Genomic DNA, 46,301 nt, shown 5'->3' with positions numbered 1-46,301 from the left:
AATAAGAAAGCCAACGCTGTTGCTAGCGTTGGCTTTCTATTAGTATCAAAACATCCATTATTCTCCCATTGCAGCAGAAACTGCAGCGGACAATCTTTTGTAGGTTCCGTTCTGTAGTCGCTCTCTAATTACGGAAAACGCCTCTAGAGTTTCGGAAACATCCTCCAAGGTATGGGTAGCGGTAGGAATCATTCTTAAGAGAATCAATCCCTTTGGAATAACGGGGTATACAACAATGGAACAGAATATTCCAAAGTTCTCCCTTAAGTCCTTCACCAAGGCCATTGCCTCTGGAATACTTCCATTTAGGTATACTGGTGTTACACAGCTAGTAGTAGTTCCAATATCGAACCCTCTATCTTTAAGGCCGTTTTGCAATGCATTTACGTTCTCCCAAAGTTTCGCTTTCAACTCTGGTTGTGTCCGTAACATATCCAGTCGCTTCAAAGCTCCTTTCACATAAATCATAGGCAATGATTTAGCGAACATCTGCGAACGAAGGTTGTATTTTAAATAGTCAATAATTTCGGCATCGGCAGCTAAGAAAGCACCAATACCAGCCATAGATTTAGCAAAGGTGGCAAAATATACATCAATACCGTCTTGCACCCCCTGCTCTTCTCCGGCTCCTGCTCCTGTAGCTCCCAAGGTACCAAAACCGTGTGCATCGTCTACAAATAACCTAAAGTTATATTTTTCTTTCAGCGCTACAATTTCTTTCAATTTCCCTTGTTCGCCCCTCATACCAAAAACACCTTCAGAAATCACCAAGATTCCTCCTCCGGTCTGTTCGGCCATTTTAACAGCGCGCTCCAAGTTCTTCTCTAAGCTATCCATATCGTTGTGCTTAAAGGTAAAACGCTTACCCATATGCAAACGAACACCATCTATAATACAGGCGTGTGAATCTACATCATATACAATAATATCGTCTTTGGATACTAAGGCATCAATGGCCGAAACCATTCCTTGGTAACCAAAATTTAAAAGATAGGCAGCTTCTTTCTGTACAAATTGGGCTAACTCTTTCTCTAATTGCTCGTGAAATTCGGTATGTCCGCTCATCATCCTTGCTCCCATTGGGAAAGCAGCACCATATTCCAAGGCAGCCTCGCCATCTACTTTCTTCACTTCTGGCAAGTTAGCAAGGCCTAAATAATCATTAATACTCCAAGTAATTACCTCTTTCCCTTGGAACTTCATCCTATTGGAGATGGGGCCTTCCAATTTTGGAAAAACAAAATACCCCTCAGCTTGAGAAGCCCATTTTCCCAATGGTCCCTTATCTTCAATAATCCTGTCAAATAAATCTCTCATCTAGATCGGTTTGATTGTTAATACAATAGTATGTTTTTTTAACAAGCATTTATAACCTAAAAGCAACGACTGAGCTGTCGTTGCCCCTTGGTTATTAAAACTACATACCTTTTATTTTATAAACTCAATTTTTTGTGGCTCTTCAAACTTTTTGGAGTCGAAAAAACCTTGGTCGGCCATCCATTGGTCGCTATAAATTTTACTCATATATCTGGAACCGTGATCAGGAAAAATAACTACCACATTGCTATTTTCATCAAATTCCCCTAATTCGTCCAATTGCTTTACCGCTTGTAAAACAGCACCACTGGTATAGCCAACAAAAAGACCTTCGGTTTTGGAAATCTCTCGTGCCGTGTGTGCACTTTCCTCATCCGTGACTTTTATAAACTCATCAATTACTTTAAAATTGGTAGCAGTAGGAATTAAATTTTTTCCTAAGCCCTCAATTCGGTAGGGGTAAATTTCTTTATTGTCTAACTCCCCTATTTCGTGATATTTTTTTAATACAGATCCATAAGCATCCACTCCGATAACTCGGACTTCCGGATTTTTCTCTTTTAGGTATTTGGCAGTACCAGAAATAGTACCTCCTGTACCGCTACAAGCTATAAAGTGGGTGATTTGCCCCTTAGTCTGTTCCCAAATTTCGGGACCGGTACTATGGTAGTGGGCATCTGCGTTAAGCTCATTAAAATATTGATTAATATATATGGAGCCTTCTGTTTCCTCATGTAATCTCTTTGCCACCTCATAGTAAGACCTTGGGTCATCTGCACTTACGTGAGCCGGACAAACATATACTTTAGCTCCCATGGAGCGTAGCATGTCTATTTTATCCTTGGAAGATTTGGAGCTCACCGCCAAAATACAGTCATATCCCTTAATAATACTGATCATAGCGATACTAAAACCGGTATTACCTGAGGTTGTCTCAATAATGGTGCTTCCTTCCTTTAAAATCCCCCTTCGTTCTGCCTCCTCAATAATGTGTATAGCGGTACGATCCTTGGCGGAGTGCCCAGGATTAAAGCCTTCTACCTTGGCATAAAAGTTACCAGTTAGAGATTCAGCTACTTTGTTTAGTTTGATTAATGGGGTGTTTCCTATAAGTTCTAGGACGTTGTTATAAGCATTTATCTTATGTTCCATAGATATTTTCTAGGGTTTGGGCCTATTGACTTAGTAATTATTTGTCAATATATATGGCACAAAATTAACCTTTTTTTTCGATTATTGATTTATTTTGCTCCAAATCTATTAAAAACGCATATTCTTTTGCGACCTCCCGTAGGGATTCAAAACGCCCCGAAGCCCCGCCATGACCTGCATCCATATTGATATTGAAGAGTAATAAATTGTTGTCTTTCTTTTGCTCCCTAATTTTAGCCACCCATTTAGCAGGTTCAAAATACTGCACCTGCGAATCGTGTAACCCTGTGGTAACCAGCATATTGGGATATTCTTTAGGTGCTACATTGTCGTAGGGGGAATAACTTTTAATATATTCATAATACTCTTTATCATTGGGGTTTCCCCATTCATCGTACTCCCCTGTAGTGAGCGGTATAGACTCGTCTAACATGGTGGTTAACACATCTACGAAGGGTACTGCTGCAATGACTCCATTATAGAGTTCTGGTGCCATATTTACCACTGCACCCATTAAAAGTCCGCCTGCAGACCCTCCCATTGCATATAGATGGGCCGGACTGGTAAATTTTTGCTCTATTAGGTATTTAGAACAGTCCACAAAATCTGTAAAAGTGTTCTTCTTATTTAATAGTCGCCCCTCTTCATACCATTTTCTTCCAAGGTACTCCCCTCCTCTAACATGGGAAATGGCATAAATAAACCCTCTATCCAATAAGCTTAACCGTACTGTGGAAAAATAGGGATCTATGGTATAACCATAGGCACCGTAGGCATATTGTAATAACGGACTGTTACCATCTAGCTCCGTATCTTTATGATACACCAAGGAAATGGGAACCTTAACGCCATCTCTAGCCGTAGCCCAAATTCGTTGCGATACATAATTTTCTTTATTGAAAGTACCTCCCAACACCTCCTGTTCTTTTTTTATTACGCCTTCTTTGGTGCGCATATTAAAATCTATAACGGAGCTTGGTGTAGTCATGGAATTATAACCATATCTAACTATTTCGGTATCAAAATCTGGATTTGTCCCTACATAAGCAGTGTAGGTTTCGTCCTTAAAGGGTAAATAATAGCTATCACTACCATCCCAACGAACAATTTTAATCAGATTTAAGCCATTTTTTCGTTCAGAAAGAACGTAGTAATCCTTAAACATCTCAATATCCTCTATGAGCACCTCATCGCGGTGAGGAATAAACTCTTGCCAGTACTTAGTCTCCGTTTGTGTTTCCGAGGTCTTCATCACCTTAAAATTGGTGGCATCATCCTTATTGGTAAGGATATAGAAATCATTCTGGTAATGGGCAAGGGTATACTCTACTCCTCTTACCCTTTTGGAGAAAATTTGAAAATCGCCACTCGGATTATCGGCATTTAAAATCTGATATTCCGAAGTTAGTGTACTGGAAGAGCCAATAACAATAAACTTCCTCGATTTTGTTTTGTAAACAAAGGTGGTAAAGGTTTCGTCCGCTTCATGGAAGACCAACTTGTCCTCCTCTGTGGGCGTTCCAAGCACATGTTTGTAAATATTATTAGATCGCAGGGTTACCGGATCTTTCTTGGTGTAATAAATGGTTTTATTATCATTTGCCCATACGGCACTTCCGGTAGTGTTTTCTATTTTATCAGAAAATAACTCCCCTGTTTCTAAGTCCTTAAAATGCAAGGTATACTGCCTTCTAGAGACAGTATCTATACCAAAAACGGCCAATTTATTATTGGGACTAACCGAAAGACCACCTAGATTAAAGTAGTCATAACCTTGGGCCATCAGGTTGCAATCTACCATAATTTCTTCTGGAGCGTCCTCCATTTGATACCTACGGGTAAAAATAGGATACTCCTTCCCCACCTCAAAACGCGTGGCATACCAATATCCGTTGTATTTATAGGGCACCGAGGAGTCGTCTTCCTTAATACGGGATTTCATCTCCTGGAACAACTCCTCCTTTAGGTCGTTGGTATGTGCGGTAAGCGATTCGTAATAATCATTTTCCTGCTCTAGATACGCAATAACCTCTGGGTCTTCCCTATCGTTTAACCAATAATAGGGATCTACCCTGGTATCCTCGTGCGCCTTTAATAGTTTAGGCTGTTTCTTTAATTTTGGAGGAAGTAATTGCTGCTGCATAGAAATTTATTTCTAAAGAATGGGCAAAAGTAATATTTAAATACATCCCATAAGCCCAAACTAATATTAAAATTCACTAGCTCATTATAACATAAGTATAAATTCTTGTACTATAAATGAGACATATAGATATAGAGAAGGCCCAATCAATGCCTAGCTGCAGTTCCTTTAGGCAGCATATTAGTGGGATGGACCACGCTTTGAGGCTAAAATTGAAATCAATTTACTACTTTTGAATCCTGTAAACTTAAAATAGAAGACTATGTTTGGAGATATGATGGGTATGATGGGAAAACTTAAAGAAGCCCAAGAAAAAGTACAGCGCACTAAAGAGCGACTCAATACTGTACTTATAGATGAGCAGTCTGCAGACGGCTTGTTAAAAGTAAGCATAACTGCCAATAGAACTATTAAGGCTATTGAAGTGGATGACAGTCTTTTGGAAGACAAGGAGCAATTGGAAGATTATTTAATCCTAACCCTAAACAAAGCCATTGAAAAGGCTACTAAGATCAATGAAAACGAATTGGCAGCCGTTGCAAAAGAGGGAATGCCCAATATCCCTGGAATGGATGCATTTCTTAAATAGGAGGTATATTTCCATATACCTTCCTTTAAACTAACCTAGGTTGAAACCAATCCTGCTTTTATTACTCTTGCCCCTTTATCTCTCTGGGCAGAGCAACGCCAAAACAGACAGTCCTAAATGGCATACCAATTATGTGGAAGCCCTTGGGCTAGCCCAAGATTATAATAAGGACCTGCTGATGTATTTTACGGGTAGTGATTGGTGTGCTCCCTGTCGCGCCCTAAAGAAATCTGTGCTAGACACGGAGGAATTTTCCATCTTAGCAAAGGACTATGTCTTACTCTATGTAGATATACCCCGGAAAAAGGACAAAATTAGCCCAGAGGAGATGGAGCAGAATATGGAATTACTCTCGCGCTTTAACCAAAAGGGAATCTTCCCTTTTATGAGCCTAATACAGTCCAATGAGAAAGAAAAGGCTACTATTTCGGGCTTCGGCAGCAAAAGTGATAAAGGGCGTTATCTGAAATTTCTACAAAAACACCGTTAAGATTACATTCAGCTGGGCTACCTACCATAAGCTACCGCTATTTTTTGGCCGATCACCTAGATAACAAGGACCTCATTTTGGGTTGTGACATAGATAATATCCCCCTTTTTGGGAGTAATAAGAAACTTTCCCGTAAAGGCACCAAATGCGGGAAGGGTAAGCTGTTTCGGTTGTCTATGAAAGCAGGGAACGTTTAGGGTTTGTTTTCCCAAGCCACGTAGTTTTATTCCCGGATGAATATGGCCCGAAATAGTAAAAACCCCATCTCTTTCCGCTGGATGATGGGTAAGAAGAAAATTATTGATGAGCAATTCTTCCTTTATCTGGATACCCAAATCAGTAAACTTAGAAGGAGTTATAATATCGTGATTGCCTTTGACAAGTATTATTTGGGCAGTCTGATCGTTTACCCACTCTTCAAAAAAGCGCCATTCCTTATTTAGAGTACTGTGAAAGAGGTCTCCTAGAAAGCAGATTCTCGCAGGTTTAAACCAAGAAACCACCTGATTTAACCGCTCAAAATTACTTTTAATGGCCAATGGGGGCACCGCACTGCCAAATTTTCTAAAATGGGATATTTTCCCCAGGTGAACATCGGCTATTAGGACCATGTTTTGGTCCTTCCAATATAATGCCCCACTGGGGTGGAGCGTAAATAGGGTGTCCCTGATAGTAATTTCCATCAACAGCGTTGCGATTAGGGTTATAAAATTACGATTTTTCCAAGTGTAATAACATGCGCTTAATTCGATCCGCCAATTTTTCGGAAGAAAGTTTCTCCCTTAATCTATCGGTAATAATCGGAAATGAAAAAGGGGTTGGCTTGGTACAGGTTTTCCAAATTATAGTCTGCTTTTCAATTCGTTGCAGGGCCAATTGCAATCGCCCTTCCTCCAATTGATGCTCAAAAGTTTCCGTATAAGCCTGTTTCAACAATAGATTATCTGGTTCATAATCATTAAACACACTAAAGAGCAGCTGGGCACTGGATTGCAAGTGCTTACTTTTTACCAATTTATTAGGGAAGCCCGTAAACACCAAACCTGCTATGACAGCGATATCCCTAAATTTTCGTCGGGCCATCTCGGTAGCATTAAGACTTTTCTCTAAGTCACTTTTTACAAATCTACTGGAAAACAGCTCATTATCTAACACCTGCTGCATGTCCAACTCCTGATCGGAGAGGAGTTCAAATCCGTAATCATTAAATGCAATGGAGAAGGTAATAGGGGATAAAAGACTGATGCGATACGCTAATAAACTCCCCATAGCCTCATGTACAAATCTTCCTTCAAAGGGATAAAATACATTGTGATACCCTTCCCTGGTCTTAAAGGTTTCTATCAGAAGTTGCTTTGGCCCCGGGACGATACTTTCTTTTACCTGTCTTTTAAAAATCGGTATTAAGGATCTGAGCTCCCTGGATAGCCCATGTTTTCCCTGTTTTTTGATTTCACCATTATTCTCCGAATAATTATGTTGGTCGCTATTCAACAGTTCTGCCACCGCATAGAGCTCTTCCCTTAGCAGCTGGCTCATTTCCGAAGACAGGCTCATCCTTCCTCCCATCCAACTAGGGACAATGGAGGAGCGCTCCTTGCTTTTTTTAACTAGAACCTGCATGTTCTTCACTCTAAAAAGTTCTAAATTTCGGCCCGCAAAGGTAAATACATCTCCCGGTTTTAGTTTGGATATAAACCACTCTTCTATGGAACCAATATAGCCTCCTTTTAAGAATTTCACCGTTAATACTGCATCGCTTACTATGGTTCCTATTTGCAATCGATGCCTCATAGCCACTCCCCTATTATTTATTTTATACCGCCCGTCTTCTTCAATCTCCACTTTTTTAAATTCGTCATAGGCCTGAAGGCTCTGGCTTCCCAGGGTAATAAAATTTAAGATCCACCCCAACTGTTCAGGCGTTAGGGAACTATAACAAAATGTGGTAGTGACTTCCCGGTATATTTCCTTTGGATAAAATCCGTCCGAAACGGCCAAGGTGGTTAAATATTGCACTAAAACATCGTAACTATTTAGATAGGGAATTCTCTCTTCTACCTTTTGCGACTTTACCGCTTTTTGAAGTGCTGACGCTTCTATTAATTCCATAGCATGAGTAGGTAGAAAGTAAATTACACTTTCTTTCCCCGGTTGATGTCCACTACGTCCTGCCCGTTGTAAAAATCGTGCAACTCCTTTGGGTCCACCAATTTGGACAATGATCTCTACCGGAGCAAAGTCTACCCCTAAATCTAGACTGGAAGTACAGACCACTGCCTTTAAAGTTGCCTCGCGGATGGCATTTTCTACCCACTTTCTGGTTTCTTTGTTGATACTACCATGGTGCATGGCCATTTCCCCTGCTAGCTCTGGGTGTTTATCCAGAATTCTTTGAAACCAAATTTCACATTGGGAACGGGTATTGGTAAATAACAAGGTAGTCTTGCTGTTTTTTATGATAGGAATTACCTCTTCCAATAAATGTAGTCCCAAATGCCCACGCCAAGGGAATAGCTCCATTTTTTTGGGAATAATGGATTTAACCCTGATCTTTTTATTGATTTTAGCCTTGATCAACACCGAATTTTGAAAGGATTCGGATCCGGGCCCCAACAAAACTTCCCTAGCCTGGTCCAAGTTTCCGATGGTAGCAGAAATACCCCAAATACGTAATTTTGGGGCCACGGTTTTAATTCTGGAAAGTGCCAGTTCCATTTGTACCCCTCTTTTACTTCCCAGTAATTCGTGCCATTCATCCGTAACCACTGCTGCCAAGGAATTCATTTTTTTATCATACCCCTTGGAGGACAACAATAGCTGTAGACTCTCTGGAGTAGTGATCAATAAATTAGGTAATCGCCTATTTTGTGCAGCACGTTCCTTTTTACTGGTATCCCCGGTTCTAATTCCAACCGTGAAGGGAACCCCAATATCATCTACAAACCGCTGTGTAGCATTCTTTATCTCTACGGATAATGCCCGCAAGGGGGTCACCCAAATTGCCCATACGCCTTTATGGGTTTGAGTTTTATAGTTGGGATGCTCCCTTATATAATCAAGAACAATAGGTACCCAAAGGGCATAGGTCTTTCCACTACCCGTAGGAGCATTCAACAAACCATTCTTGCCCTGCAAATAAGCATCCCATGCCTGTTTCTGAAAAGGAAAAGGTTTCCAATCTTGGTTCTTAAACCAATTATCAGCAATACGGTACAAGTTTTTTTTATTCATGATAGGTTCGGAATGGGAATCATCTTTTTTAAATCTTCCAAGGTATTGGCTTCTTCGGCCTTTTTATCTTGGCGCCATCTAACTATTCTAGGAAACCGTGTTGCCACTCCGCTTTTATGCCGTTTGGAAAGTGCCACCCCTTCAAAGGCTATTTCAAAAACCAACTGTGGGGTAACGCTACGAACTGGTCCAAAACGTTCTAGGGTGTTCCTTTTAATCCACGCATCCACTTTTCTAAATTCGGCATCCGTTAGGCCAGAGTACGCTTTTGCAAAAGTGACCAATTCCCCCAATTCTTTATCCCAGAGAGCAAAGGTGTAGTCTGTAAACAAATTGGTTCTCCTGCCATGTCCACGCATGGCATAGGTAAGCACTGCATCTATGCGTAGTGGGTCTACTTTCCACTTCCACCAGTCCCCTTTTTTACGCCCCACCCTGTAGGTGGCCGACTTCCTTTTTAGCATGAGGCCCTCACTCCTATTTTCACGCGCTTTAGATCTTTCAGCAGCTACCTCCTTCCAATTCTTTACCTGGCTTATTTCCGAAAGATGAATAGGCAGCTCCCCTATCCCATCAATATTCCATAATCCCTCTAACAATTTCCTGCGTTTCTCCAAGGGTGAATTTCGGATATCTTTTCCCTGCCATTCCAATAAGTCATAGGCCTTTATTATCACAGGAGTGTCATTCAATAGTTTTTTAGTGACGTTTTTTCTACCGATACGGGTCTGCAAGTCATTGAACGAACCAATATTCCCCCTGGGAAAAGCCAAGATCTCCCCATCTAGCACCGTACCGTTGGGAATGATGCCGGGCATTGGGTGAAATTCTGGGTATTTATCCGTTACCAATTCCTCACCCCTACTCCAAACAAAGACTTCGTGATTCCTAACTATTATTTGGGCACGGATTCCGTCCCATTTATGTTCTATAAACCAATCTGAAACCTCACCTAGATCCTCTACCACCCCTTCCAAGGGATAGGCCAGGTAGAAGGGATAGGGTTTGGAGACAAGGTCTGTCTCCCTTTGTTCAATTACAAGATTATAAAATGTTGTAGTACTTGGGTCCCAGTTTCCCATTAAGCGATAGGCCAGCACATCTTCCTCTATATTCGTAGCTACGGATAATGCCCGAGTCATTAATTTCCGACTGATTCCTATCCTTAGGCTTCCTGTTATGAGTTTGGTGAAGATGAACCGCTCATAATACGGTAGCTTGGACCAGTTATCCAACAAATATTCCTTTTTCTCTTGTTCGCTCCAGTTTTTAAGCGCTATAATATCCTCCACAAAGCGGGATAAACTTTTTTCGTTCTTCTCATGAGAAGCAGGGATAATCAAGGCTATGGTTTCGGCTAAATCTCCGACAATATGATAAGAGTCTTCAAACAGCCACAGGGGGATGTCTGCCAATTGGGCCGCCCAACTTCTAATCAGCGTAGTATTTACAGGTCTAGGCGGACGCCTATGGGAAAGAATAGCAATAGCCCACACCTTATCGGAATCTGGGGCGACTTTAAAATAATCTATCAAAGCCACTACCTTGGCAGTAGTTTTATTAGTGCTGTCTAATTTCCGTATTAGGCTGGCAAATAATTTCATGGCATTTCCTCCTCCTCTTTTGCTTTGTTCAACTCTTCTAGCTCACCTGTAAACTGCGTCTGTTCTGTTCTAGCATCATACCCTTGCTCCCTTAGGTATCGGGAAAATATCTCCGTATAGCCATGGGTAGCAATGATCTTATTGGCGCCGGTACTTTTTATGGCAGTTAACAATCCCTCCCAATCACAATGATCGGAAAGCACAAATCCTTTATCGATGGCCCTTCTACGGCGGGCACCCCTAAAGGCCATCCATCCACTTGCCGAGGCAGTTACGAAGGGAACCATTTTTCGTATCCATGAGCTTCCATGAGCACTAGGGGGTGCCAGGACTAAACTTCCCAATAGGTCCTTTTTCTTTGTTTCCCGAGTAATTAAAGTGGTAGGTAGGAACGCTACTTGATCCCTTAGCACTTCTGTCATATTCTCTATGGCACCATGGGTATAAATGTTGCCAATGGAGGAATCTAAATGTTTTAACAAGCGCTGCGCCTTGCCCAAGGAATATGCAAATAAGACAGACGTTTTGCCTTCTTCCCTATTTGCGGCCCACCATTGGTTTATATCTTGAAAAACTTCTTCTTGTGGCAACCATTTAAAAGGAGGAATACCAAAGGTACATTCGGTAATAAAAGCATGGCATTTTACTGGTTGAAAGGGGGTAGACACCCCATCGTTTTCAAGTTTATAATCCCCAGAAAAAACCCAAACCTCTCCCTTATGTGCTACCCTTACCTGGGAACTACCTATAATATGTCCGGCTGGATGTAGGGAAAAAGAAACATTGTTCACTACAAACTTTTCATTGTATTCCACCCCCCGGACATTAATATCCCCTAACCGATGTTTAATAATAGGAACATTGTTATGGTGGGTAATGTATTCCTTATTCCCCCACCGGCTATGATCTGCATGTCCGTGGGTGATTATGGCCCGGTCTACAGGTTTCCAAGGGTCTAGATATACGTCGGCTTTTTTACAATAAAGGCCTTTTTCATTAAATTGGAGTAAGGGTGTTTCCATAGGTTCTCTAAAGTTATTGGAAATACCTGTAACAGTGTTTTTTATCCGTTTAAACCTTAACCCAATACCAAACTAAAGTACATAAAACACCTTCTTGCAAAGGATAGCTACAAAAAGTCTAGGATGACCTTCATTAACATATTTTATGTAACTTTAGAAAAAGACATGTAGCCAATGATACAGATAAGAAAAGAGTCGGACCACACCTATACCTTTAATGTACAGTCCAAAGAAGGACAGACCCTTTTACACAGCGTTCCCTTTAACGATAAGCACCTAATGGAGCAAACCATAGCGAGATTAAAGGAGTGGAGCAATCGTCATGCTTCCTTTGAGCGAAAGACCAATTACAATGGGAAATTCTTTTTCCTCTTTAATGACAATGATGGCAAGCTTATTGGCAACTCCCTGTTCTACAGTTCGGAGGCGGGGATGGAAAATGGAATTAAAAACCTTAAGAACATAATTTCCAACTTACCAGACCCCCAACCCTAATTTTTATAGTCGCGGTAGTATTTTCATAAACTCTTTGTGCATAGCATCGGTATAATCCAAATGCGTAACAATTCGAAGTTTACCCTGTCCCATACCGATGAGTTGAACGTGGTGTTTTTTTAAACTTTCCATGAAGTCTTCTATACTTCTTTGCTCCTCATCAATCTCGAAAATAACAATATTCGTTTCTGTAGGAGCCACTTTTTTAATATAGGGTATAGACTGTAACAAACTGCTAATTTCCTTGGCTTTTGCATGATCTTCTTCCAATCTTTCCCTGTGATTGTCCAAGGCATAAATTCCGGCTGCCGCTAAAAATCCGGCTTGCCTCATGCCTCCTCCAAAAATCTTTCTTATCCTAAGGGCCCTATTAATAGACTCCTTATCCCCAAGGAGCACGGAGCCCACGGGACATCCCAATCCTTTGCTGAGACATACACTGATGGTATGGAACAGCTCCCCATATTGTTGGGTAGTTTCATTTTTGGCGACCAGTGCATTCCATAAACGAGCACCATCCAAATGATACTTAAGGGAATGCCGATCGCACACCTCTCGTATAGCTTTTAACTCCTTAAAGTCCCAACAGGCACCGCCACCCTTATTGGTGGTATTTTCTATGGAAACCAGGGTAGTAAGGGGACTATGATAGAAGTCTGGGGGATTTATAGACGCCTCCACCTGTGTGGCCGTCATCATTCCCCTATGTCCGTCTACTAATTTACAGGATACGCCACTGTTAAAACTAACCCCTCCCCCTTCGTAATTAAAGATATGGGCATATTTATCGCAGATTAATTGTTCGCCAGGCTGGGTATGTAGCTTTATTGCCGTTTGGTTGGCCATGGTGCCACTAGGAAAGAATAAAGCAGCCTCCATTCCAAACATTTCGGCTATTTTTTCCTCTAAATGGTTTACACTGGGATCTTCTTTAAATACATCGTCCCCCACTTGGGCAGACATCATTGCTTTTAGCATTCCAGGCGTAGGCTTGGTAACAGTATCACTGATTAGGTTGATTTTCATAAGAGTTGTAATGACATTTAAATAGCGTACTAATGAAACTGGATGCAGTCCATTCCTATTGGAGAACCATCCGGAATTACTGGGGATGGAAGTATCTCAAATAGTTCTGGATGCTTATAGAATCCATCGATCCTTCTTACCATCTCCTGGGCGTTGGGATCGCTATTGCCAGCTAAGCTTGCTTTAATTTCCTCTAATTTCCGATTGGCGATTGCATTTACCTGAGGGTGCACCGACCTATGAGCCGCCAAATTCATTATATGGTAAAGCACCCTATAGTTAATATTCTGTTGAACTTGATTGAGGTAAGAATCCCTGTACTGTTTTCCTATAGTGGCGGCAATGGTTGACGCTAACACCTCACCCAGCCCAAGGTCACTATCCTTAAGGCTTTTTTGCACTATTAATCTAGAAGCTCTTTCCGGATTCAAAAGCAGTTCTAAGGTATGGTTGGCAGCTGTTTCCGGAGCAGATAAGGCATCAAAAGTAACCCCTGTACGGCCTTTGAAAGACTCTCGGGTACGTCCGTAACCCATGCTTCTAGGTGGAAATAGCGCTAATTTATCCTTAGGGATGGCTATTTCATCTGCATCCAAGGTTATTAGCAAGGTATTTAACGCTTCTTCCTGCACCCTTTTATCAATAGTTTTAACCGTGGTCTGTTCGTCACCTTTTACCGTATAATTATAGTCCATCCCCCCAATAAGCTTGGAAACGGCCTCTGTTTGGTATCTATGAAAGAAATATAGCGGCACAAAAACATCTTCCAAAACCGAGTTAGGTTCATCTGTTCTAATATTATCAATAGAAAAATTAGAAATGGCCACTTTTCTTATTTTCAGAAGATTTTCTAATTCCTTGGTTACATTGTCTCCATTGTCCCAAAGGTGGGCATAAGCATGCGCTCCTCCCATTGCCCTAGCATCCCTATCCGAAATAAAACGCAGCCCCTTTTTATGACCCTCCCTAAGTATTTCTTTTAAGGCTTCCCCTTCCTCCTCTGGTGATAGTTGGGAATACGCGTAGGCCACTGTAAGCTTATCCCATTCTCCTATTCCGGTGTCATAAGCCTTGGAGAAATCTACTTTACCCCGTTTAAGTGTTACGGCAGGATGCGGATAATCCATCACCGATGTTCTACCACTAGCGCTGGCAGCAAAATTATGGGCAAAACCCAAGGTATGTCCTATCTCGTGGGCAGCAAGTTGTCTAATACGGGCCAAGGCCATCTCCAACATCGGGTCATGATTATTATCGCCTTTGGCAAAAGGTTTATCCATTAAGGCTTGTGCAATTAGGAAATCTTGCCTAATCCTTAAACTTCCCAAACTAACATGCCCCTTTAAAATCTCACCTGTCCTTGGGTCCTTAATACTACTACCATAGCTCCACCCCCTTGTAGATCTGTGTACCCATTGTATTACATTATACCTTACATCCATAGGATCTACTTCTGCTGGTAGCATTTTCACTTGAAAAGCATCCTTAAAACCAATGGCCTCAAAGGCCTCATTCCACCAAGAAGCACCCTCCAGTAAAGCCGTACGCACTGGTTCTGGGGTACCGTTATCCAAGTAGTAAACTATTGGCTCTACGGCCTCGCTCACCTTGGCCTCAGGGTCCTTTTTTATTAACCGATGTCTGGGGATATATCGCTTAAGTATAGGTTCTTGAACTGGGGTGGCATAATCGTAATAACTGAAAGCGTAAGATCCAGATCCAGGGTGAAAAACCCTTTTCTGAAAATTATTATCCGGTAATTGGATAAAGGAATGATGCTGGGAAACGGTCACTAAAGAAGAATTGGGGGCAACGGAACGTATATGACTTCCCTGTGCCTCCCCACTAAAAGTTAATAGTACATCGAATTCAATATTTTTAGGAAACGCTTTGGTGCGTTCCAAATTCATTGCACTTTTGGATTTATCTAGGCTATACGACCCCTGATTGGCATTTTTTAACCGTTTTACCACGCCATGCACATCCTGCATTAAAAAATCCGTTAAATCTATGGTATATGTTCCGTTATCCTCTTCCTCTATTTTAAAACCATAAAGAACGGATTTTGCAAAGGCCTGCTTCACCGATTTTTTTTCCAAATCATTATCGGTTAGTGCTCTAAATTTTAGGTTAGGCTGCACCAAAAGTAATTTATTGCCTGCCTTTTTAAAGTACACCACCTGCTCGCCTCCCAACTGCCCACGGTCTAGGCCAATATCATTACTTCCAATCCCACTACTAAGGGAGTAAACATAAAGAAATTCTTTATCGAGTTCTGCCACCTCTAAATAGACCTTGTCATTATTTTGGTCGTATAAAAAGTTGAACAAACCATTAAATTCCGTGAAATTCTTCCTGTTTTCTTGAATTTGAGCTTCGGCGCCCAAACATCCGATAAACAATGCAAAGCAAACTAAAATTAGGTGTTTCATTATTCTCTCTATTGAAATTTTAAATTTATATAAAATAGATTGTACAACCGTACTTAAGTTCTATTTTTGTTAAAAATGAGAAAAATATGATAAACACAGACCATTATAAGAGTCTTATGGATCGCCTTGGTGCGTTAAGGAGGTATCTTTGACATAGATGCCAAGCTTATTGAAATAGAGAACGAGCAAGAAAAAACCATGGCGCCGGACTTTTGGGATCATCCGCAAGAAGCCCAGGCTCATTTAAAATTGATTCAATCCAAAAAACAATGGGTAGACGAATATAATCGGGCGAAAAGTTTGATAAATGATTTGGAGGTGTTTTTGGAGTTTGTCAAGGAAGGTGAAATGTCCCAAGAGGAAGTGGATGAGCACTACGAAAAGACCTTGGAGGCCTTGGAGAAATTAGAATTCAAAAATATGCTTTCCTCCGAAGGGGATGAGCTATCTGCCGTTATACAAATTACCTCTGGTGCCGGGGGAACGGAAAGTTGTGATTGGGCTGCCATGCTTATGCGTATGTATATGATGTGGAGTGAAAAACACGGCTATAAAATAAGGGAACTCAATTACCAGGAGGGTGATGTTGCAGGGATAAAGACTGTGACTTTGGAAATAGACGGCGACTATGCATTTGGATGGCTAAAAGGAGAAAATGGGGTTCATAGGTTGGTCCGTATTTCGCCTTTTGACAGTAATGCTAAAAGACACACCTCTTTTGCCTCTGTTTACGTATACCCAATGGTAGACGAAAGTATAGAGGTAGAAGTGAATCCGGCTGATATAGAAATTACCACAGCCAGATCTAGCGGTGCAGGAGGTCAGCATGTAAACAAGGTAGAAACTAAAGTGCAGTTGGTTCACAAGCCTACGGGGATCCAAATTTCCTGTTCAGATTCTCGTTCGCAACACGATAACAGAGCTACCGCCCTTAACATGCTTAAATCCCAGTTATATGAGATAGAACTGCGTAAGAAAATGGAAGCCCGACAGGAAATTGAATCGTCAAAGATGAAAATTGAATGGGGATCCCAGATTCGTAATTACGTAATGCACCCTTATAAATTAGTTAAGGATGTGCGTACCGGCGAGGAAACTGGTAATGTTGATGCAGTTATGGATGGGGATATAGATCGCTTCCTCAAGGCTTATTTAATGCTAATGGGCCAAAAAGATGATGATTAATACTATTCCTTATTTAGCCAATTTATAAAACAAGGACCTGAACCATTAATTTTTTAATCTTGATAAATTATGATTAAGATATATCACAACCCCAGATGCAGTAAGTCTAGGCAAGGGGTTGCCATCCTCACAGAATCGGGAAAAGATTTTGAGATTGTAAAGTATCTGGAAGACATTCCTACCAAACAGGAGTTGAGTGCCATCATTAATACCCTAGGGATTACTCCCAAGGAACTGATACGCACCAACGAGAAGATTTGGAAGGAAAAATATAAGGATAAGGAACTTACCGATGATGAATTACTATCAGCTATGGTAGAAAATCCAAAATTGATAGAGCGCCCCATTGTAATAACCCAAAATAAAGGGGTGGTGGGTAGACCTCCAGAAAAAATAAAGGAGCTGCTTTAAGCAGCTCCATCTTTTTAATGAGTAACCAATTCACCCATTAAACGCACCCTAAAACCTAGATATATTCTTTCTTGGAGATGAGGTCTAGTTTTGCTTTCAATCGTTTTAACATACTTTTAACCCTCAACGGTTAAACCTTCAATTAATTTTAGACTCTTACTAAGCAGTTAACGTTATGAACACAAACAAAAGTTTTTTACTGAGCATTTTATTTGGGCTCCTCTCATTTCCGTTTTTAAGTGCGCAATACGGATATGGTTACGGCAGTGGCTACGGATATGGAAGACAACGAAATACGATTCCCCAGGCGACGGAAAAACCAAAGGAACCTGAGAATTTAACGGCAGAACAAATTGTAGATGCCGAAATGCCTTCCATTACGGAGAAATTGAGCCTTAATGGATTTGAGGAAGCCGTGGTAAGCTCTATCCTAAAAAAATATCTGCAAGAGCGTATAGAGATGCAGATCTTGAAATTGCCCCCAGAGAAAATGAGGGAAGGAATGGAAAGAATTACCAAGAACCAGGATGAAGAGCTTAGAGCAGGCCTCCCTTTAGACAAATACGAGGCGTTTGTAGCCCTTCAGGAAAATGGTTTTAAAAAAGTAAAAGAAAAAAAGAGGCGTAAAAAAAGAAAGAAAAAATCAAATAACTAATATGAGAAAACTACTTCCGGTAACTTTATTACTTTTAGCATTAACTGCTTATTCACAAGGCCCCAAAGAACCCCAAAGACCAGTAAATATTACCGGTACTGTCATTGATGAGGAAACCCAGGAACCCTTAGAATACGCAACCTTGGTTTTACAGAGTGTTAACAATCCATCGCAAATTACAGGGGGAATTACAGATGCCTCCGGAAAGTTTGATGTAGAGGCAGCTCCCGGTAATTACAACCTCAGTATAGAATACATCTCCTACAGATCATATAAAGTAGATAATTTCAGTTTAAGATCCCCTTCGGACCTTGGTGTTATCCAATTGAGTTTGGATGTAGCGCAATTATCAGAAGTGGAAGTAGTGGGTGAACGCACAACCGTTGAACTACGATTAGATAAGAAGGTTTATAATGTAGGGTCTGACCTAACCGTTAGGGGAGGTTCCGTAACCGATGTTTTAGACAATGTACCTTCTGTCTCCGTAGATGTGGAGGGCAACATAAGCTTACGTGGCAACGAAAGCGTTCGTATATTGATCAACGGCAAGCCTTCTGCCCTCTCTGGCTTAAGTCCGGAGGCATTGCAGCAATTACCTTCCGATGCTATTGAAAGGGTGGAGGTAATCACCAACCCCTCTGCGCGCTATGACGCCGAAGGTACCGCAGGTATTTTGAACATTATACTGAAGCAAAGCAAAACTGCCGGACTCAATGGGTCTGTGAATGTTTATGCAGGTCATCCGGATAATTATGGTGGAGCGGTAAGTCTAAACCTTAGAAGGGATAACTTTAATATTTTCACCAATACAACCTACCGCTATAGAAGTGGACCAGGAAATGCTTTGTTTCAACAAGAGAACTTTGGCAGTAATGGGAATACCTTAAGTTTTCAGGATGAGATTAGGGATTACCAGCGAAAGGATAAAAGCTTTAATACCAATATAGGGTTCGAATTGTTTTTGGACGAAACTAGCAGTATTACCAACTCTTTCGTATTTGGAAAATCGAACGGAGACAATACCGTAAACGTAGATTTCTTCAATTTTGACGCCGATAGAAATCCCACTATCAGAAGGAATAGATTTACGGTAGAGGACGAATTTGAGGAAGAGGTTAAGTACTCCCTAAACTACCAGAAGAAATTTAATGATGACGGTCACGAACTTAAGTTCGACTACCAGTATTCTAAAGGGGTTGATGATGAGAATTCCCTTATATCGGAAATAATCCTGGGAGACAATATAGATTTGGATACCGAAAGAACCATTGATGCCCAAACACAGGTTTCACAATTGCTTCAAATGGATTATGTACTCCCGTTTGGGAAGGACAATCAATCTCAATTTGAATTTGGTTATCGCGGTACTTTCAACAACAACAATACAGATTTCGATTTTGGACTATTGCAGCCGGATGGTAGCTTTAGCAATGACCCCAACTTTACCAACGAATTAAACTATAAGGAATATATAAACGCTGCCTACACACAGTTAGGAACCAAAATTAACAAATTCAGTATTTTGGCTGGACTACGGGTGGAAGCTTCCGATATAGAAATAGAATTGGTAAACAGCAATGATGTTACCAATAAAGACTATGTAAACTGGTTCCCATCCGTATTTTTTGGATATGAATTTTCTGAGACCGAACAAGTCACATTGAGCTATAGTAAGAGGCTAAGAAGGCCATGGTCTAGGTTTATAAATCCTTTCCCCAGTAGGTCTAGTAACACAAACCTATTTCAGGGTAATCCAGATTTAGACCCCACCTTTACAGATGCCTATGATCTAGGGTATTTAAAACGATGGAATAAAATGTCCTTTACCACTTCTGGGTATTTCAACAGATCTACAGGGGTATTCCAATTTGTTGCTAGGGAAACGGGCGATTTTGTATCCATAGAAAATCCCGATGACCCCAATAACCCAATTATAGTTCCGGTACAGGTGCGTAGTCCTATTAACTTAGCAACCGAAGATAGGTATGGAATGGAGTTTACCACTACATACACCCCGAAAAGAAACTGGAGGTTATCTTTAAACTTAAATGCCTACCAAAGGGATTTAGAAGGAAACTATACTTATGTAAATAGCAAGAACGAAACTATTGTTCAAAATTTTGACGCCAATAACTTTGAATGGTTCACTAGATTTAGTGCCAAATTACCATTGCCAGGGAAAATTGATTTTCAGACCAATGTCTTTTACAGAGGTCCATCCAAGGATGCGCAGAGCACCAGAAAAGGCATGTTGAGCTCCGGTTTGGCGTTGAGCAAGGACATCCTTAAAGACAAAGGCTCCATCTCCCTAAACGTGAGTGATATTTTTAACTCCAGAATGCGTAAAAGCGAAACTAGGACAGAAAATGTATTCACCTATAGTGAGTTCCAATGGAGAGAAAGACAAATAACACTGTCCTTCCAGTACCGATTTAATCAGCCTCAAAACCAAAGATCTAGAGACAATAGACCCGGAATGAACGGGGGTGGTGAAGAAATGGATTTTGAAGGATAAGCTAACCTGGATCCTTTAACTCTTACAGTATAAAAAACCTGTGAAGCTTAAAAGTTTCACAGGTTTTTTTATGGCAGCTATTAACCAGCTTCCTAGTTTATTATGAGATCAGTTTTGGGCTGGTTTTAAGTGAGTATTGAGCTAACCTATCTGTTAGAGGTAATCACCTATTAAGAACACTACAAGGCAGTTATAGAACATAAGTGCATTAGCAGTGAGCAAGGGAGACCCTGGCGCCCTCATTACAACAAACCACTACCTATATAAGGAAAGTTTCTAGGGGGTATTATAGAAGGGGATAGGGTAATACGGACGATGTTGAAAAGCAACAAAAAAAGGGAACCGACTGGTTCCCTTGTTTTTAAAAGTTTGTACACTATATATATATTATTCTTCGCGTTGCGCTTTCTTTGCTTCGCGTTTCTCTTTTAAAGCTTCAATAATAGACCCTCCAATCCAGTAGGGAATTACAAAGGTCATAAGGAAAATCATCAACCAAAAACCTGTTAATAAAATGGCTGCAAAAGCTAAAAACCCTAAATATTGGTCAAATTCAAACATGATGGATATGTGTTTAGATATAACGCTACAAATATATCAAAATCTATATGATTATAGCAAGAGTGATTCAAAAATTATTTAAGATAGATTAACTATTCTTGCCTATTCTGGTAGGCGATGTTGCTGCAGTGCTACCTTTCTTTGGAATTCTTAGCCAGCAAGACAAAATAGGGCCTTAAAGAACATAGAATAGCCCTATGCATTATTCTTATTTCTCATTTTATAAGTATCGTCCCAATCCCTAATCTTTGGATCTCCTAATTTACCTACGGATTTAGCCACTATCATGGAAACGGCGGCATCGCCAGTTACATTAACTACTGTTCTACACATATCCAGAGGTCTATCTACCGCAAAAATAAGGGCTAAACCAGCTTCAGGAATACCCGCTTGTGCCAATACGATTACCAACATCACCATTCCAGCACCTGGAACCGCTGCACTTCCAATAGAAGCCAAGGTAGCGGTAGCAATAATTCCTAACTGGGCGGTAAAGCTTAGATCCATCCCAAAGGCCTGCGCAATAAACACGGCTGCAACGGCTTGGTAGAGGCTAGTCCCATCCATATTAATGGTTGCACCAATAGGCAACACAAAACTGGTCACCTCTTCCTCTACGCCCAAATGCTCCTCTACCCGCTCCATGGTAACCGGCAGGGTAGCCGCACTAGAGCTGGTGGAAAAGGCCAAAAGCTGTGCCGGCGATATTCCCGATATAAAAAAGGAAGGAGTACGCTTGGTTACTATATAAACCACTGAGACATACACTCCAATCATCAGAATGAGTCCAATAATGATACAGATTGCATACCACCCCAATGCCTTAAACAGGTCTAAACTAGGTGCTTCTACCACTAAGGCGGCCAATAGTGCAAAAACACCGTAGGGGGCCGCTAGCATAATAAGGTCTATCAGCTTGAGGATTACCTCATTAAATCCGTCAAAAAACTTTTTTACTGGGGCCGATTTTTCTTCCGGAATCAAAATTAATCCTATCCCGAAAAAAATGGCGAAAAAGATAACTTGCAGCATATTGCCATTGTCACTGGCTGCGTTGAATATATTACTCGGCACTAAATCTTCCAGAGCCTGTAAGGGTCCAGCCTCCCTTTGTTGTTGGGCTTGTTGAATCTTGGAATCTGCATCCCCACTATAATTCGCTACCAGTTCGTTGCGGGTATCCTCGCTGATAGAGGCTCCAGGTTTTATTATATTAACCATGGTAAGTCCGATAGACACGGCTATTACCGTTGAAACAACATAAATACTGATGGTTCTACCGCCCATTTTGGACAGTTTGGAGATATCCTTTAAATCGGATACGCCCTTGATTAGAGAAGCCAAGATTAGCGGAACTGCTATGAGCTTTAAAGAATTGATGAAAATATTACCGAAGGGCTTAATCCAATCTGATACCAATTTAGGTCCCCATTCAAATTGAACCATTGCCAGAGCGAAAAGTACTCCAACGACCATTCCCAATAAAATTTGCCAATGCAACTCCAATTTTCTCATAAAAAAAGCCGATTTAGGTTGGAAAGATACTATAATGAATTACAAAGCACCAAAAAATAAGGAGTTATAATTTTATAGTCCGATTAAGCAACGAAAAGTCAGCCATCACCAACGCCGCCATGGCCTCTACAATGGGTACTGCACGTGGCACTACACAGGGATCGTGCCTACCTTTACCTTGTGTGGTCACTTTATTCCCCTCTTTGTCTATGGTTTCATATGCTTGGATTACCGTTGCTACCGGTTTAAAGGCAATATTAAAGTAGATATCCATTCCGTTGCTAATACCTCCCTGAATACCTCCACTATAATTGGTCTTGGTGCTCCCGTCCGTATTAAACTGGTCGTTATGCTCACTTCCTTTCATTTTTACCCCCTCAAAACCACTGCCGTACTCAAATCCTTTTACAGCATTAATAGATAACATCGCCTTCCCTAAGTCGGCATGGAGCTTATCAAAAACCGGTTCCCCGAGACCTACGGGAACATTTTGTATCACACAGCTAATTACGCCCCCAATGGTATCTCCCTGCTTTTTTATTTGCTTGATATAATCTTCCATTCTTGCCGCGGTTTCCTGATCCGGGCAACGTACGGGGTTAGACTCTATTAAATTGAAGTCCAATTCCTGATAGGATTTATCCAGTTTTAATTCGCCCACTTGAGAAACGTAGGCGTGGATCTTCATATCCCCAAGAAACTGTTTGGCAATGGCACCGGCCACTACCCTACTGGCTGTTTCCCTAGCAGAACTCCTTCCTCCACCACGATAGTCTCTAAAACCATATTTTTGGTCGTACACATAGTCGGCATGTGAAGGTCGGTAACTATCTTTTATATGTGAATAGTCTTTGGATTTTTGATTGGTGTTATGAATGGCAAAGCCAATGGGGGTTCCTGTAGTCTTCCCTTCAAACAAACCGGAATAGAACTCCACTGTATCGGGCTCTTTACGTTGGGTAACTATGGCCGACTGCCCTGGCTTACGTCTATTTAAATCTACTTGAATAGCCTCCAAGTCCAATTCAATACCTGCTGGACAACCATCTAGAACGCCACCTATAGCTACGCCATGAGATTCTCCAAAAGTTGTCAATTTAAAAAGAGTGCCAAAAGTATTTCCTGCCATATCCTGTGTAAAGCTATTTGTTTTTATTACTTATAGGCCCTGCGTGGGCATAAACATCCAAAGGTAAATCTTAAAAAAGAGATAGAAAAATGGATGTTGCCCTTATTGACCTAAAATACTAATTATATAAATTTCCTTCTTGTTTATTATGAATCCTGGTTCCCTTACCCAACATCTAGTCCAGTAAGGCCTCCTTAATAATACTAATGGGGTGCAATGCCTTTCTTTTGGTTCCGTCATAGATCTGATGCCTACAACTAGTTCCATTAGCCGCAATGATTACCTCTTCGCTAGTTTTACGCACTGCAGGGAACAGCTTTAGCTCTCCTACCTGCATACTTACCTCATAGTGTTCCTTTTCGTAACCAAAAGAACCAGCCATACCACAACAACCGGAATTAATAATGGAAACGCTATAATTCTCGGGTAGGTTCAGCAAATCAAAGGTTACTTTCTGGTTAGAAATAGACTTCTGATGACAATGGTTATGTATTTTAACCGTTCTCTTTTCGGAGGTAAACGCACTGGCGGTCAACACCCCTTTCGATATCTCCTGGGCTAAGAACTCTTCTATGAGATAGGCGTTTTTGGCAATAGCCTCCATCTTTTCACTATTAATCCCAAAGCGCTTATACTCATCCCTAAAAGTTAAAATGGCTGAAGGCTCTAGTCCCAATACGGGAAGTCCTTGATTTGCAAACTCTATTAAATGCGCTACATTTTTTACGGCCAGTTCTTTTGCCTGCTTTAAAAACCCTTTAGAAATAAAGGTACGGCCACTCTCCGCTAGGAAAAGTTGCACTTCATATCCTAGTCGGGTAAGGACTTCAATGGCGTCCTTGCCCAAATCCACATCCAAAAATTGGGTGAACTCATCTATATAAAGGACTACTTTAGATTTGGTTTTGGGATTCTTTGCTTGCGATGCTTGCAGCAAGGCGCCAAAATCTACTTTATGCACTTTGGGCAGACTTCTTTCTGCTGCTACCCCCAAAGATTTTTTCAACAACCCTCCAAATATCTTGGAATCATAGATCGCATTGGTGAGTCCGGCAATAGTACTCCCCATCCTATTGAGGGCCGTATTATAGGCAAACAGTTTTGCACGTAGCGGATATCCATTCTCTTCCTGATATTGATAGAGAAATTCTGCCTTTAGGGTGGCCACATCTACGTTACTAGGACATTCACTGGAACAAGCCTTACAACTTAGGCATAAGTCAAACACCTCTTTTAATTCGGCATTATCAAATTTATTGGGCTTCTCCGAAGTGGTCAGGAATTCGCGCAAGGCATTGGCCCGACCTCTCGTGGTGTCTTTTTCGTTCTTGGTGGCATGGTAACTGGGGCACATGGCACCTGGCATGTGGTGGGTTTTTCTACAATCCCCACTACCATTACATTTCTCAGCCGCTTTCAATATCCCCTCACTGTCCGAGAAATCCATTAGCGTCTCAATCTCCGGTTCTTCCCTATCTACTTCGTATCGCAGGGACTCATCCATAGGATAGGCATCCACGATTTTACCGGGATTGAATATATTTTTGGGATCAAAATAACTTTTTACGCGCTTTAATAGTTCGTAGTTTTTATCACCGATCATCAGAGGGATAAACTCGGCGCGAACTATACCATCTCCATGTTCCCCGCTAAAAGATCCTTTGTATTTTTTGGTGAGTTTAGCCACATCCGTAGTAATGGACCTAAAAAGGACCACATCTTCAGACTTCTTAAGGTTCAGGATAGGCCTAAGGTGTAATTCACCAGCCCCTGCGTGTGCATAATACACCGCCTCTTGGTCATAGTCCTTCATTATTTGGGAGAACTCCCCAATAAAATCCTTAAGATCTTCCAAGGCTACGGCAGTATCCTCTATACAGGCCACTGCCTTGCGGTCTCCCACAATATTCCCCAATAGCCCTAGACCCGCCTTTCTCAGTTCTATGGCTTTGTTAATATCATCATTTTTCAATACTGGATGTGCATAGCTTCGTCCAGCATTTGATATGGTTTTTAGTAATTGTTGCAACTGTAGCTCCAAATCCTCCTCAGTATCGGACTTCACCTCTAACATTAAAAGTGCAGCGGGGTCCCCAACCACAAAAAAGCGATTTTCCAATTGGGTACGGTTGTTTTTGGTACAATCCAAAATAACCTTATCCATCATCTCACAGGTATGGAGGTTATGCGCCATAAGCGGGGCCACATCACTTAAACAATCCTCCAAGGTTTTATAATGGGTAACCACCATGGCAGAAAGCTTAGGGGGTAAATCGTCCAATTGCAAGACTATTTCTGTAGTAAAAGCCAAAGTACCTTCGCTACCGCTCAATAGTTTACAAAGATTTAACCCTTCACCTTCTTGCCCAAAAACATTGCTTTTAAGCAACTCATCTACGGCATATCCCGTGTTACGCCTATGAATTTGTGGTTTTGGGAATTCGGCTACTATTTCTGCCTGTATCTCCTTATCCATAAGCTCCTTATGAAGGTTTCGGTAAATATCCCCCTCCAAAGTTTCTAACTCCAACTTCCCTAAAAATGCATTTTGGGAGAGCGTGTTAAACGTTACCTTGCTCCCATCGGAAAGTAAGGTGGTCATGGACACTACCTTATCACGGGTTACCCCGTACTGTATGGAGGTAGTACCTGAAGAGTTATTCCCTACCATTCCCCCTATCATACATCGATTGGAGGTAGAGGTATTAGGGCCAAAAAACAGGCCATAAGGCGCTAGGTACTGATTTAACTCGTCCCTAATTACTCCAGGTTGCACGGTAACCTGTTTCTTATCCGTATCCAAGGATACAATTCCAGTAAGGTGTTTGGATACGTCTACTACAATCCCCTCTCCTACACATTGGCCTGCCAAGGAAGTACCTGCTGTTCTGGGTATAAGGCCAATTTGATGTTCGTTGGCGAATAAAATCAACTTCTTAATATCGGCCTCATTTTTAGGGTAGGCAACGGCCATTGGCAACTTTCTATAAACCGAGGCATCTGTGGCATATAAAGTAGTTGTTAATTTATCTACAAACAACTCCCCTTCTAATTGATCTTTTATATAATTTAGCATACTTAAATAAAGCTCAAAACAATTTTGGCCACTAAAATAGGACTTTATTGTTTGACGGTGAGCATGAATTTTTCATTTTTAACTATACTCAAATTTAGAACTCCATGAAAATCTTTAAATTATTTCTTTTGTTGGTGAGTTGCTCTTGGTACTCTCTTAGTGCGCAGGAAATATCGGATCATTCCATAGGTCTTCGTCTAGGGGATAGTGATGGTTTTGGTGCTGAGATTTCCTATCAAAAATCACTTTTCCAGTACAACAGATTGGAAGCCAACCTAGGATGGCGGGATAGTCGCTATTTCAATGCCTTTAAAGTATCCGGACTCTACCAATGGATTTTTCCTATAGACGGGAACTTCAACTGGTATTACGGTGCTGGTGGAGGTTTAGGTAGTGTAGATTTTGTTACTAGGACTGAAGGCGGCAAAGAGCCCTACACCCCAGATGGCGGACTCTTCATTTTTGCTGCTGGAGATATTGGTGTGGAGTACAATTTTGACATTCCCCTATTGATATCCTTAGATTTTAGACCAGAAATTGGCGTGTTGGGTTATAAGAATTTCTCCAACAACTTCGATTTCGATATAGCCTTGGGCATTCGCTACCAATTTTAATTGAAGAAGCAATCATCCACATAAAAAAGCCAAAAGCACCAAGGGGTACTTTTAGCTTTTTTTATTTATCATATATATAAGTACATTTACCCCCAATTAAAATTTTAAACAATGAAGAAATTATTATTATCCCTTTCCGTAGTAGTCGGTCTGGTTGCTTGCAGCGATAAACAGGACGGCTATGTCTTAAACGGCTCGTTGTCTGGAGACGTTGCGGACGGCACCCAAGTATTTATACGGAAAATAAACGAAAGCAATCAACCCTATGATATTGACTCTACCACTGTTAAAAATGGGAAGTTTAGTGTTAGCGGTGCTGCTAACTCCCCAGATTTAATCTATGTTTTTATAGATCAGGTACAGGGATATACGCCTCTAGTGGCCGAAAATGGGACCATTGAATTAACGGCCCACAAGGATAGCCTAAATTTTGCGGAGGTGAAGGGAACAACTCAAAACGACATATTCTTTAAATATTTAGATGAGTCAAGAGCCATATCTGACAAGGCCATGTCCATTCAAAGAGATTTACAGCAGGCTAGCATGAACAAGGAGGAAGCAACTATAAAGTCGCTTCAAGACGAGTTTGGCGAACTACAGGAAGAGTATAAGAAATTTGAATTACAGTTTATTAAGGATCATCCAAACGGACTTATCTCTGCATTGTTAATAGACAAAGTTCTAAACGGAAGAATTATAGAGAGTTCGGAAGCTCAGGAAATGTATGATGCACTTACCTCAGAGATCAAGGAAACGGCTCCTGGCAAACAGCTTGCTAAAAGTTTGGCTGCGGCAAAAGCTAGGGAAGAAAAAGGCAAGAGCACAGCTATTGGTTCTGTAGCCCCAGATTTTTCGGGACCTACCCCTGAAGGCGGTGAAATTTCCCTTAAGGAAGCTATGGGCAAGGTAACAATTATAGATTTCTGGGCCGCATGGTGCAAGCCTTGTAGGGTAGAAAATCCAAATGTAGTAAGGGTTTACAACAAGTACCACGAGAAAGGTTTAAATATCATTGGTGTTTCTCTAGACCGTAAGGAAGAAGATTGGAAGAAAGCCATTGCTGATGACAACCTAACTTGGAACCATATTTCTAGCTTGGATTACTTTGACGATGCCATCGCTAAGCTTTATAACGTAGATGCAATTCCTGCTACTTTCATCCTGGATGAAAATGGAGTGATTATTGCGAAAAACCTACGCGGTCCTGCTTTGGAAGAGAAGATTTCCGAGTTGCTTGATTAAGAATTTGTAGTATAAATAAGTAAGAGGTTTTTAACTCCCTTAAAAAGGAACTAAAGACCTCTTTTTATTTTAGAGCTTATCCAATTTTCCAAGCACAAAAAGAATCAAAATGGGGATGGCCAATAAAATTACCACCCAGGTATCCGTAATAAACAGATCTGGCTTAAACAACAAAGTAGTTAGGAAGCCTCCAATAGCGCCTCCAAAATGTGCCGTATGCCCAATATTTCCCAATCTGGTTTTCATTCCGTATATGGAGTAGAACAAATAAAGTATCCCCAATACATAGGCAGGTAAAGGAATTGGAATAAACATAATTCCCAACCGCATTCCCGGCTCTAATAAGATAGCAGCGTAAAGAATACCAGTAACAGCCCCACTAGCACCCACGGCGCTATAATAAGGTTCTTTCTTATGGAAAAACAAGGCCAAAAGATTACCTGCCACAAGGCTAATGAAATATAGGATTAAAAATTTCCCTGGCCCAAACCAATCAATGACTACCGGAGCAAAGAAAAAAAGCGTAAACATATTGAAGAACAAATGAGAATAGTCTACGTGCAAAAATCCTGAAGTTAACATCCTATCCTTCTGTCCTGCTTGTATGGCCCCCACTCCAAACTTATAGCGTTCAAAAAAATGGGAGTCATTAAAACCCTTTAGGGAGGTTACTATGTTAATGCCAATGATGGCAATAGTAGCTAAATGGATGTCATTCATATTTAAAATGGATTATCTTTGACGCCAAATATAATTATATTTAGCCTAATCCACTTTGCATGCAGCTTCTTGTTTTTCTATTGGTTTATCCCATTCTTTGGATTATTTCCATCCTTCCATACCGACTCTTTTATGCGTTTTCCGATGTGGTTTTTTTTCTGGTCTACCATATAGCAGGATATCGCAAGCAGGTGGTATTAAACAACCTATCTCTTGTTTTCCCAAAAATGGACAGAAAGGAGCTCTTACAGATTAGAAAGGACTTCTACCACCATATGTGCGATATGTTCTTGGAAATGGTGAAAACCATGACCATTTCCAAAAAAAAGGTAAAGCAACGATATCACGTTACCAATATAGAATTGCTACAGGAGATTTTGGCAGAGAAAAGTGTTTTAGCAGTGTGTTCCCATTATGCCAACTGGGAATGGAACGTTAGCATTAACAACTATATAGACGCAAAAGGGTACGCGGTATATCAAAAGATAGGGAATCCTTATTTTGACCGATTGGTAAGAAAGATTAGAGCAAAATGGAACACAGTCCCTATTACCACCAGTGAAACCCCAAAAACTGTACTTTACAACGAGCGAAAAGGAGTTAGAGCCATTTATGGTATGGTAAGCGACCAATCCCCACAAGCACACAGAGCCAACTATTGGAGTGAGTTTATGGGTATAAAAGTCCCCATCTACAACGGTGCGGAAGCGCTAGCTAGAAAACTAGACCTTGCAGTGGTGTTTTTAAAAGTATCAAAAGTAAAAAGGGGGTTTTACGAAGCAGAAGTTATCCCTATTACCCTATCTGGAAAAAATACCGGCGAGCACGAAATAACCGAACAGTTCCTAAAACTTACCGAAGAACAGATAAGGGAAAATCCGGCTTACTACCTATGGACTCATAGAAGATGGAAGCACCGGGATAAGGTTCCTGCCCAGTTTAGCTAGTTACTTTTTCCAGAAGCGAACAACTTAAAACAACTAGTAATTAGATAGTTACACATATCCTTTTTTTTTTTAATGGAAGCTCCCTAGGGAAACACCTTTAGGACCCTGGTGTGTATTCTACTGGGGACAACCCCTATCACCTTTTTCCAACAACGTTTATTGACTATAATAAAAGAGGGGATGACGAAATAGGGAACCTTAGACTTAATAAAAATATTATTCTTTCTCCCTCCCACTATAGTTTAAACCAAGCCTGATATCCGTTATGTATGAATACTAACTATTGCAACCCCTTGAATTTTTGGGATAAAATGTTTGGTATCTACATGGAATTACTCGTTTTGCAAAATAGGGAAGCTTTATGGAGGTGTACATTAGGGTCTTTGTTGCTTTATTCCACAAGGCTGGAAGGGGCAAGGCTGGAAAACAAAATCATAAGCCCTTTATACCCCTTAGTTAGCGCCATACCGGGGCACACCAGACCGCCAAACTAATTCGCAATAATTACCTACAACAAAAGCTTTCCATAACTAAGGAGTAAAGACCAGGGTAGCCATAACTATACAATGATCTGAAGCATAATTTTCACAAAGCACTTGGTAGTCTGTCACCTTCCACTTGGAGGGCAAATTGTACAAAATATGGTCTATGCTAATACGTGGATTATCTGAAGGCCAGGTAGGCAAATTTGCCTCAGGTATATTTGGTTTGGTAAATTCTTTAAGCAGTAATTTTATAGACTGGTCCTTAGTTTCGGCATTTAAATCCCCAGCCAGCACTGTAGGATAAGGGGATCCCTTAAGTTTTTCTACCAAGGCTTTTGCTTGCATTACCCTATCCGCAGCATCTTTTTGATGATCTAAATGAGTTGCAACAAATTGAATAATATTGCCTTGTGCGGTTTTCACTTTGGCAATTAGGGCCGCTCTAGGTTCAGAATTTGGCAAATGGGGCAAGGCATAATTTTCTGTTTCTAGGAAACTATATTGAGAAAGTATTCCTTCGCCATATTCCCCTCCGTCATAATACATAGCACGCCCAAACAGGGAGGCCATTTGGGTTCTATATCCCAATTCAGTAGGCAGATCGTACGCTTTTGCTCTATTAGTCTTAAAATCTACCTCCTGTAGGGCAACCAAATGAGGGTTATAACTGCGAATGACCCCTGCAAGGGTGTCTAAGTTAAAATCGTTTTTAACCGTTGCTCCATGAAGAATATTAAAACTCATTATCCTCAGGGTGTCCGTTTGTGCATTTACCTGACCAATAGCCACCAGCAACGCTCCACAAATAAATAGAAGTATTCTAGTTAGTTTTATCCTCATTTTAATCTTTTAAGAATTTAGGAGCAAAATAAAGGTGCTGGAGTAAACCAACACCTTTTATTTCACTACGGTATATTATATTATTAGGTCCCTTAAAGTCCCGCAACTTCTTTGATTTCCCCTATGATCTTATCAGCAAGGGAATCCGCTTCGGGCTGACTCTTAGCTTCGGTGTAGATTCTAATAATGGGTTCGGTATTAGATTTTCGCAAATGCACCCAATTCTCAGGAAAATCAATTTTAACTCCATCAATGGTGGAAATATCCTCTTCCTTATATTTCTCGGCCATAGCAGTTAAAATTCCATCAACATCCAATCCTGGGGTTAATTCAATCTTTTTCTTACTCATATAGTAACTTGGGTAACTGGCCCTAAGTTCACTTACCGTACCCCCTCTTTCTGCCATTAGCATCAAGAATAGTGCGGTCCCAACAAGGGAATCCCTTCCGTAATGACTCTCAGGATAGATAATACCGCCATTACCCTCACCACCAATTACGGCCTTGTTCTTTTTCATCAAAGAAACTACATTTACTTCCCCCACAGCGGAAGCCTCATAGGTACCCCCATGCTTTTCTGTAATATCTCGTAGGGCTCTACTAGACGATAGGTTAGAGACCGTATTACCCTTTGTTTTACTCAGCACATAATCTGCACAGGCAACTAGCGTATATTCTTCTCCAAACATCTCCCCTTCATTGGTAATAAATGCTAATCTATCTACATCTGGATCTACAACAACCCCAAAATCTGCTTTCTCCTTTACTACTAGGTCGCAAATATCCCCTAAATGTTCCTTTAGTGGCTCTGGGTTATGCGGAAAATGCCCTGTAGGTTCGCAATAAAGCTCTACCACCTCTACCCCTAACTCCCTTAAGAGTTTTGGTATGGCAATTCCTCCCGTAGAATTTACACCGTCTACCACCACTTTAAATTTAGCGGCTTTAATGACGTCTGCATCAACCAGGGAAAGATTTAAAACTTCGTCTATATGGATATCAATATAGGAATCGTTTCGGGTAATAGCCCCCAAGTCATCGACCCCTGCAAACTCAAACGCTTCTTCCTCTGCAATTTCCAATATCTTAGCACCTTGCTTGGCATCCAAAAACTCTCCCTTTTCATTTAACAGCTTAAGCGCGTTCCATTGCTTAGGATTGTGGCTCGCGGTAAGAATAATTCCGCCATCCGCATTTTCTAGGGGAACCGCTATTTCTACGGTAGGAGTAGTAGAAAGATCTAAATCTACCACATCTATCCCCAGCCCTACCAGGGTAGATACCACTAAATTTTGGATCATTTCACCCGATAATCGGGCATCCCTTCCTATCACTACCTTCAGCTTATCCTTTTTAGAATAGTCTTTTAACCAAATTCCGTAAGCAGCGGCAAATTTTACTGCGTCTATAGGTGTTAAATTGTCTCCAGGTTTTCCTCCGATGGTACCTCGGATTCCTGAAATGGATTTAATTAATGTCATTTTTACAAGTATAAGTTTATACAAATATAATTGGTTAGGTTTAATTCTTATGGACCTATGTTGTAAATTCGTTCATTATAACTTTCTTTTGCTTAAATGAATTTTTTAGCACATATATATCTCTCCCATAATGATGACGAAATTACTATCGGAAATTTTATAGCCGACAGTATTCGGGGAAATAACTACAAACATTTGCCCCAAAGAGTTCAGCAGGGAATTGTGCTCCATAGATCTATTGATAGTTTTACGGATGCCCATCCCATCTTTAGGAAGAGCACCAGACGTCTACACCCCCATTACAGTCACTATAGCGGGGTAATCGTGGACATTTATTACGATCACTTTTTGGCAAAAAACTGGGCGAATTATTCAGACGTTCCGCTTGCCGATTACACTGCAAATTTTTATAGTATTTTAGAGGATAATTACGAGATTTTACCTTTAAGAGTACGACGGATGATGCCACATATGATTACTGATGACTGGCTATTAAATTATTCCAAGCTAGCCGGTATAGACGCAGTTTTAAAAGGAATAAACCGTCGTACCCAGAATAAATCCAGAATGAATATGGCCATTGTGGACTTAAAGAAGCATTACGCCCAATTTGAAAACGAATTTACCGAATTTTTTTCGGAGCTAAAAGCCCATGCAAGGGAGGAGTATATCTCCTTGACCAAAACAAAAATTTAAATAAAGAAACATAACTATTTACCGTCTATGAAACTACATCGAATTATTATCGTTTTACTGTTCATTGCTTTCGTTTCCTGTAAAAAAAGTGTTCCCGCACCTACCGGATTGGTTACAGAGAAGGCCATGGTGGTATCTGCCCGTGAAGAAGCTTCCAAAATTGGATCGGATATTCTGGAAAAAGGAGGAAATGCTTTTGATGCAATGGTAGCTACAGAATTGGCACTTGCGGTAGCCTACCCTTTTGCCGGGAATATTGGTGGAGGCGGATTTATGGTGTATAGAATGTCCGACGGTGCATTTGGTGGACTAGACTATCGGGAAAAAGCCCCCTTATCTGCACATAAGGACATGTATCTAGATTCTGTTGGGAATGTTATCCCTAATATGAGCACCTTAGGTGCCACGGCCGTGGGAGTGCCAGGGACGGTAGCTGGGGTAATGGCGGTACATACAAAATTTGGATCCCTGCCATTAAAGAATTTACTAGAGCCAGTTATCGCCTTAGCGGAAAGAGGCGTAGTAGTCACCAAAAAACAAGAAGCCCGATTAGCGAGTTACCGGGATCTCTTTATTGAAGTAAATGGCGACAGCACCTTTTTTGCCCATCCTTTTAAACAAGGAGACACTATAAAGTACAAGGCGTTGGCCAGCACCTTGAGAAAAATTGCAGAAGAAGGGAAAGACGGATTCTACAAGGGAGAGGTAGCCGAAAAACTAAGTGCTTTTATTCAAAGTAAGGGTGGTTTTATCACAATGGAAGATTTAGCCAGGTACGAAGCCAAGTGGAGAGATCCGCTTGCATTTACCTATAAAGATTTAAAAATCATCTCCATGAGTCCGCCCAGTAGTGGGGGTTTTACCATGCAGCAAATCCTAAAGATGATGGAGCCGTACGAAATCTCCAAGTTTGGCCATAATTCTGCCAAGACTATCCAGCTATTTACAGAGGCCTCCAGAAGGGCCTATGCCGATAGGAATTACCATTTGGGCGACCCAGATTTTGTAGAGATTCCCATGGCGGAATTATTGAGCGATAGTTACTTACAGCAACGAATGGCTAATTTTACTTTTGAAAAGGCAACCAAATCCTCCGAAGTTTCCCATGGTGAGGTTGCTATCGTGGAAAGTGATGAGACTACCCACTACTCCATTATAGATTCTTTTGGCAATGCAGTTTCGGCAACCACTACCATAAATGGTGGCTATGGTTCCAAATTATTTTCGGATGAACTTGGGTTTTTCCTAAATAATGAAATGGACGATTTTAGTGCCAAACCAGGCGTTCCCAATATGTTTGGACTCATTGGTGCGGAGGCCAATAGCATTATGCCAGAAAAAAGAATGCTGAGTAGCATGACCCCTACTATTGTAGAAAAAGAAGGCAAGTTATGGATGGTAGTAGGCACCCCAGGCGGGTCTACCATAATTACTGCGGTGGCACAGACCATCCTTAATGGATACGAATTTAATATGGGCATGCAGGCCGCGGTAGACGCACCCCGATTTCATCACCAATGGATGCCAGATAATGTGGTTTTTGAACCTAACGGTTTCTCCCCAGATTTAGTGCAAGAACTAAAAGAAAAAGGATATATCATAAATGAAGAACGCACTCCAATTATTGGAAAAGTAGATGCCATTATGGTATTGCCGGACGGCAGGTTAGAAGGTGGCGCAGACCATAGGGGCGATGATACCGCCGTAGGTTTTTAAGAGATTTAAAAATGATAAAGAAAATTGGAAAATGGGTTTTAGGCACTGTTCTATTATTATTGGTGGTGCTTGGAACCCTATTTGCTATTATGCACGAATCCCGACCCCATGGTATTGTTGGTACGGAAGCGGATGCCCTGGCCAATAAAATGCTCACGGCCCTAAATTATGAGGCCTACAAAAATACCCGTTTCTTAGAATGGTCCTTCGCCAATGACCGTCATCACTATATGTGGGATAAGGAACAGCATCAGGTAACTGTAAGATGGGAAGACTATACGGTAAACCTTCATTTAAAAGATACGAATTTTGGGGAGGTGCTGGAAAGTGGCAATACAATAGATGGATCGGAAAGGGTGAAGATCCTGAAAAAGGCCCGTAAATATTTTAATAATGATTCTTTTTGGTTGGTGGCGCCCTATAAGGTGTACGACCCAGGTACCCAACGAAGTCTGGTAACCCTAGACGACGGCACCCAAGGTCTTTTAGTTACTTACACTACTGGAGGGGATACCCCTGGGGATTCCTATTTATGGTTGTTGAACGGTGAAGGCATTCCACAAAGCTTTAAAATGTGGGTGAACATTATCCCCATCGGGGGATTGGAAGCCAGCTGGGAAGGTTGGCAGTTAACGGAAAGCGGTGCCTGGTTGCCCACTATCCATAAATTAGGTCCTATTAGCCTTGGCTTGGGCACCGTTAAGGGATACAACTAAAAAGTTAACCAACAAATATTGAAGCAATTGAGTCTTTGAAAGGATGAAAATATCCAAATTGTAGGAAAAAGGAAATTATCGTTCAGTGGTTACGTATGAAAATTATAAAATTTAGGTTTTAGAATAAGAAATAGTGCATTTTATCCGTTATCTACGTAATTCATCCTATATTTAGCCACATTAATTCATCAATTTACATCATTTTTTACATGCTGCGCAGCAAAATAGTAATCCTTGGCTCTTTTTTAATACTTTCAATTTTTATCCTTGTTTCCATTGGTTTCTCCCTAAGGTCACACAAGAGCGACCAGGGCACTATTGAATCGGCCCTAGCCGAAATTAAAGAGGAAGTAGACCCCTACGAGCTAAAGATGTATAGAATGCATCAGCGCGACTTGCAGATTGCATTAAAGGCTTATTTTGAAAAGGCGATTGCAGCGGGAGATATTGTAGGCGCAGGAGTGAGTATTGTAAAAGGGGACTCCATTGTAATTTCGGATGGATTTGGTAAACGGGAATTCAACCAAAAGGATAAGGTAAACGGTGAAACTGTATTTAGACTAGGATCCCTATCCAAAGGTTTTGCTGGTGTTTTGGCCGCTAACCTAAAGAGTGAGGGCAAATTGGATTGGGAGGACAGGGTAAGTGATTTTATCCCTGCTTTCCGTTTAGGGGATAAGAACAATACCGATAGTATTACACTTGCCAATATATTGTCTCATACTTCTGGTACTCCCTATCATAGTTACACCAATCTTATTGAGGCCGGACTTCCACTAACTACCATAGCAGAACGATTTAAGGACGTGGCTCCCATTAGCAAACCTGGTAGAATGTATAGTTACCAAAATGCCATGTTTGCCTTATGTGAGGAGATGGTATTACAGGCCACTGGTCAAGAATTAGCCAGCTGTTTAACCAATAGATTTTTTAAGCCCCTGGGGATGGATAATATCTCTATGGATTACGAAACCTTAGCGCATAGGGAAAATGTGGCCAAACCACATTCTAGAACCAGAAACGGATGGAGAACGTTAAGTCTAAATAAAAATTACTACAATGCAGTTTCAGCTGGGGGAATTAATGCCAGTGCCTTGGATATGGGAAAATGGATGCGTTTTTTATTGGGACACCACCCAGAATTAATGGACTATACTGCACTTCAGGAAACTTTCACCCCTTTTGTAGAGGTTGGAGGTAGCAGAAAGTATTACCATCGTTGGCCAGGACATTTAAAATCCTATTATGGTTTTGGATGGCGGATCCACACCTTTACCGAGGAGGAAAATATGACCGAAAAAACAGTTTGGCATCACGGTGGAAGCGTTAACAATTACCGGAATGAGATTGCGGTGTATCCACAAGACGATCTTGGCATTTGCGTACTCCTGAATAGTAATTCTAAATTGGCAAGAAATGTTATTCCAGATTTATATCAGATTGTAAAAGAGGTATATAGCATTGCTCCTCCTATAATAGTTCAACAAAAAACCGAATCTTAATTTATACGAAGGGAGTATGTGGGCTTAATGCCATCCCCCCCACGAATAGAGTACGCCAATAGAAAAACATTTCGCTACTACTCTGGTAGCCAGCCATAAAAAAAAGGCTTTACCATCTTGGCAAAGCCTTTAATCACACTATTTCTTTCTAAATTTATTTAACCACCAACAAGGGCATCGTCCTATTCACCAACAATAGGTCATTGGTAATACTTCCGATAAAGAGGGAAGTAATATTATTCCCTCCCCTAGCAGTCATCAGAATAATATCGAATTCCCCTTTCTCTGCCTCTCGTTCTATGACCTTCACTACCGAGAGATCTTCCCTATCTATATGCTTAAATTCTACATCGTCCGAAAGTCGGTATTTTTTCTTGTACTGATTAAATCGGGCATGTAAATGAGAATGCGTTTTATCGTGGGCCTTTCTAGTATCAATATAGGGGAAGTAAAAAGACGGAATATTGTACACGTGAAGGGCTTGTATCTCCCCTTTATCACTATGAACCAAACTTCTTGCGGCAGAAAAGGCTTTGGCCGAATTAGAACTAAAATCAATGGGCACCAAAACCTTTTGGAATCTATGTCTAGCATCCTCTGGCACCAACAATAAATGAGTATTTAGCATACGAACCAATTTTTGTGGCAATGCCCCGGTACCTTGAAACTCGTCCTTATTCCCCAGTACCACTAGGTCTATATCGTACTCCTTGGCCATATGCCCTAAAATACTTTCCGTATAATTATCGGAAGTAATTACAACGGTATGGGCTGCGTTTCCTTTGTAATTTTCTTTTACAGAGCGCTCCAATTCGCGCTCTACGATATCTTCGACCGTGATATCGTCTTTTAGAAAATCTTCGTAAAGGTTATAAAGTTTGGACTGCTTTATATTATGGGTAAAATATAAATGGTTTACTTTCCATACGGTAGTTAAATAACTTACATACTGAAGTAGAATTGGATCCATCCGCGTTAGATCCAGTGCTACCATAATATTTAATTCGTTATCTAGATTTATATTCTTTGTCATTTACTGCTTATTATCGGTTAATGTAGGTTCATTTTTTGTATTCTGGCTCCTAGCCTCACGTTCCTTATCTACCAATTGAAGGATATTTTTTCTATAGGTTTCTCTTTCCAGTAGCTTCTGTTCCCGTTCGTTCTGTTCATAATCTTCCTTCATTCCGGAATGGAGCGAGAAGCACATCATTCCGAGTAAAATAGCAAAGGGGAGCCCAGAAATGGTGACCGCGGTCTGCAGTGCATTTAATCCACCTCCATACATTAGCACTCCGGCAATTACTCCTGTGGCAACTGCCCAAATAACTCGTTGGAATGGAGGGGTCTTAAGTTTTCCACCAGAAGTAATACTATCTACCACCAAGGCACCGGAGTCCGCAGAGGTAATAATAAAGCTACTGATTAAAACTACCCCAAGTACTTTGAGTACCATAGCTAGAGGAAATTTATCGAAAAACACATACAAGGCAGTGGATATATTGTCGTTTACCGCGGCTATCATCGCTGTATCCCCTAGAAGAATATCGCGCATAGTAATTCCTCCAAAGGCACTAAACCAAAGAAATGTAACTAGAGCGGGAAGGATTAAGACACAAAGAATAAACTCCCTAATAGTTCTTCCCCTAGAAATCCGAGCAATAAAGGTACCTACAAATGGGGACCAGGAAATCCACCATCCCCAGTACATTATCGTTCTAGTTTTTTGCCAATCGGTACCTCTTAATGCTTCCGTCCAGGTAGCCATATCTACAAAATTGGTAAGGTAGCTACCTATATTCTGAATATAGGATTTAAGAATAAAAGTTGTTGGTCCCAATAGTAGCACTATGATAAAAATTGCCGAAGCTACTCTAACATTGAGTTTACTCAGCATTTGCACTCCTTTATTAACGCCACTAAATGCAGAAAGGGTGGCCGCAAGGGTTACTGCTACAATTATAATTATCTGATAGAACAAGGAACTCGGTATCCCAAATACATGGGTTAATCCAGAGTTCATTTGCCCTACTCCAAAACCTATGGTAGTAGCCAGTCCAAACAAGGTAGTGATCACCGCCATAATATCTATGACGTCTCCCATCCACCCATAAATCCTATTCCCCAAGAGGGGATAAAAAACGGAACGCAGGGTTAGCGGCATTTTTCTATTAAAGGTGAAATATGCAAGGGAAAGTCCCACTACGGAGTATATGGCCCAACCGTGTATTCCATGATGCAAAAAAGAAAAGTTAATGGCTTCTTGCGCTATCAATGCTGGCTCTTCCCCCGCCAAACGTGGCGGATTCAAAAAATCGCGCACCGGATCGGCAATACTGAACAACACTAATCCGTTCCCTATACCCGCACTGAACAACATGGCGAACCAGGCCCAGATACTAAATTCTGGTTTGGAATTTTTACCCCCTAACCGAATTTTCCCGAATTTGCCCAAGGCCATATACAAGCCGAATATAATAAACAGGTTTGCTGTTAGGGTGTAAATCCACCCCCCGTGGGCCGACACGTAGCTTTGGGCTATTCCAAAGTAATAATCGGCTTCCTGTTGAAAGACAAGAGTAAAAATAATACTTCCTATTAACACTAATGTAGCCCCGAGGAAGACCGTTTTATTGACGACTAATCCTAAAAACTTAGAGGATTTTTCTTTTCTAGAAACTTTTATTGGCATATTTTTTTATTGAATTAATAAAATAGATTATGTCCTTTCCTTTGTTTTAAAGAAGGGTTCTGAAAAAGCGTAAGTTTAATTTTATGTCTTGTGTTGATATCGGGTTTTGGAGGGATGATAGCCCGTAACACACTGCCTATCAGCAAAAAGTTTAGAAAAGAATTGATTGAATAGATAAATTGCTTCAGATCGACTGAAGAAAATAGATTGCATAAAATTATATTTTCAAGATTGGTAAATTTTGGCATCGGGAAGTATACTAAATTAAGCTATATTTTCCAACTATGTTTTGGGGTTAGTTAACTACTTGCTTAGGTTATTAAAAATTTACCCTCCCGTTAATAGTAGGGGTATGAACCCCGTAAGAAGCCAGAACTTTCTTTGGGGTAAGAAGGTTGTCTAAAGCTTCTTTTAGGCGCTCGCTCTATAATGCTATCAACACGCTTCTACGGGTTGGCACCCCATATCCTATTAAGTGGCGCCCATTTCTAGTGATTACATAATTGGTACCACATCAGTTTTCTACTATTTTCACTCTAAAAACGCCCTGCACCTTACATAAGAATCATATTTATCGTATAATTGAGGTTATCTACCACCGACGGCTTTTATTGTAGCCTGTCACTTGGAAGCTAAAACCCATACTAAATCTATTGCTTATGAAACCTGTTGGAATTGTTGCTTTGGTCTTATTACTAACTTCCATTCATACTTACTCCCAACAAAAAAGGACAAGGGATTACGGTATAGAGATTGGCGTTTTAAAAACGGGGAAATACAATGCTATTACCGATGTTGAGGGCGTTAGTGTTGGTCATACCACCCTTATTGTAGGCGATAGCGTTAGAACTGGGGTAACTGCCCTACTCCCCCATTCCGGTAACATTTTTCAATCTAAGGTGCCGGCCGCCATCTATATAGGAAACGGCTTTGGTAAATTGGCTGGCTATAGTCAGGTTAAGGAACTAGGAAATATAGAAACCCCTATAATTTTAACCAACACCCTAAGTGTTCCTGTTGCCTCTGATGCGCTTATATCCTACACCTTGGACCGCAATAAAGAGGTGCATTCTGTAAACTCCATTGTTGGGGAAACTAATGATGGTTGGTTAAATGATATTCGAGGAAGGCATATTAAACAGCATCATGTTTTAAGCGCCATAGAAAATGCAAAATCTGGCCCCGTGGTGGAGGGAAATGTAGGTGCAGGAACCGGGACTATCTGCTTTGGATTTAAGGGAGGTATTGGAACTTCCTCCAGGGTGATACCTAGCTCCCTTGGAGGTTACACCGTTGGAGTTTTGGTACAGTCCAATTTTGGTGGTGTGCTAGAAGTTAATGGTGTCCCCATTGCCAAGGAACTGAATACCGTACCAAAACACTATAATTACGATACTGATGGCTCCTGCATGATTGTTATATTTACCGATGCTCCCTTAGATTCCAGGAATTTGGAGCGACTGGCGAAAAGGGCCATGTTAGGATTAGCAAAAACCGGAGGAATTGCCTCCAATGGGAGTGGCGATTACATAATAGCAGTATCCACAGCCAAAGAAAATCTAATCCCTTATACCAGTGATACCCCTTTTAACCAGCCTAAGGTCCTTAGGAATGATGCCATTACTCCACTGTTTATGGCCACCATAGAAGCAACAGAGGAGGCTATCATCAACTCCTTATTTGCAGCAGAGGGTATACGCGGGATAAAGGGGAGACAAATAGAATCTCTTCCAATAGGTAAGGTTTTGGAGATTATGGATTCCTATAACAGAGTTAATAAGAAGTAATTTTATCTATGCATCTAAAAAATCCGTTCATATCAGATTACGATTTTGATCGATTGGTGGACAAACATCCCCCTTTAAAACAATTTGTTTTTATAAACGACTATGGAAACAAGACCATAAAATTTGGTGATAAAGAAGCGGTGAAGGCATTAAACACGGGCCTATTAAAAACCTATTATGGCCTTTCCTATTGGGATATTCCCCAAAACAACCTATGCCCCCCTATCCCAGGGCGCTTGGATTACCTACTGTATATTTCCGACCTAATTCCCAAAAAGCAACTCCGTTTGTTGGATATAGGTACCGGTGCCAATCTTATTTATCCAATTTTAGGCTGTCGCCATTTTAACTGGGAATGTACCGGAAGCGAGGTAAACCTAGACTCCCTAAAAAACGCCCAAGCCATTATTGCGAAAAACACAGTATTAGAAAATATAGAACTACGCCACCAACCCTTTAAAAATAAGATATTGGAGAATCTGGTACTTCCCGAAGATTATTTTGATGTGGTGGTCTGCAATCCCCCATTTTTTAAGAACAAGACAGAAGCTATACGGCGTAACCAACGAAAAGTCAATAATCTTGGTCTAAGGGAAGCGGATTCTCAAAACTTTGGAGGCCTCTCCAATGAATTGTGGTACAAGGGTGGGGAAACCGCATTTATCAAGAAAATGGCCGCCGAAAGTATCCTTTACAAGGACCAGATACAATGGTTTACCTCCTTGGTCTCCCAAAAAGAAAACTTAAAAGACATAAAAAGAGCTGTCAATAAAACCGCCCCTATCACTGTTAGGGTTATTAATATGGATCAAGGCAATAAAAAAAGTAGGTTTATAGCGTGGAGCTTCCAAGACCAATAATCCTTGGTTACAAAAAAAATAGAACGGAATAAGCCAGCTTATTACTAACCCCCTACCCTATGGTAACAAAAAGGGGAAATTACCCCATATTCCTGGACGGTGGTTTTAAGGAAGCTCCTTTCAATACCATTTAATATTTATTGCCAATTATTTTTTCGCGCTTGCTGCTTCATAATACTCCCTATGTAATGCCTTAATTCTTTCTAACAACTTACCACTTGCCGGGCCTTTCACCTGAATATTGGGTACAATATCTTGAATGGGGTGAAAATGAATGGGAGCGGCAGGTGCATCTATTTCCGAAAGCCATTCTTTAAGTTGTTTTGCGGAGCTTAAGTAAACAACACCGCCCAGACCAACCCAACCGTGTGCTGCAGCACACATGGGGCAATGCTCCCCACTGGTATACATCCAAGTCTGTTTGCGATCTTCGGGAGATAAATTATCTGCCGCCCAGTGGGCCAGTTCAATCTCGGGATGCGCCAAATTGTTTAATTCGTTCACCCTATTACGGGCTGAGGCAATTACCTCGTTATTTTTATTTACTAAGAGCGACCCAAAGGGTTTATCGCCCGCTTTTACTGCTTCTTCGGCCAGGGCCAAGCACTGAGCCAGATGTTTTAAATCGATTTCCGATAGGGTTGTATCTGTGTTATTCATTTATAATCGTTTCTAATTATTACTTCTGTTATCCTAATGACCTTGAAATGGTCCCAGAGGAAGCTACATAATTTCTTGCGAATCTGCCAATCTTTTGGTTTTCCATGAAACCTTCTAAATAGTCACCATAGGTTAGACTCCTATTTGGTATAGGTTCTTATTACTGGAGGACAGGAATGCTTTGGTATTGAACCCAGTATAATAAGAAAATCCTGAGGAAGGTTGTCTCCGGAAAGCAAACGATAAATTTCCCGAATAAGTTAAGGGCGTTTGTAATGAGTAGAAGAGGCTCAACAAGGATTCTTTTAGCAGTACCGGCAATTGACTAAGAGGCAGTAACAGGGAAACAACTTAGCGATACGCCATTGTTTTGGTAATCCTGACTAGGTGAGCATTCTGTTCCATTACACTTAGTACTAATTTTAAAGCCTAGAAACGGCTTTTACTTACTGCTTTTTAAGGTAGAAAATCCTATTGCCCCGATGTGTAGGTCTGGGCAATAGGAAGTATATTTTTATTGGTATTCCTAAACAGTTTCTTCTTCTATCTGTGCTTCTTCCTCTTCTTGTTCGGACTTTTCTATAACCTTAAATTTTTCTAGCTGCTCTTCTTCGCCTGTAAAATAGGGAAACACATCTAAAATTGGAGACTCTGTAATCGCAGGAATGGAATAGTCGCCCGTAGTTCCTCTCATTGCGGTAATGGTATTATCGTAGGCTTCTTTTACGTCATTAGCCTGTACCAGCATGTATAAATTGGTCTTTCGTTCCTTGCCACTTTCTTCATCAAAAGCAATTAGGGAAACCTTGGATTTAAACCAACGATCCGAATTTTCATAGGGATGGACTTCCGAGAAATTAGCGACCTTAATATTGGTAATTAGAAACTCCTCACTAGTTAAAGTGGCCATTTCCTCATTTATTCTTGTTTCTGCTTCTGTATAGGAGATAGCATCCAGGAGGTAGGTCTCTGTGGTTACCTTTTGTTCTCCAGTTTCGTGTGTTTTTCTGTATTTAACTTTGCATTCGTACCAAGTTACACTCATAATATTATTTTTAGGTTGCCAAATATATATGTTATAAAAGTGATATAAGGAAAAAGCCAGAATAGATATTCACAATATGGTAAGCGTATGCAACCATACCCTATACCCCCCCCCTTTTTCCGTTAGAATTCTACGAGTGCTATTCCTTCAATTCCCCTTAAAGTGTTTTTCAGGTAGACCTTACCGGAACCTATCCTTATTATATGTTCTATCCTGGGTAACCCCTAAATTGGGGGAACAACAATCACATTTACTGGGCTACCTTCATAAGTATTAATTGCTTAAGTTCCCATCAACAGAAGTCCAAATTAGTAGCTCTCGGAAATGATTAAGATAAACTGAAGTCCTCCCAACGCCGAATACTTTTATCACCGACCCATAAAAAAATAAGGAAAACGTTCATTATTTACTTACCTTTAAAACTCTAAAAAACCATAGTTCAGAATGACAACTAGCCACCCACTAATAGTACTAGCCGATGATGATGAGGACGACTGCATGTTTTTTAAAGACGCCTTGGAGGAACTCCGCCTCCCGGTCTTTCTTAAAACCTTGAACAATGGGGTGGAATTGATGAATTACCTTAAGGAATTGGAAACCGACTTTCCCAAGGTGCTTTTTCTGGACTTAAACATGCCTTTAAAAACAGGCTTTGAATGCCTTTCCGAAATAAAGCACTGCGACAAATTAAGACATTTACCAGTGGTAATTTTCACTACCTCCAACAATCCTACGGTTATTAATAAATTGTTTGCGGAAGGCGCAGATTTCTTTATTCGAAAACCTGCCAGCTTCACCAACCTCAAAACTGTGATTAATAAGGTGGTAACATTACTTGACTCAAACAATGGGTTGCCACCAAAAAAAGACACTTTTCTTATTAAACCAGAAAATTAAAACGCTATGAATAAACCCCATAAAGCAAACGGAATCCCCTTCCTCAGTGCTGGAGGCGATATGGGAGCACATATAAGCGCAATGGCATGGGAGGAAACTTCCTTGGGACCTATCACTGAGTGGCCCACAAGCTTACGCACAACACTTAGTTTAATTTTACACGCTTCCTTACCCATGTGTTGTTTTTGGGGAGGAGAACAAATTTGCTTTTATAACGATGCGTTTCGGCTTCACTTGGAAGGAAATGAAAAACAGCCCGTTATCGGAAAAAAGGGAAGTGAGGCTTGGCCAGAAATTTGGGACTTTTTAGAATTAAAGATAAATAGGGTATTAGACACTGCTAAACCTGTCACTGCTTACAATGAAAAATTATCTTTTAATAGGAAGTCAGGCAAAAAAGGTAATTACAAAACCATCTGTTTTAGTGCAGCATTCAATGATGAGGGCCAGGTTGCTGGTGTCCTGCTTACCTTTACTGAAACCACCAAGCACGATAAGGCCCAACAACGTCTAGAGGAAAGCGAACGCAAATTTAAAATACTCACAGATGCTATGCCAGAGTTTATATGGCTTACAGACTCTGAAGGGAATATAAACTACTTTAACCGGTCTGTTTACAACTATTCTGGACTAGGTCCGGAGCAACTAGAGAACAGAGGCTGGTTGCAAGTGGTACATCCAGATGACCGGGAAGAGAATATAAGACTCTGGGAAAAGGCTATTGAAACGGGGCAAGATTTTTTGTTTGAGCATCGTTTTAAACGGCATGACGGTGTATACCGCTGGCAACTAACTAGGGCAAAACCTCAAAGAAACCAAAGCGGGGAAATACTAATGTGGGTGGGCATTA

Annotated in this window: 38 protein-coding genes (1 of these 38 only partly in view); 18 read left to right on the top strand and 20 right to left on the bottom strand. The window is 40.9% G+C overall.

What is annotated here, in order from left to right:
- Positions 1-57 precede the first annotated feature (57 nt).
- From F1E73_RS04055 to F1E73_RS04045, 3 genes are all read right to left on the bottom strand, one after another.
- The gene (locus tag F1E73_RS04055) at positions 58-1,317 is read right to left on the bottom strand and encodes an aminotransferase class I/II-fold pyridoxal phosphate-dependent enzyme (protein WP_150451160.1); all 1,260 of its coding nucleotides are present in this window, start codon (positions 1,315-1,317) and stop codon (positions 58-60) included.
- A 111-nt stretch (positions 1,318-1,428) separates the two neighbouring features.
- On the bottom strand, positions 1,429-2,469 hold the full coding sequence (locus tag F1E73_RS04050; RefSeq protein WP_150451159.1) for a PLP-dependent cysteine synthase family protein: 1,041 nt from the start codon (positions 2,467-2,469) through the stop codon (positions 1,429-1,431).
- Positions 2,470-2,533: 64 nt separating this feature from the next.
- Positions 2,534-4,612: a S9 family peptidase gene (locus F1E73_RS04045; protein WP_150451158.1), complete on the bottom strand. Its 2,079-nt coding sequence runs from the start codon at positions 4,610-4,612 to the stop codon at positions 2,534-2,536.
- 262 nt (positions 4,613-4,874) lie between these two features.
- On the opposite strand from F1E73_RS04045, the gene F1E73_RS04040 reads away from it, so the two are divergent.
- On the top strand, positions 4,875-5,201 hold the full coding sequence (locus F1E73_RS04040; protein ID WP_086476879.1) for a YbaB/EbfC family nucleoid-associated protein: 327 nt from the start codon (positions 4,875-4,877) through the stop codon (positions 5,199-5,201).
- A gap of 40 nt (positions 5,202-5,241) precedes the next feature.
- Positions 5,242-5,691: a thioredoxin family protein gene (locus tag F1E73_RS04035; protein WP_150451157.1), complete on the top strand. Its 450-nt coding sequence runs from the start codon at positions 5,242-5,244 to the stop codon at positions 5,689-5,691.
- 56 nt (positions 5,692-5,747) lie between these two features.
- Here the strand turns inward: F1E73_RS04035 and pdeM are convergent, their stop codons facing one another.
- Genes pdeM through F1E73_RS04015 form a run of 4 tightly spaced genes read right to left on the bottom strand, consistent with a single transcriptional unit; the run spans position 5,748 to position 11,551 of the window.
- The gene (gene pdeM, locus F1E73_RS04030; RefSeq protein WP_086476881.1) at positions 5,748-6,374 is read right to left on the bottom strand and encodes a ligase-associated DNA damage response endonuclease PdeM; all 627 of its coding nucleotides are present in this window, start codon (positions 6,372-6,374) and stop codon (positions 5,748-5,750) included.
- Positions 6,375-6,402: 28 nt separating this feature from the next.
- On the bottom strand, positions 6,403-8,925 hold the full coding sequence (locus F1E73_RS04025) for a ligase-associated DNA damage response DEXH box helicase (RefSeq protein ID WP_150451156.1): 2,523 nt from the start codon (positions 8,923-8,925) through the stop codon (positions 6,403-6,405).
- Positions 8,922-10,529, bottom strand: a complete 1,608-nt coding sequence (locus F1E73_RS04020; RefSeq protein ID WP_150451155.1) for an ATP-dependent DNA ligase — start codon at positions 10,527-10,529, stop codon at positions 8,922-8,924. The genes F1E73_RS04025 and F1E73_RS04020 overlap by 4 nt, the downstream gene beginning before the upstream one ends.
- Positions 10,526-11,551 carry a ligase-associated DNA damage response exonuclease gene (locus F1E73_RS04015; RefSeq protein ID WP_150451154.1) on the bottom strand — a complete coding sequence of 342 codons (1,026 nt, stop codon included), beginning with the start codon at positions 11,549-11,551 and terminating at the stop codon, positions 10,526-10,528. The genes F1E73_RS04020 and F1E73_RS04015 overlap by 4 nt, the downstream gene beginning before the upstream one ends.
- Before the next feature lie 174 nt (positions 11,552-11,725).
- Between F1E73_RS04015 and F1E73_RS04010 the strand changes: the two genes are divergently transcribed.
- Positions 11,726-12,046, top strand: coding sequence for a YegP family protein (locus tag F1E73_RS04010; protein ID WP_086476885.1), 321 nt, complete (start codon positions 11,726-11,728; stop codon positions 12,044-12,046).
- A 3-nt stretch (positions 12,047-12,049) separates the two neighbouring features.
- Here F1E73_RS04010 and F1E73_RS04005 read toward each other — a convergent pair whose 3' ends face one another.
- Both F1E73_RS04005 and F1E73_RS04000 read right to left on the bottom strand, forming a co-directional pair.
- Positions 12,050-13,072, bottom strand: coding sequence for a threonine aldolase family protein (locus tag F1E73_RS04005; RefSeq protein ID WP_086476886.1), 1,023 nt, complete (start codon positions 13,070-13,072; stop codon positions 12,050-12,052).
- 29 nt (positions 13,073-13,101) lie between these two features.
- Entirely contained in the window at positions 13,102-15,504 is a 2,403-nt protein-coding gene (locus F1E73_RS04000) for a zinc-dependent metalloprotease (protein WP_150451153.1), read from the bottom strand.
- An 86-nt stretch (positions 15,505-15,590) separates the two neighbouring features.
- Between F1E73_RS04000 and prfB the strand changes: the two genes are divergently transcribed.
- The 4 genes from prfB to F1E73_RS03980 all read left to right on the top strand — a co-directional run bounded on the left by prfB (position 15,591) and on the right by F1E73_RS03980 (position 20,270).
- Positions 15,591-16,689 (top strand): peptide chain release factor 2 gene (gene prfB, locus F1E73_RS03995; RefSeq protein ID WP_150451152.1). Its coding sequence is split into 2 segments (ribosomal slippage): positions 15,591-15,653 and positions 15,655-16,689, totalling 1,098 coding nucleotides; the frame shifts between segments, so codons are not numbered across the junction.
- 69 nt (positions 16,690-16,758) lie between these two features.
- Positions 16,759-17,100: an arsenate reductase (glutaredoxin) gene (gene arsC / locus F1E73_RS03990; protein WP_150451151.1), complete on the top strand. Its 342-nt coding sequence runs from the start codon at positions 16,759-16,761 to the stop codon at positions 17,098-17,100.
- 175 nt (positions 17,101-17,275) lie between these two features.
- The gene (locus F1E73_RS03985) at positions 17,276-17,755 is read left to right on the top strand and encodes a hypothetical protein (protein ID WP_086476890.1); all 480 of its coding nucleotides are present in this window, start codon (positions 17,276-17,278) and stop codon (positions 17,753-17,755) included.
- Between the two features lies 1 nt (position 17,756).
- A complete protein-coding gene (locus F1E73_RS03980; RefSeq protein WP_150451150.1) occupies positions 17,757-20,270 on the top strand; it encodes a TonB-dependent receptor domain-containing protein in 2,514 nt (837 codons plus the stop codon).
- A 387-nt stretch (positions 20,271-20,657) separates the two neighbouring features.
- Here the strand turns inward: F1E73_RS03980 and F1E73_RS17565 are convergent, their stop codons facing one another.
- From F1E73_RS17565 to F1E73_RS03965, 4 genes are all read right to left on the bottom strand, one after another.
- Positions 20,658-20,831, bottom strand: coding sequence for a hypothetical protein (locus tag F1E73_RS17565; RefSeq protein WP_086476892.1), 174 nt, complete (start codon positions 20,829-20,831; stop codon positions 20,658-20,660).
- A 195-nt stretch (positions 20,832-21,026) separates the two neighbouring features.
- Positions 21,027-22,346: a dicarboxylate/amino acid:cation symporter gene (locus F1E73_RS03975; RefSeq protein ID WP_086476893.1), complete on the bottom strand. Its 1,320-nt coding sequence runs from the start codon at positions 22,344-22,346 to the stop codon at positions 21,027-21,029.
- 64 nt (positions 22,347-22,410) lie between these two features.
- On the bottom strand, positions 22,411-23,475 hold the full coding sequence (aroC, locus tag F1E73_RS03970) for a chorismate synthase (RefSeq protein ID WP_086476894.1): 1,065 nt from the start codon (positions 23,473-23,475) through the stop codon (positions 22,411-22,413).
- 175 nt (positions 23,476-23,650) lie between these two features.
- On the bottom strand, positions 23,651-26,551 hold the full coding sequence (locus F1E73_RS03965) for an FAD-binding and (Fe-S)-binding domain-containing protein (RefSeq protein WP_150451149.1): 2,901 nt from the start codon (positions 26,549-26,551) through the stop codon (positions 23,651-23,653).
- A gap of 104 nt (positions 26,552-26,655) precedes the next feature.
- On the opposite strand from F1E73_RS03965, the gene F1E73_RS03960 reads away from it, so the two are divergent.
- Complete coding sequence (locus F1E73_RS03960) at positions 26,656-27,165, top strand: hypothetical protein (protein WP_086476896.1); 510 nt, start codon at positions 26,656-26,658, stop codon at positions 27,163-27,165.
- Between the two features lie 111 nt (positions 27,166-27,276).
- Complete coding sequence (locus F1E73_RS03955) at positions 27,277-28,407, top strand: TlpA disulfide reductase family protein (protein WP_086476897.1); 1,131 nt, start codon at positions 27,277-27,279, stop codon at positions 28,405-28,407.
- 69 nt (positions 28,408-28,476) lie between these two features.
- Here F1E73_RS03955 and F1E73_RS03950 read toward each other — a convergent pair whose 3' ends face one another.
- Positions 28,477-29,127: a rhomboid family intramembrane serine protease gene (locus F1E73_RS03950; protein WP_150451148.1), complete on the bottom strand. Its 651-nt coding sequence runs from the start codon at positions 29,125-29,127 to the stop codon at positions 28,477-28,479.
- 59 nt (positions 29,128-29,186) lie between these two features.
- Here F1E73_RS03950 and F1E73_RS03945 point away from each other — a divergent pair, with 59 nt between their 5' ends.
- Positions 29,187-30,074, top strand: coding sequence for a lysophospholipid acyltransferase family protein (locus tag F1E73_RS03945; RefSeq protein ID WP_150451147.1), 888 nt, complete (start codon positions 29,187-29,189; stop codon positions 30,072-30,074).
- Positions 30,075-30,604: 530 nt separating this feature from the next.
- Here the strand turns inward: F1E73_RS03945 and F1E73_RS03940 are convergent.
- Complete coding sequence (locus F1E73_RS03940) at positions 30,605-31,399, bottom strand: endonuclease/exonuclease/phosphatase family protein (RefSeq protein WP_086476900.1); 795 nt, start codon at positions 31,397-31,399, stop codon at positions 30,605-30,607.
- Positions 31,400-31,491: 92 nt separating this feature from the next.
- Positions 31,492-32,880 carry a phosphoglucosamine mutase gene (gene glmM / locus F1E73_RS03935; RefSeq protein WP_086476901.1) on the bottom strand — a complete coding sequence of 463 codons (1,389 nt, stop codon included), beginning with the start codon at positions 32,878-32,880 and terminating at the stop codon, positions 31,492-31,494.
- 96 nt (positions 32,881-32,976) lie between these two features.
- Between glmM and F1E73_RS03930 the strand changes: the two genes are divergently transcribed.
- The 4 genes from F1E73_RS03930 to F1E73_RS03915 all read left to right on the top strand — a co-directional run bounded on the left by F1E73_RS03930 (position 32,977) and on the right by F1E73_RS03915 (position 37,510).
- Complete coding sequence (locus tag F1E73_RS03930) at positions 32,977-33,576, top strand: acyl carrier protein phosphodiesterase (RefSeq protein ID WP_150451146.1); 600 nt, start codon at positions 32,977-32,979, stop codon at positions 33,574-33,576.
- Between the two features lie 27 nt (positions 33,577-33,603).
- A complete protein-coding gene (gene ggt, locus F1E73_RS03925) occupies positions 33,604-35,292 on the top strand; it encodes a gamma-glutamyltransferase (protein WP_150451145.1) in 1,689 nt (562 codons plus the stop codon).
- A gap of 11 nt (positions 35,293-35,303) precedes the next feature.
- Complete coding sequence (locus tag F1E73_RS03920) at positions 35,304-36,008, top strand: hypothetical protein (protein WP_150451144.1); 705 nt, start codon at positions 35,304-35,306, stop codon at positions 36,006-36,008.
- A 209-nt stretch (positions 36,009-36,217) separates the two neighbouring features.
- On the top strand, positions 36,218-37,510 hold the full coding sequence (locus tag F1E73_RS03915; RefSeq protein ID WP_150451143.1) for a serine hydrolase domain-containing protein: 1,293 nt from the start codon (positions 36,218-36,220) through the stop codon (positions 37,508-37,510).
- 154 nt (positions 37,511-37,664) lie between these two features.
- Here F1E73_RS03915 and F1E73_RS03910 read toward each other — a convergent pair whose 3' ends face one another.
- Both F1E73_RS03910 and F1E73_RS03905 read right to left on the bottom strand, forming a co-directional pair.
- Positions 37,665-38,543, bottom strand: coding sequence for a universal stress protein (locus F1E73_RS03910; RefSeq protein ID WP_150451142.1), 879 nt, complete (start codon positions 38,541-38,543; stop codon positions 37,665-37,667).
- A complete protein-coding gene (locus F1E73_RS03905) occupies positions 38,544-40,202 on the bottom strand; it encodes a BCCT family transporter (protein WP_150451141.1) in 1,659 nt (552 codons plus the stop codon).
- A 659-nt stretch (positions 40,203-40,861) separates the two neighbouring features.
- On the opposite strand from F1E73_RS03905, the gene F1E73_RS03900 reads away from it, so the two are divergent.
- On the top strand, positions 40,862-41,989 hold the full coding sequence (locus F1E73_RS03900) for a DmpA family aminopeptidase (RefSeq protein WP_150451140.1): 1,128 nt from the start codon (positions 40,862-40,864) through the stop codon (positions 41,987-41,989).
- An 8-nt stretch (positions 41,990-41,997) separates the two neighbouring features.
- Complete coding sequence (gene rlmF, locus F1E73_RS03895) at positions 41,998-42,849, top strand: 23S rRNA (adenine(1618)-N(6))-methyltransferase RlmF (RefSeq protein WP_150451139.1); 852 nt, start codon at positions 41,998-42,000, stop codon at positions 42,847-42,849.
- A 147-nt stretch (positions 42,850-42,996) separates the two neighbouring features.
- On the opposite strand, the gene F1E73_RS03890 is transcribed toward rlmF, so the two are convergent.
- Positions 42,997-43,509, bottom strand: a complete 513-nt coding sequence (locus tag F1E73_RS03890) for a nucleoside deaminase (RefSeq protein WP_150451138.1) — start codon at positions 43,507-43,509, stop codon at positions 42,997-42,999.
- Between the two features lie 526 nt (positions 43,510-44,035).
- Entirely contained in the window at positions 44,036-44,554 is a 519-nt protein-coding gene (locus F1E73_RS03885; RefSeq protein ID WP_086476911.1) for a DUF4494 domain-containing protein, read from the bottom strand.
- Positions 44,555-44,998: 444 nt separating this feature from the next.
- On the opposite strand from F1E73_RS03885, the gene F1E73_RS03880 reads away from it, so the two are divergent.
- Both F1E73_RS03880 and F1E73_RS03875 read left to right on the top strand, forming a co-directional pair.
- Positions 44,999-45,451: a response regulator gene (locus F1E73_RS03880; RefSeq protein ID WP_150451137.1), complete on the top strand. Its 453-nt coding sequence runs from the start codon at positions 44,999-45,001 to the stop codon at positions 45,449-45,451.
- Positions 45,452-45,457: 6 nt separating this feature from the next.
- Positions 45,458-46,301: the 5' end (the start) of a PAS domain-containing sensor histidine kinase gene (locus F1E73_RS03875; RefSeq protein WP_150451136.1), read on the top strand. The gene runs 1,244 nt beyond the window's last position; only the first 844 of its 2,088 coding nucleotides appear in the window; its start codon is at positions 45,458-45,460; its stop codon lies beyond the right edge, outside the window.

Source organism: Arenibacter lacus, from assembly GCF_008711145.1.
GTDB lineage: Bacteria > Bacteroidota > Bacteroidia > Flavobacteriales > Flavobacteriaceae > Arenibacter > Arenibacter amylolyticus.
The sequence above is the reverse complement of the archived record's forward strand: the minus strand, read 5'-3'. Positions and strand labels throughout refer to the sequence as shown.

Excerpts from the sequence above, each read along its gene's own strand:
- F1E73_RS03975 (WP_086476893.1), bottom strand. The coding sequence starts at position 22,346 with ATGAGAAAATTGGAGTTGCATTGGCAAATTTTATTGGGAATGGTCGTT.
- ggt (WP_150451145.1), top strand. The coding sequence starts at position 33,604 with ATGAAACTACATCGAATTATTATCGTTTTACTGTTCATTGCTTTCGTT.
- glmM (WP_086476901.1), bottom strand. The coding sequence starts at position 32,880 with ATGACATTAATTAAATCCATTTCAGGAATCCGAGGTACCATCGGAGGA.
- F1E73_RS04045 (WP_150451158.1), bottom strand. The coding sequence starts at position 4,612 with ATGCAGCAGCAATTACTTCCTCCAAAATTAAAGAAACAGCCTAAACTA.
- F1E73_RS04020 (WP_150451155.1), bottom strand. The coding sequence starts at position 10,529 with ATGAAATTATTTGCCAGCCTAATACGGAAATTAGACAGCACTAATAAA.
- F1E73_RS04055 (WP_150451160.1), bottom strand. The coding sequence starts at position 1,317 with ATGAGAGATTTATTTGACAGGATTATTGAAGATAAGGGACCATTGGGA.
- F1E73_RS04025 (WP_150451156.1), bottom strand. The coding sequence starts at position 8,925 with ATGAATAAAAAAAACTTGTACCGTATTGCTGATAATTGGTTTAAGAAC.
- F1E73_RS03880 (WP_150451137.1), top strand. The coding sequence starts at position 44,999 with ATGACAACTAGCCACCCACTAATAGTACTAGCCGATGATGATGAGGAC.
- F1E73_RS03945 (WP_150451147.1), top strand. The coding sequence starts at position 29,187 with ATGCAGCTTCTTGTTTTTCTATTGGTTTATCCCATTCTTTGGATTATT.
- F1E73_RS03900 (WP_150451140.1), top strand. The coding sequence starts at position 40,862 with ATGAAACCTGTTGGAATTGTTGCTTTGGTCTTATTACTAACTTCCATT.
- F1E73_RS04040 (WP_086476879.1), top strand. The coding sequence starts at position 4,875 with ATGTTTGGAGATATGATGGGTATGATGGGAAAACTTAAAGAAGCCCAA.
- F1E73_RS03890 (WP_150451138.1), bottom strand. The coding sequence starts at position 43,509 with ATGAATAACACAGATACAACCCTATCGGAAATCGATTTAAAACATCTG.
- F1E73_RS03930 (WP_150451146.1), top strand. The coding sequence starts at position 32,977 with ATGAATTTTTTAGCACATATATATCTCTCCCATAATGATGACGAAATT.
- F1E73_RS04050 (WP_150451159.1), bottom strand. The coding sequence starts at position 2,469 with ATGGAACATAAGATAAATGCTTATAACAACGTCCTAGAACTTATAGGA.
- F1E73_RS03965 (WP_150451149.1), bottom strand. The coding sequence starts at position 26,551 with ATGCTAAATTATATAAAAGATCAATTAGAAGGGGAGTTGTTTGTAGAT.
- F1E73_RS04010 (WP_086476885.1), top strand. The coding sequence starts at position 11,726 with ATGATACAGATAAGAAAAGAGTCGGACCACACCTATACCTTTAATGTA.
- F1E73_RS03920 (WP_150451144.1), top strand. The coding sequence starts at position 35,304 with ATGATAAAGAAAATTGGAAAATGGGTTTTAGGCACTGTTCTATTATTA.
- F1E73_RS03905 (WP_150451141.1), bottom strand. The coding sequence starts at position 40,202 with ATGCCAATAAAAGTTTCTAGAAAAGAAAAATCCTCTAAGTTTTTAGGA.
- F1E73_RS03960 (WP_086476896.1), top strand. The coding sequence starts at position 26,656 with ATGAAAATCTTTAAATTATTTCTTTTGTTGGTGAGTTGCTCTTGGTAC.
- F1E73_RS03940 (WP_086476900.1), bottom strand. The coding sequence starts at position 31,399 with ATGAGGATAAAACTAACTAGAATACTTCTATTTATTTGTGGAGCGTTG.
- F1E73_RS03980 (WP_150451150.1), top strand. The coding sequence starts at position 17,757 with ATGAGAAAACTACTTCCGGTAACTTTATTACTTTTAGCATTAACTGCT.
- F1E73_RS03955 (WP_086476897.1), top strand. The coding sequence starts at position 27,277 with ATGAAGAAATTATTATTATCCCTTTCCGTAGTAGTCGGTCTGGTTGCT.
- F1E73_RS04000 (WP_150451153.1), bottom strand. The coding sequence starts at position 15,504 with ATGAAACACCTAATTTTAGTTTGCTTTGCATTGTTTATCGGATGTTTG.
- aroC (WP_086476894.1), bottom strand. The coding sequence starts at position 23,475 with ATGGCAGGAAATACTTTTGGCACTCTTTTTAAATTGACAACTTTTGGA.
- rlmF (WP_150451139.1), top strand. The coding sequence starts at position 41,998 with ATGCATCTAAAAAATCCGTTCATATCAGATTACGATTTTGATCGATTG.
- arsC (WP_150451151.1), top strand. The coding sequence starts at position 16,759 with ATGATTAAGATATATCACAACCCCAGATGCAGTAAGTCTAGGCAAGGG.
- F1E73_RS03950 (WP_150451148.1), bottom strand. The coding sequence starts at position 29,127 with ATGAATGACATCCATTTAGCTACTATTGCCATCATTGGCATTAACATA.
- F1E73_RS03985 (WP_086476890.1), top strand. The coding sequence starts at position 17,276 with ATGAACACAAACAAAAGTTTTTTACTGAGCATTTTATTTGGGCTCCTC.
- F1E73_RS03910 (WP_150451142.1), bottom strand. The coding sequence starts at position 38,543 with ATGACAAAGAATATAAATCTAGATAACGAATTAAATATTATGGTAGCA.
- F1E73_RS17565 (WP_086476892.1), bottom strand. The coding sequence starts at position 20,831 with ATGTTTGAATTTGACCAATATTTAGGGTTTTTAGCTTTTGCAGCCATT.
- F1E73_RS04015 (WP_150451154.1), bottom strand. The coding sequence starts at position 11,551 with ATGGAAACACCCTTACTCCAATTTAATGAAAAAGGCCTTTATTGTAAA.
- pdeM (WP_086476881.1), bottom strand. The coding sequence starts at position 6,374 with ATGGAAATTACTATCAGGGACACCCTATTTACGCTCCACCCCAGTGGG.
- F1E73_RS03915 (WP_150451143.1), top strand. The coding sequence starts at position 36,218 with ATGCTGCGCAGCAAAATAGTAATCCTTGGCTCTTTTTTAATACTTTCA.
- F1E73_RS04005 (WP_086476886.1), bottom strand. The coding sequence starts at position 13,072 with ATGAAAATCAACCTAATCAGTGATACTGTTACCAAGCCTACGCCTGGA.
- F1E73_RS03885 (WP_086476911.1), bottom strand. The coding sequence starts at position 44,554 with ATGAGTGTAACTTGGTACGAATGCAAAGTTAAATACAGAAAAACACAC.